Here is a 57671-nt window from a genome sequence, read left to right as displayed (position 1 = left end):
TGTTGACCAAGCTCTGTGTCAATGGACAGTCTAAGCTCGTCCATTTTCTGCTCCATTTTTTCAATATCCAATTCTTGTTGTGTGATGATATCAATCAATTGTTGGTTCTCCGATGCTGGAGGGGTAGACGGGTTGTTGGCCTGATAGAGGGCAACTGACGTCAGTCCCAACAGGACTGTAACCAAAAAGAAGGACAACATATTCTTTATTCTCATATTAATTCCTCATGTGGTAAAAAGTTTGCAGTTTTTTTCCTTATGTACACAAATCATTATACTATAGGTGCTATGGATATGATAACATGGATATAACAGAAACTCTAAATAAATGGTGGTCAAACATGTTTAATTCACTTTTGCCGGAAGGTATACTCGGCTGGATTCTACTTATTACGGATATTGCTATCGTATCCTATATTTTTTACAAAGCGATCCTTCTAGTAGAAGGTACTAGAGCTGTGCAATTATTGAAGGGATTGTTGATTCTTTTGGTGTTTGCCAGTGTTTCTAACGTATTGGGGTTAACGACCATTAATTGGCTTTTAGGTCGTTTGGAACTTGCTATTGCAGTAGCGCTTCCCGTAGTTTTTCAACCAGAAATTCGTCGAGCACTAGCACAGCTAGGTAAGGGTCGACTTTTTTCGCGCTCTTTTCGGATGATAGGAGCTGAAGACATGGCCGAAGTGATTAATGAATTGGTTCGGGCTGCAACGGATCTTTCTGAACAACATACTGGCGCCTTGATTGTAATAGAGCGAGAAACTGGTATCAATGACTATATTGATACAGGCATCAAAATAGATGGAATGGTTTCTAGTGAACTGTTGGAAAATATTTTTGTACCCAACACCCCATTGCATGACGGTGCGGTTGTAATTCGTGGAGACCGCATTATTGCGGCATCTTGCTTTCTACCTTTGTCAGATAGCCCATATTTGAGCAATAACTTAGGGACTAGGCACCGAGCTAGTCTAGGTATTTCAGAGGTATCGGATGCGGTTACTATTGTGGTATCTGAGGAAACGGGTACGATCTCTCTGTCAAATAGTGCCAAATTGACGCGTTATTTAGATGAAGATACCTTGAAGAAACAACTGGAAGATTTGCTGTTAAGTAATAATTTCCAAAGTGGTGGTTTCTTCTCGAATCGAGGTGGCGTAAATGAAAAATAGGATATTTGATACTGATTTGGTTTATAAAATCGTGGCAGTAATTCTAGCGATGGCTCTTTGGGTTGGCGTTAGTTTTGCAGACAATCCCATGGAGCAAAAAATCTTGTTGGTTCCCGTTGAATATATTAATCTACCACAAGACCAAATGATTGCAAGCCAAGAAGATACTGTAAACGTTCGCCTAGAAGGTCGTAGCGAGGACTTAGAGTTCATTTCTGAGGAAGATATTGTAGGTACTGTAGATCTTTCCGCAAGCAAAATAGGCTCGAATACCTTGGATGTAACTGTAAATGTGCCTGAATCTGTGGAACTTGTGGATGTCAATCCGCCTAAGGTAGAAGTATCCATTGCTGAAATAGAATCTGTCCAGCTGCCGGTTGTTGCGAGTGTAACTGGCTATCCAAGCGAAGGGTACAATACTCTGTCTGCTGTGCTTTCTCCTTCAGAGGTCTTGGTAGAAGGGCCACAGGAGTGGCTAGATGCAATCGACAGGGTAATCGTGAATATTATTCTGAATTATGAGACATCATACAGTAAAACCTTGCCCATCCGGGTTTTGGATGATCAAGGCAATGAAATTACCGACCGGTTGCGCATTGAACCCAGTGTTATACAAGTTGACTTACCCATTTATTCTGAACTAGCAACACTTTTAAAACCGGTACATGTTCCTCTTGTGGGTGAACCAGCAGTTGGTTATAAACTGGTTGGTATTGATGTGACACCAGATGAAGTGCGAATTAATGGAGATTATGAAAATTTCCGTAATATAATTTACTATGATACAGAACCTGTGGATATCACTGGAGCAACCAAGACTTTTTCAACCTCAGTCCGCATAATCAATGAAAATGAGTTTGTACAGATTGATCCGGAATTAGTTCAAGTGATTGTAAAGATTGAGAGGGAATAGATTGTTATATAGAATAGATGAAATTAAGACATCCATCGATGATTGGGAGCAGTTGTTGATGGATGCTGTATGTAGAAAGCTTAGGGTTCGCGCTGAGGATATTGAGGAGCTGATACCGATCAAGAGGTCTTTGGATGCTCGTAAGAAACCACAGCTATATTATGTTCATTCAGTCGCTCTTTCTTTTAAAGAAGAAAAGCTGGCTACAGAACTGCTAGGAAAGAAAAAAATTGTATCTTATGAATTACCCCTGTACCATCCGTCGAAACCGGGAAGGAAACCATGGGATAAACCGATGATAATAGTTGGGGCAGGTCCTGCGGGACTGTTCGCGGCATATACATTGGCGGAACAAGGTTACTGTCCCTTGGTCTTGGAGCGAGGCGCAGATATGGCGCAACGCGTCAAAGAAGTGGAACAATTTTGGCAGGAAGGTATCTTGAATCCTGAATCCAACGTAGCATTTGGTTTAGGTGGTGCTGGAACCTTTTCGGATGGTAAATTAACTTCTAGAAGTAAGGACCCACGTGTTCATCGAGTATTAGAATTATTTATTCGACATGGGGCTTGTGCGAACATTGCCCAGGTGAAGAATCCCCACTTGGGGACAGATATGATTCGGGCAATTGTGGTACGGATGAAAGAAGAAATTGAACGCTTGGGGGGGACTGTTCGCTTTGGTGCTAAGCTTACGGGCATACAGAGTACCAAGGGATTACTAGAGAGTGTAGAGATTAATGGTAGAGAGATAATAGCGGCAGAAACCGTACTGTTGTGCACCGGCCATAGTGCCAGAGACACCTATGAAATGCTTCAACGAAATGGTGTTTTTCTGGAACCGAAGGATTTTGCTGTCGGCTTGAGAATAGAACATCCCCAGAAGCTAATTGATGTAAAACAATTGGGTATAGACAGCAGAGAACTTTCTATTGGAGCTGCCGAATACAAACTCACCTACAAGGATAGAATGAGTGGACGAGGTGTCTATTCCTTTTGCATGTGTCCCGGCGGTAGTGTGGTAAATGCTTCCACCGAAGCGGGAAGTCTTTGTGTTAATGGAATGAGTTATTCCAATAGGGATTCAGGACAAGCAAACTCAGCCGTAGTGGTTGGCGTTAAAACCCAGGACCTACCAGGAGATGGCCCCCTTAAGGGTATTTCCTATCAACGTTCACTTGAAAAGAAGGCCTTTGAACTAGGTGGAGGGAACTTTGCAGCTCCAATCCAGGCAGCGACTGGCTTTGTAGGAGGTAGTGGTAGCAGGGACTTGAAATCTAGCATTTTACCATCCACAAAGTTGGCTGATTTACGGCAAGTATTTGATAAAGAGACTACTGCCGTATTACAAAGAGGCCTAAGACATTTCGATAAACAGATACCAGGATTCTTAGACCAAGGACTTTTGGTTGGTGTGGAAAGTAGAACTTCTAGTCCGATACGGGTGACTAGAAACCAAGATATGCAGAGTCTGGAACTAGAAAACCTTTACCCCGTGGGCGAAGGTGCTGGCTATGCTGGAGGCATCGTGTCGGCAGCAGTAGATGGTATTCGGGCTGCAGAAAAAATTATAGAGATTTACAGGAGAAAGTAATGGGAAAACTATTTGGAACGGATGGAGTACGGGGTAAAGCAAATGTAGATTTAACTCCGGAACTGGCTTGCCAGTTGGGTAAGGCAGTTGCACATGTATTGGTGGGTGAAGAGACTCCGGCAATCGCCATTGGTAAGGATACCAGAATTTCCGGTGATATGTTGGAGTCAGCTCTTATTGCGGGTATCCTTTCTCGTGGTGTAGATGTGTATCGCCTGGGGGTCATCCCTACGCCGGCTATTGCTTATCTAACCAAACACTTAAAGGCAGATGCGGGGGCGGTAATATCTGCCTCACACAACGCTTTTGAAGACAATGGCATCAAATTTTTCAACCGATTTGGTTTTAAACTATCTGATGAAATCGAAGAGCAAGTAGAAGCGCTTGTGCTGGAGGGAAAAGAATTGCCCCAAGCTACTGGCAGCGATATTGGACGAATCATCGATTTTGAGAATGCCAAGGAAGTATACAGTCAGTATATGATTAAACAATTTAGTGGTTCACTGTCTGGTCTTAAAGTGGTTTTAGATTGTGCGAATGGTGCAGCCAGTGAGGTAAGCCCTCACGTACTTAAGGAATTGGGTGCAGACCTGATTGTTATTAACAACCAACCTGATGGAATCAACATCAATGCGAATTGCGGTTCAACCCATCTGGACTTTCTTAAAGAAGAGGTCATAAAGCATCAAGCAGATATTGGGATAGCACATGATGGCGATGCTGACCGGATGTTGGCAGTGGATGAAACTGGCGATGAAGTGGATGGAGATAAAATTTTAGTAATTTGTGCCAAACATTTAAAAGAGAAGGGACTACTAAAAAACAACAAAGTAGTGGTCACCGTTATGAGTAATATTGGCCTAATGAAGGCGTTTGAAGAAGCAGAGATTGAGGTTGAGGTCACCGGTGTGGGAGACCGTTATGTATTGGAACGGATGGTAGACAAGGAGGCCTCTCTTGGAGGAGAGCAGTCGGGACATATTATCTTTTTAGATACCAATACAACTGGAGATGGTCTGATGTCAGCCTTAAAGCTTATGGAAGTCATGGTTAGCAAAAAGAAGCCCTTGTCTGAATTAGCGACTCAGATGCAGTCCTATCCCCAGGTATTGGTAAATGCTGTGGTAAAGAACAAGCAAGAAGCTATGGAAAATCCTGAGTTTATACAAGAAATTAAACGGATGGAAAAGAAATTAGGAGACCAGGGACGTATTTTAGTAAGACCTAGTGGCACTGAGCCTAAGATTCGTATTATGGTGGAAGGTCAAGATCTTGAAGAACTGGACTTTATGGCACGAGAATTGAAAAAGATTATAATACAGTAAATTAAGAGCAAAATTTTGAGCAATCCGAAAGGATTGCTCTTTTATATATATAATGATAAAGGCTAGTTAGTTTTAGCTAAATATTCCTTACCACATATTTCTTATGGTTCAGGAATGTGGTAGAATGAAGTCAAATTGCAGGTAGAATAAATGAAACCGCAAGGTAGCGCCAGACCCCATGTGGGTGACGAGGAGTAGGGTTATCGAATATTCGGCGGATGCCCTATCGGCTTGCTGTAGTCGGAGACTTTTCAAAAAATGCCAAGGAATTGGTTAACAAAAGGAAAGTTGTCAGCACCTGCAAAAAACTAGGAGGATATATGTGTGGTATTGTAGGCTATTTGGGCTCGAGATCGGCCCAAGAAGTTTTGTTGCAGGGATTGGAAAAGTTAGAGTACCGTGGTTATGATTCAGCTGGTATCGCGGTTATGCAAAGAGACGGTCTGAAGACAGGAAAGAAAAAGGGCCGGCTAGATTGTCTCAAGAATGCCATAGCAGATGAGGATTTTAACGGTACAATGGGCATTGGGCATACAAGATGGGCAACTCATGGGAAACCCTCGGATGAGAACTCCCATCCCCATAATGGAAGCACGACCCGTTTTGCGGTGGTCCACAACGGTATTATTGAGAACTACCAAGAATTGAAGAAGATGCTTATAGAGAAGGGTCATGAATTTTCTTCCGAGACGGATACAGAAGTAATTCCGCATTTATTAGAAGAAAACTACCAAGGAGATTTTAAAGAGGCTATGAGGACGACTGTAGCCCAGCTGGATGGTTCCTATGCCATCTGTGCCATGTCTTCTGAAGATTCAGACACCATGATTACAGTAAGGAAAGATTCTCCGTTGATTGTTGGAATTGGAGAACATGAATGTTTTGTGGCCTCAGATATTCCTGCGGTATTGAAGTATACCAAGGACATAATGGTGTTCGAAGACGGTGAGATGGCTGTCATAACGAGCGAGGGCATCAAAGTATATAGTGCAGAAGGCGATTTGATCAATAAACCAATTACTAAGGTAGATTGGGATATGGAGGCAGCAGAAAAGGGTGGCTTCCCTCATTTTATGCTTAAAGAAATCTTCGAACAGCCGGAAGCAATTAGAAAAACCTTGGCTGGACGATTGGATGGAGATTTGGTCAAGCTCAACTTATCCATTACGGCTGAGGAGCTGAAGAAGATAAACAAGGTAGTCGTGATTGCCTGTGGCACGGCAAGTTATGCTGGCAGAGTAGGACGAACCTTAATTGAAAAAATACTAAGGATACCGGTTTCCGTTGATGTGGCCAGTGAATTCCGCTACATGGATCCGATTGTGGACGAAAACACCTTGGCTCTTATTATTAGCCAATCGGGCGAAACCGCAGATACTTTGGCAGGCCTAAAAGAAGCAAGAAGCCGTGGCGCCAAGGTTATATCCATTACCAATGTTGTTGGTTCTTCCATTGCAAGAGAATCGGATGAGGTTATTTACACTCAGGCTGGACCGGAAATTGCGGTTGCTTCGACGAAAGCCTATGTGACTCAGTTGATAGCGATTTACCTTCTGACCTTGCACTTGGGTCGAATTATAGGTAGTATCAGTGAAGAAAAAATCGGAGAAATGGTCCGAGGAATACGAAAACTGCCAGACCAAATTCAGAAAATACTTGAGCGCAAGGATGAACTGATTGCTATGGCTGCAGAGATCAAAGATAGCGAACACGTATTCTTTATCGGTAGGGGAGTAGACTTCACCGCTTCTTTAGAAGGGGCTTTGAAGTTGAAGGAAATATCTTATATCCATGCTGAGGCATATGCAGCTGGAGAACTGAAACACGGGACCTTGGCTCTTATCGAAGAAGGAACACCGGTGATTGCGATTTCTACCCAGAGTCATCTGAGGGAGAAAACAATCAGCAATATTAAAGAGATTAAAGCTAGAGGAGCAAGTGTATACTCTCTATGTTTCGAGGGTTGCGAGAGTATGGAAGCTGCGAGTGATGGACTATTCGTTTTGCCTACTACTCAAGAAATACTAGCACCGGTAGTGACGGTTGTACCGCTTCAATTGCTCGCCTACTATGTATCAGTGGCTAGGGGTAATGATGTAGATAAGCCTAGAAACCTGGCGAAGAGTGTAACGGTGGAATAATCGATGAATGTAAGGAAATAAGGCGTAAACCAATGGAATTCAGACAGTCTTTACTGCTTCTGGATTCCATTTTTAATATATGGGACTTGCTTTCAAGGATGAAGGGGAACGGTATGAAAATTATTGGTGTGGATTGTGCTACCCAAAAAATGAAAACTGGTTTATCTTTGGCAACTTATGAAAATGGGAGATGTTTTCTCAAGGAAGCTCGAACAGGCAAAGGGGTTATGAGCGTAGCCGAAATTATTTCAGACTGGTTTACGAAGGATGAAACAGTTTTGCTAGCACTAGATGCACCACTAGGCTGGCCGGCTCATCTAGGAGAAGAATTGCAAAAGCATCTAGCGGGTGAGCCAATACCTGTAGAACCGAATATGCTTTTTCGCAGGATGACGGATAAATATGTAAAAGAAATAATAGGGAAAAACCCGCTAGATGTTGGAGCGGACCGGATTGCTCGTACTGCGCATACTGCCTTAGCACTAATAGGAGAGCTGAGGGAAATGCGGGGTATCGAACTGGAGATGGCTTGGAAACCAGGGCATCTTCAACCAGTCTCTGCAATAGAAGTGTATCCTGCAGCAACTATGAAAACCTACGGTATGATTTATTCGGGTTATAAGGATGGAGATAAAAAGCATCTAAGGAAAAAGATATTGCAGGATCTGAAAGAACATTTGGAGGTAGAACCAGCCTTGGAGACGACCCTGATTGCCAATGCAGATGTTTTGGATAGTGCAATATGTGTGCTAGGAGGATTGGACTTTCTAAAAGGCCAAGTGTACATGCCGGAAAATAGACAGTTGGTTGCCAAAGAGGGCTGGATTTGGTTTCACAAAACTTCATAAAAAGTATTATTGACGGATCATGTAGAAAAGAAAACTACATAATTACCAACTTGAGATAAGATGGAATGGCACATCCAACATTTCCTAAAAAGAGACAAGAGTGAAGGGGGAGAACCTAGGTTGTATCTAGGTTCTCCCCCTATATTATTTTGGGTCTATCTAGTCATTTAAGAGAAAAACGACTTCTGTCAATAGTTCCTCTTCTGGTACCTTGTCCGGTGCATTGAAATAGTGTTCATATACTACACCTGAGGGTTCTAGCTTTTTAGTGCCAATATGGTCAATTATGGCATGATAGGTTTCTGGTAATTCTTGGTAGGAACCTTGATGCATACAGGTGATTTTTTTACCACTAGGAATTTCACTGCACTGAATATCGCCTTGTCCGTCTACTATTTCACTTACAGGAAAGCCGATTTCAACATCTAAATCCTCCATGTCTAAATTATAATAAGCGACGAAGGGCATACCACTTGCTTGAATTCCAAGGGGGGTCATGTACTCCAAAATAGCTTGGTAACTAGAGCCAATTCTCTTTGGTAAATCTGCCACGCTACTTCTAGTCCGAATAGAAAGCACAGGTTGAGCATCCGTTTCCACAATTTGGATTTTGTAGTCCATAGAGTTTCCCTCATTTCTTATTTTGGATTTACTAGCTAATATAATAATATCACTGAACGAAATAAATGAGAATTGGGAGCGTAGGTTTTTAGGAATGGATTTGAGTGATACTTGCTTGGTTTATTAAATATGGGAACTTAAAAATTAGTGGGTGCAAAAATGCATGACCTAGATCTTGAAGCTATCTAGGTCATGCATTTATAGTTGAATTGATTAATTTAGGTTGGATACTTGAGTTTAAAAGTGCTCTTACAAAAAGGTCAGGTTATTTACTGGGACGTTGTTTGTAGTAGCTCTGGAATAGACCAAAGGCATATTCTTCTAGTTTTTTAGAGTCATTTAAATCATCCTCATAAACCAAGTCCATATCATTTTCTTTTGCTAGCTTATTCACATAGTCTACAGCTTCTTTAACGTTATTTAAGGCCATGAAACGATTTTTGTCTAATTCTTCTCGGAACGGTTTCAATTCTGTTTTTAAAAGTTGCAGGCTGAGGGAAGAATAGGCATTTTCAATGTCTGCCACGGTTTTCATATAACTAGTACAAGCATCACCAACATATTTTATTCGCATGGATTTTTCTTGGTTTGTTTGAAAAACGACTTTCATTTTTTCAATTTTTTCGTATGACATGATTATCCTCCTTTGAGTTTCTTTGCTTATCATACTTAGATTGAGCATACTTGTCAAAATGTTGACAAATCACTCCAGTAATATTAATATATGAATACGTATTCATATATTAATATTAGTTATAAGGAGGATAGAATGGATAAACAAGTACCTTGCTGTACAGAAACATGCATAAATGAGGATTTGCTGTCTACATTGCAGAAAAGCCAACCGGATTTGGATTCTTTACAAAGACTGAGCGAACTATTTAAAGTCTTAGGAGATGTATCACGGATGCGGATTCTATCCGCATTAACCGAGCATGAGCTATGTGTTTGTGAACTTATGCAATTGCTTTCCATGAAGCAATCTGCTGTCTCACAGCAACTTAGAGTGCTAAAGGCACATCGGCTAGTCCGCTATCGTAAAGAGGGACGTAGTGTATACTACCGACTTGACGATGACCATGTGCAGACCTTGGTTGCGGTGGGCATGGAACATATTGGAGAAGAACGATGAAAATATATTATAAGGATATGAGTTGTGCTAGCTGCGCCTTAGATATGGAATGGGAGCTAGAACAGATGGACCAAGTCCACTATGTAAAAGTAGATACGCTGAATAATCTAATAGATATTGAGTTTGACGGAGATACGGGATCGATGCTTGAAGTCATTAAGGCTACGGGCAAACGCTATGAGTCGGGTTTTGCTTTGGTAGAAGAGCAATCTTCGGAAGAAGAAACGCCCCCTATAGCGGTCTGGCGCCGCTTAAATTACTTGTTGCCGAGAGTGATCACGTCTGTCCTACTGTTGCTTGTGGGTAGTTTTTTACTTGATGGTGGTATGGCTGTAGTGGCATTTCTAGTTTCGTATATTCTAGCGGGTGGAGATATTATCTGGAGAGCACTAGACAGAATCCGTCAGAGAGATTTTTTCCATGAGTATTTTCTGATGAGTTTAGCAACTCTAGGAGCTTTTGCCATCCAGGAGTATCAAGAGGCGGTTGCCGTGATGGTGTTTTACCAGATTGGAGAATACTTACAGGATAAGGCTTTAGAACGATCTAAAGACTCCATTAAAAACTTGATGAATCGAAAAGTACCCTTGGCTCACGTGCTGCGTGGAAACAAGATTGTAGAAGAAAATCCTATAGAAGTATCTATCGGCGAGGAAATTCTAGTTCGTCCTGGTGAGGAAGTACCATTGGACGGAAGGTTAATCCAAGGTTTATCTAGCGTGAACAATGCAGCAATCAGTGGAGAAAGTATGCCCATATCTTTGGAAGAAGGAGATGAGATAATCGCTGGTGCGATTAACTTAGATGCTGTCATTAAGATTCGTGTATCAAAGCGGTATCATGACTCCGGCATGGCGAGAGTCATGCGACTGATGCAAGAAGCGAAGGGCAAAAAACCGCCCACAGAACGATTTATTAGTAGATTCTCTCGCGTCTATACCAAGGTGGTTGTGCTTTTAGCTGTTTTGACAGTAACCATACCTACGCTTCTGGGTGGGGATTTTTCGACCTATATATATCGAGCACTTATCTTTTTGGTGGTATCTTGCCCCTGTGCCTTGGTTGTTTCTGTACCGTTGGGATTTTTTGCAGGGATGGGTGGATTTTCCAAAAACTACCTACTCGTGAAAGATCCGGACACCATAGAACAGTTGAGCCAGGTCAAACGGATTGCTTTCGATAAGACCAATACTCTTACGGTGGGGGATTTTCAACTAAAAGCGGTTGAGAATCACACCGGGAGTCCGGACGACTTGCTTCTTTTGATTCGGTCTCTTGAACGACACAGCAATCATCCATTGGCTCGTTCCATCATGCAGGAAGGGCAGGCAAAAGAGAGTAGGCAAGATTATCTGGATATTAAAGACCTTCGTGAAATTCCAGGAAAAGGTCTGGCGGCTAGTCATAAAGCGGAGCAGATATTGGTTGGTAATCTGGACTGGCTCATTGATAATAAGATTCCAGTACCAGCGTTGGACCAAAACGGTACCTATGTCTATGCTGCGCGTGATGGGGAATACGTAGGTAGGATTCTCATGCAAGACGAGTTGAAAAAGGGTGCAGCTGAAAGCATAGTAGCACTGCGAAAAGCAAACGTTCATTCCATGGTAATGTTAACGGGTGACAATGAGATACATGCCAAAACGGTAGCAGATGCCCTGGGGCTTGATGAATATGAAGCCAATATGAAACCGGAAGACAAATTAGCATGGTTGGAAAAGCAGGTGGGCAGTGAGGGCAAACTTGCTTTTGTAGGAGACGGCATCAACGACGCTCCATCACTTGTAGCTGCTGATGTTGGCATAGCCATGGGTATAAAGGGATCAGACCTGGCCATTGAGGCAGCGGGCCTTGTGGTGATGCGAGATAGACTAGATGATGTACCGAAAGCACTCCAACTGGCGAAACGCTCCATGCGGGTTATCCGGCAGAATATTGTAATGGCGATAGGACTCAAGGTATTGGTTATGTTGTTGGGATTAGTTGGTTTAGCTGATCTTTGGATGGCGGTCTTTGCTGATGTAGGTGTAACCCTACTTGCTGTTATAAACAGCATGCGATTACTGAAGTAAGTCTAAACGCTTTCAGATTTGATATTGTGGTAAAAGAGTGAGGACTCCCCTTGTTGTGTGCATAAACAATACAATAACGGGTATTTTAAACCGGAGGCATTATGATTCCTCCGGTTTTTGCATCTTTCTCTTTAGTTCGATGCAATATCCCAAAGGCTCTATTTTTTCATGTAGAGGAATTCTTTTCTCCATAGTCATACGATAGAAGTAGGCATCATCATATCGTTCAATAAGAGCTGCATATCGTTTTTGGGGGTGGTCCATATTCTGGAGCAACATGATGTCGCCATCCCTTGGAAAGCTGAATCGCTTGAAGGTTAACTGGTCGCCAGCCAGGATATGCATGGCTAACAAGGAATTGTCAGGTACTGTCCAATACAGCAAATCCATTGGCTTATCATTCTTCTCTAAAAAGTAGCCCGGCTTTTTCTCAAAAAAACAAGAAAGTTTATCTAGGGCCTCGAGGTTTGGCAGTGACCGTCCTGTTTCCCAATTGGCTATGGTACTGCGCGAGGTATGTAGTCGATCAGCTAATTCCTGTTGGGTGAGTTTGTGTAGTCGTCTCAGCTCTTGGATTTTTTTATTTGTGCTAATAATACACACCTCCTTTGACAGAAGGATATCCCCTTGTATTGGTAGGAGCAATATGAGCGTTGTAAATGTGCAAAATACTAACGAATATAGGGGAAAATAGAAAATTATGTGTAAAATAAGCACGTACTATCTGGGGGTGAATTTTGAAATGAATAAAATTAGAATCAGGAGAAAAGAGTTAGGCATGAGTCAACAGCAGATGGCAGAGCGATTGGGAATTGGTCGTACCGTGTATCTTCGCATCGAAAAGAGGGCTCGTCTGCCAAAGGTGGATATAGCAATCAAATTGGCGGGAATCCTTGAAACTACTGTGGAAGAGTTGTTTGAAATAGAGTAGCAACAAAAAAGTCAGGAAAACCTGACTTTTTTTTGTTATTACTCCTATAAAGGAGTAAATCCACCAAAGGGATGGTGGATTTGATAGAAAAAGGAGTAGATAGGTAGATTACTTATTATCTATTAACTTATATTCCACTTATAATTTCTTTTTCCTGCCTAAAACTCCATTTTTTTTGTAAAATCAAAAATTCAATTGGGCGCCAACTCCCTATACCAATCGATTTCTAGATTTTCCTTGTAAAAAGGCTTGGATATTTTCATCCATTTCTTTTAAAAGAGTAGTCCTAGCTTCAGTACTGCAAAAAGCCATGTGGGGTGTCATCAACAACTTTTCAGGGTGCTTCACTGAGTATAAAGGAAAATCTGGTGCCGGTGGTTCCACACTATATACATCGGTCGCAAATCCCCGCAACCGATTTTCATTTAGGGCCCTAGCCATCGCCTCTTCATCGACTAGCGCTCCTCGAGATACGTTGCAGACCAAGGCTTGGGATTTTAACAAACAAAGCTGTTCGTATCCCAGAAGGTGATGGGTTTCGGGGCTGAGTGGAGCGTGTAGGGATATGATGTCACTTACATTCAACAACTCTTCTAAAGATAGACGGTTGTATTGCGGATTGTGGTTTTTACCTGTGGTAGAGTAGTAACTCACCTTGGCGCCGAACGCTTGGGCAATTTTTGCAACCTCTTGTCCGATGTTTCCCAGTCCAATGATGCCCCAGTTTTTACCCTCCATTTCATAATAGGGGTATTTTAGATGCGTTGCCCAAAGATTGTTTAGATATTCTTTGGATTTGGTATATTTGTCATAGTAACTCAGGTTTTCAAGTAGGCTAAGCACCATGGCTATGGTGTGCTGGGCAACACTGTGCGTGGAATAACCCGCTACATTACAGACCGCGATATTGTTGCTAGAACAGTAGTCTAAGTCTACGACATTGGCACCGGTTGCAGATATGGCGATGAGCTCAACCTTGCTTCCGGATAAATCTTCTTTTGTAAGAACCACTTTGTTGGTTAATACAATCGTACAGTCTTTGATGCGCTCAGCAACTTGTTCTGGCTTGCTAGTCTCGTAGTTGGTAAAGGTCCCGTACTTAGAAAATATATTCAGGTCCAGTCCGGTACCTAGTGAGTCTCCATCTAGAAAACATAATTTCATTTTATTCTCCTCCTACCATAGTTTGAAATATTTGATTGCCTTTTAGCAGTTCCACCCCCAGGGGGGTGATAAAGGTGGTTGCAAATTTAATGTTGGTCTTTTTAAGATAGCCTTGGGCTAGCAGGTCGAGCATGATGAGTTGCAAATCACGTTCCGAAAAATCTTTTAGGAGTCCATAGGTTGAAAGCTGGTCCAACTTTTTTTCTCGGATATCTTTTTTCTTAGATCCTCGTACTATGGCTGGAATCAATCCAGCAGGAGCAATACCTTCGATATAGTGCAGGGTAGACAAAAGAATCTGAGCTTCACGTGTCGCATCCCGGAGGTGAGTCTCTTTAGAGCAACGCTGGCAGTAACCACAAGGTGTTGTGGATTCTTGGAAGTAGGATAGTATGTTTTGTCTAAGGCAAGTCTTGCTGAAGACATACTGCAGCATCGCGTCCAGTTTTACTAAACGATTCACCCGGTTACCTCCATAATAACTAGGTCGTCCGAAAATCATTTGGCGTTGTAGGGATACATCGCCAGGCCCGAATAGCAAAATACAACGTGATGCTTTGCCATCCCGCCCGGCTCTTCCAACTTCTTGGTAATAGGACTCAAGGTCAGCGGGCATTTGGTAGTGGATGATGCATCGAACATTCTCTTTATCTATTCCCATGCCAAAAGCATTGGTGGCTATGAGCAGGGCATCATCACGCTGCTGAAATTCATCTTGTGCCTGATTCCTGAGCTTTTTTGCTAGTCCAGCATGATAGCAAAGTGGGTTTACGCCAGCTTTTTGAAGCAAGTTTGTCAAGGTTTCCACGTCTTTTCTAGTCGCGCAATATATTATCGAGCTACCTTTTAGTTCCGGCAGATGGTCTAGAAGCCAACGCTTCTTATCCATTGGCTTTTCAACTTGGAAGTAGAGGTTGGGCCGGTCAAAGGTAGATTGGAAAACGGTTGGCTTTTGTAAGTGGAGAAGATGTTCAATGTCCTCCTTAACCTGGGGCGTGGCCGTAGCCGTGAAGGCGGCAATGGGTGGTCTGTTATTAAGCTGCTCTAAAAATTTACCCAGCTTTTTATAGCTTGGGCGGAAGTCATGTCCCCAAGATGAGATGCAGTGTGCTTCGTCGACAGCAATTAGGGAAACACCTAAATTGTTGATCAAAAAAACAAAATCATCAGACTTAAAGCGTTCCGGGGCAACATAAAGTAGCTTGCACCCCCCGCCTGCAATTGCGGCAAGCTTTTCTCTTAGCTGCTTTGGTGTAAGAGTACTATTAATCCATTCTGCTGCAATATTTCGTTGCTTCAGATCGTCCACTTGGTCTTTCATTAGAGAAACTAACGGAGAGACGACTAGTGTTAGTCCCGGCAACAAAAGCGCGGGCAGCTGGTAGCACAAAGATTTTCCACCGCCAGTAGGTAAAACAGCCAATAAATCCTGCCCATCCAAGATGGTTTCCACGATGGCTTGTTGCTGTGGTTTGAATGAAGAATGATTAAAAGTTTCTTGCAGTAAATTTGTTATCGTATCCATATCCTGACCTCCCATATATTTTAGCACAGAAAGAATATTCTAAGAGACCAATGTTCTGGACTTTTACGGTGCTAGCGAATCTATAGTGGGCGTTTACGATGAAAAGGCTCATCATATGATATAATAGAACAAATGTTCACTAGGAAATTTGGTCTACCACGTTCCCTGGTGTATAATGTTTTTCAGTGAGATACTCACATGGAGGAATTATGCAAAAAAATATCGTGATCAAGGGCGCAAGAGCCCATAACTTAAAAAATATAGACGTTGAAATTCCAAGAGAAAAATTGGTGGTCATCACCGGCTTGTCGGGGTCAGGTAAATCTTCCTTGGCTTTTGATACCATCTATGCTGAAGGGCAACGCCGCTATGTTGAATCGCTCTCTTCTTACGCGAGACAGTTTTTGGGACAGATGGATAAACCGGATGTAGATTATATCGAAGGCTTGTCGCCAGCTATTTCCATAGATCAGAAAACCACTAGCCGGAACCCCCGTTCTACGGTGGGAACGGTGACGGAGATTTATGACTATATGAGGCTGCTGTATGCTCGCATTGGCGTAGTGCATTGTCCCAAATGTGGTAAGCCAATTTCAAGCCAGTCTGCTCAGCAGATGGTAGAGAAGATCTTGTCATTACCTGAGGGATCAAAAATCCAGGTCTTAGCCCCTGTTATTAAAGGAAGAAAAGGGGAACATATCAAGGTATTTGAAAATATTAAGCGGGAAGGCTATATTCGGGTACGAGTAGACGGAGAAATGCGTCTCTTAGAAGAAGAAATAACACTGGAAAAAAACAAGAAACATACCATCGAGATTATCGTTGACCGATTGATTGTGCGAGATGGCATCACCTCACGTCTTGCTGATTCGGTGGAAACCGCGCTAGCCATTGGAGAAGGAACCATTATTGTTGATACTGATAGCGGAGACCTCTTGATGAGCGAGAAGTTTGCTTGTCCGGATTGTGATATTTCAGTATCTGAGATAGCACCAAGGTCCTTTTCGTTTAATAGTCCCTATGGTGCTTGCCCAACTTGCCATGGTATTGGTTATAAGATGGAAGTGTCAGAGGAACTGGTGGTGCCCAATCCAGAATTGAGTATTGCAGAAGGTGCGGTACTTCCTTTTGCAGGGGAGCATTCCAACTATTACCCAGCAATGTTGAAAGCGGTGGTGAACCATTATGGGGTTACCGTTGACACTCCATTTAAAGATATACCACTCGAAGTTAAGAAGAAAATTTTTCATGGTACTGGTCGTGAAAAAATTCATGTTGAATACATCAATTCTAAGTATGGTAAGAAACAAGACTGGGATACTCGATTTGAGGGTGTCTTCAATAATTTGAAGCGACGTCACCAGGAAACAAGCTCAGAACTTTCTAGAAAGTGGACCGAAAGTTTCATGTCCTTTCATGCTTGCCCAGATTGCAAAGGTAGCAGGCTGAAAGATGAGGTCCTAGGTGTATTGGTGGGTGAAAAAAATATTGCTCAAGTGAGTGATTTGTCCATTGTGGAAGCCATCAAATTTTTCAAGGAGCTTGAGCTCAATGAGCGTGATCAGATGATTGCGGTTCAGATCTTGAAGGAAATAAGGGAGAGACTGCTATTTTTGGATAATGTTGGCTTGTCCTATCTAACCTTATCTCGAACGGCAGGTACCTTGTCTGGAGGAGAAGCCCAACGCATACGATTGGCTACCCAGATTGGTTCGAGTCTAGTGGGCGTATTGTACATTTTGGATGAACCTAGTATCGGCTTGCATCAGAAAGACAATGCCAGATTGATTGCGACCTTGAAGAGACTAAGAGATTTAGGAAATACTCTAATTGTTGTGGAACACGATGAAGAAACTATGCTTGAAGCTGACTGGCTGATTGATATTGGACCTGGAGCGGGTGAACATGGGGGGGAAGTAGTAGCCTATGGAACCCCAGAACAGGTAGCCGACAATAAGGAGTCCTTGACAGGAGATTATTTATCCGGGAGAAAGACCGTGAATATTCCTACTAGTCGACGCATAGGGAATCGCAAGTTTTTAAAAATTGTGGGGGCTTCTGAGAATAATCTACAAAACATAGATGTCTCCATACCACTAGGCGTATTCAATTGTGTGACCGGGGTATCCGGGTCAGGTAAGTCCAGCCTGGTTAATGAGATACTATTCAAGAGCCTAAAAAAATCGCTACTTGGTAGTCGAGTTATCCCAGGGAAACACGAACGGATTGAGGGATTAGAATATATCGACAAGGTGGTCAATATTGACCAAAGTCCCATCGGGCGTACACCGCGTTCCAACCCAGCAACCTATACAGGAACCTTTGATATTATTCGTGAAACGTTTGCAAGAACCAAAGAAAGTAAAATTAGGGGATATAAACCGGGCCGCTTCAGCTTTAATGTTAAGGGTGGGCGTTGCGAAGCTTGTAAGGGAGATGGCATCATTAAGATAGAAATGCACTTTCTACCAGATGTCTATGTTCCTTGCGAGGTCTGTGGTGGCAAGCGCTATAATCGGGAAACATTAGAAGTAAAGTATAAGGGGAAAACCATTGCAGACGTCTTGGATATGACAGTAGAAGAGGCGTACGCGTTTTTCGAGAATATTCCTAGAATTGAGAGAAAATTGAAGACCCTGATAGATGTGGGACTAAGTTATATTCGCTTGGGGCAACCGGCGACTACTCTTTCCGGTGGAGAAGCTCAACGCGTTAAACTGGCAACTGAACTTTCCAAGAAAAGTACTGGCAAAACGCTCTATATTCTGGATGAACCCACCACTGGGCTACACATAGATGATATCCGTAAGTTACTTGAGGTTTTAAGCCGATTGGCAGATGCCGGAAACACGATATTGGTAATAGAACACAACTTAGATGTCATAAAGACAGCCGACTATATTATTGACCTAGGTCCTGATGGGGGAACCGGAGGAGGGCAGGTAGTTGCCTTGGGAGCACCCGAAGAGGTGGCTCAAGTACCGGAATCTTACACAGGCCAGTATTTAAAGAAAGTTTTCGAGGTGAACTGGATTGGCTATTGGAAAGAACATAGAGAAGAAACTCCATAGACTGCCCAAATCACCAGGAGTCTACCTGATGCGAGGCGAATCCAACCAAGTTATTTATGTGGGTAAAGCGAAGAACTTAAAGAACCGGGTTAGAAGCTATTTTAGGGATAAGGTTGATCGCCCTAAGACGGCGATTATGGTCTCGCAAATCCGTGATTTGGAATGGATTGTGACGGAAAGCGAGACGGAAGCTCTGGTTTTGGAGTGTAATCTGATTAAGGAGTATCGTCCAAAATACAATATTCGATTGGTGGACGACAAGCATTATCCCTATATCAAAGTAACCATTGGTGAAGACTTTCCAAGAGTCTTGGTGGTTCGGCGCCGGGGCACGGATGGATCGCGGTACTTTGGTCCCTATACTAGTGCGGGTGCTATGCATGAGGTTCTAAGCCTTATCCGTGAGTTGTTTTCACTTCGCTCTTGTGGCAATCAGAAGTTTAAGAATCGCAAGAGACCGTGTCTCAATTATCAGATTAAACGGTGTGATGCGCCTTGCATGGGTAAAATTTCTAAGGAAGAGTATGCAAAGCAAGTTAAGGAAGCCATCTTACTTTTAGAGGGCAATACCAATGAACTTATTCGCCTTTTGAACCGGGAAATGCAAGCAGCTGCAGAGGGTTTGGCCTTTGAAAAGGCAGCTCGGATTCGCGATCAAATCAAGGCTTTGAAGAACATTGGCGAAAAACAGAAGGTTATTATGGAAAAAAAGGAAGACCAAGACGTGATTGCCATACATGCTGGTGAAAACCGGGCTGTGGTCCAACTCTTTTTCGTAAGAAATGGCAAGGTTATCAATCGGGAAACCTTCGAAATGGACAATACTGGTGAACAGGAGGAGGCTGCTGTTATGGCCGCTTTTCTAAAACAGTATTATTTGGTTGGTAAAGAAATTCCCGCGCGTATAGTAGTGGATGTTTTGCCAGAGGAACAAGAATCATTGGAGCAATGGCTGAAAGAGAGGCGAGGCAAGAAGGTAGAACTTTTTTGGCCTCAGCGTGGTGAAGCCAAACGATTGGTGCATATGGTCAAGGAAAATGCCAAGTTAACCTATCTTGATAATATGCTTCAGAAAAAGAAGAAGGAATTGAGCGAGGCTGCCCTGTCTGATTTAGGAAAGGCTTTGTCACTTCCATCTCCGCCGCACCGGATTGAATGCTATGATATTTCCAATATTCAGGGAAGTAATACAGTGGCTTCCATGGTGGTATTTCTAGATGGGAAAGCAGCGAATAGTGAGTATAGGCGTTTTACCATCCGCACGGTAGAGGGGCCAAATGACTTTGCATCGATGCAGGAAGTTTTAAGTAGACGCTTTCGCGGTGCCAAGGAAGAAAAGCCTGGCTTTGAGAAGATACCAGACCTAATCATCATTGATGGAGGTAAAGGCCAACTGTCTTCAGCTAGAGCGATTCTGAAAGAATATGGTTTTTCGTCTATTCCAACCTTTGGCTTGGCTAAAAGGGAAGAGCTCTTATTTCGAGAAGGTGAAAGTGAGCCCATCCGCTTGGAACGGGATTCAGAAGCCCTCTACTTGGTGCAACGTGTCCGAGACGAAGCACATAGATTTGCCATCACCTTTCACCGGGAAAAAAGGGACAAGAGAACAGTAACTTCGATTTTGGACTCGGTGCCTGGCATTGGGCCAAAAAGGAAGAAACAACTCTTGAATACCTTTGGTTCAGCAAAAGGTGTACGCCGGGCTAGTGCACAGGAAATTGCCGATACGCTACATATTAGTTTGAAAAAAGCAGAGGAAGTAAAGGAATATTTGGGATGAAAACGACAATAAAAATGGTGGCAATTGATTTGGACGGAACTCTTTTACAGGACGATTTGAAGATTAGTATGCAAGATCGCCATGCAATAGACAGAGCAAGAAGAAGAGGGGTCAAGGTAGTCATTGCAACGGGCAGAATGTATTCTACCACAGTGAAATATGCACGGGACTTGGACCTCGACACACCGCTAATTTGTTTTAACGGTGCCTACATAACCGATATTGAGAACAAGAAAAAGTTGGAGCATTACCTGATTTCCATGGAATATGCGAAACGCATTCATCAAGAAGTGACTAGGAGAGGGATCCACGCCAATTACTATCTTGAAGATGATATTCATGTGGCTGAGTTGACGGAACTAGCCGCTCGTTACCAAGAACGGTTGGCGGTTCCTATCCATGTGGAGCAAGATATGCAAGCTTTTTTTGAAGCTCATGAAGAGCTTACGAAGATTACCATTCAGAGTAAAGAGGAAGAAGAGATCAACAGTATGGCAAGATGGATTGAGAAAGTATGGCCCAAGGAATTGTATATTGTGCGCTCAAACGCTCATTTTCTGGAAGTTTCACACCCTGGAATTACCAAGGCGACTGGGGTAAAACGGGTGGCAGAGGAATTTGGCGTGCAACAAGAAGAGATTATGTGTATCGGGGACAACCATAATGACTTATCCATGCTGGAGTATGCAGGAATCGGCGTTGCCATGGGAAATGCAGATAGCGAAATCAAAGATAAATCGGATTTCGTTACAGAATGTAACAAAAATAATGGTGTAGGACTAGCCATAGAGAAATTTGTCTTGGAGGATTGACATGCAACTTATTGCAGATTTACACACACATACGCTTTTATCCGGTCATGCGTTTTCTACGATCCGAGAGAATGCTCAGGCAGGAGCAAAAGCAGGACTAAGCATGCTGGCAAATACGGATCACGGTCCAGCAATGCGAGGGGCGACACAAGCAATTTACTATTTTGTTAACCAAAACATATTACCACGGGAGATTGAGGGGGTCCGTATTTTACGGGGCGCTGAGGTCAACATCCTAGGAGATGCAGGCCAGATAGATTTGCCACCAGAAGTATTGGGGCACCTGGAATTGGTCATTGCCAGTTTACATGATGTAACCATCGACCAAGGCGATATTACATTAAATACAGACCGCTTGATTGCTGTTATTGAAAGTGGTCTGATTGATATTATAGGTCATCCTGGGAACCCTTATTTTCCGGTAGATGCAGAAAGACTAGTCAGGTCCTGTAAGGATAATGGGGTTGCCATTGAGGTAAATAATTCATCTTTAGCAGGTACTGTACGGCCGGGTTCTAAGAAAAACATGATTGAAATACTAAATCTTTGTCGCGAAGAAAAAGCCCTAATTTCTGTGGGCAGTGATGCGCACTGGATGGATCAAGTGGGAAACTTGGATGCAGCTAAGTTGTTGCTTGCCGAATGCAATATTCCGGCCTCACTCGTTGTATCTTCAGGAGAAACCTGTTTGCAGAATTTTCTAGAAATGAGAAATGAATGTAGAAGGTCTGCGATACAGTTGATGGGATAGTTGGTATTGCCAAGATTAGTGGATTCTACGGATATGTTAACAGTGACAGGAGATGGGAGATATGGTTGAGAAAAAAGAACAAACAAGGCTTGTGCTAGTGACGGGTATGAGTGGTGCTGGGAAGACACAAGCGATGCGTGCCTTAGAGGATATGGGATATTTTTGCATTGACAACTATCCATTTTCCATGATTGAAGATTTGTTTAATCATGTACTGCTCAAGGACATTGATCTATTTCCCAAGGTTGCAATCGCAGCAGATGCAAGAGGAAAAGAGTTTTTGCAAGATATTGAGCAAAGCCTTGCTCATCTAAAGAAAAAAGGGCTACACTGCTCTGTACTTTACATGGATGCAGATGATGCAACCCTGATGAGAAGGTATAAGGAAACGCGCCGGAAGCACCCGCTACAAGTGGACCTAGGTGTTTTAGAAGCCATTGCCGAGGAACGAATAATTCTAAGTCCCATCCGGGAACAAGCGGACCGAATCGTGGACTCCTCTAATATGAAGGTGGCAGAGTTCAAGACGTTGTTGTATGAACTATATGGAAATCAAGAGTCAAAGATGACGATAACAGTGGCCTCTTTTGGCTTTAAATATGGACTGCCCCTAGATTCGGACTTGGTATTTGATGTGCGCTTTTTGCCCAATCCATACTATGACCCCGAGATGCGCTCTTTGACGGGCAAAGATGCCATTGTGCGTAATTACGTTGTCAACCTGGATGAGACGAAGACTTTTTTGGATATTTTGGGCTCGATGCTAGATTTTTTGATACCAGAATATGTACGTGAAGGCAAGAAACAATTGGTTATCTCCATTGGCTGTACCGGTGGCCAGCACCGGAGTGTGGCCATTGCCGATTCTGTTGCGAATAGCTTAGAATCGGAAGGAGTAGAAATAATCGTCAAACATAGAGAATTGAGTAAATATCAATAGACAACAGGAGGTCAGGATGTCATTTTCATCACAAACAAAAAACAACCTGTCGCGCATTATTCCGAAGAATGAGTGTTGCCAACGCACGGAATTACTAGCACTTTTTCGCTCCGATGGAGTCGTTAAGAAAAACCTATCTGAAGAATATCTCCTGGAATTTGAAACGGAGAATGCCGCTGTTGCCCGTAAAATATTTAAACTGTTGCGTGCTTTATACGATATACCGGTAGAAGTATCGGTGCGGCAAAAGAAAAGATTACGGAAAAACAATAAATATACGATTCGTATTCGCGGGAAGTCCTATGTGGATTTGGTTCTGAGGGAGCTGAAACTGTCCTTCCAAGAGCGCTTGGAAGACGATTATCTTGAAGATATGTTTAATGGGACCTGCTGTTACCGTGCTTATTTACGTGGGTCTTTTTTAGGAGCTGGGTCAGTCAGCAACCCAGAAGGGGATTACCATCTGGAACTGACTTCACACAATGCCTCAAATGCGTATTTTATCCTAAAGACCATGGAACGTTTTGATTTAGAGGCTAGGATTAATAAACGAAAAGGGAGATTTATCGTTTACCTTAAAGGCAGTGAAGATATTGTAACCTTTCTCAATGTTATTGGGGCCTATAAGAAGTTGCTTGAATTTGAAAATATCCGAATCTTGAAAGACCTGAGAAATAGGGTGAATCGTGGTGTAAATTGTGAGACAGCTAATCTGAACAAGGTAGTCAATACGGGTGTGCGACAGCTAGAAGCGATCCATGCTATCGAGCGTACGATGGGTATTGAAAAACTAAAGCCTACATTAAAAGAGGTAGCTCGGCTACGTTTGGAATTTCCATCCTCTTCTCTCAAAGAATTGGGTGAAATGTTGGACCCCCCCATTAGTAAATCGGCAATTAACCACAGGCTTAGAAAATTGGAGGAAATTGCAGACAAAATGCAGTAAATGGGGTATAATTTGCTGTGATAATTTTTGATTAATTAATTTGCTTAAATTTGTGTGTTGCACTTTTATATATTCTTTTGAAGGAGGAAGTTATGGTTAAAATTGGTATTAATGGTTTTGGTAGGATTGGTAGGCTGGTAATGAGAGCGGCTCTTAAGAATCCTGAGGTCGAGGTGGTTGCCATCAACGATTTGACGGATGCAAAAACGAATGCTCATTTATTCAAGTACGATAGTATCCATGGAACATATGCAGGTGAAGTATCCGCGGATGGAAACGATATAGTAATTGATGGAAAGAAAATCAAGGTATTTTCTGAACGTGACCCGAAAAATTTGGGTTGGGGTGAAGTTGGTGCAGAGATTGTCATCGAATCAACTGGTTTCTTCCGTACGAAGGAAGCTGCTATGGGACATATCGAAGCCGGAGCAAAAAAAGTTATTATCTCAGCTCCGGCAAAGAACGAAGACATTACCATTGTTATGGGTGTGAACGAAGATAAGTATGATAAAGATAAGCATGTGATTATTTCTAATGCTTCTTGTACAACCAACTGTCTTGCACCAGTAGCGAAGGTTCTAAACGACAGTTTTGGCATTAAGAGAGGATTGATGACCACCATTCACTCTTATACCAACGACCAAAAGATATTGGATCAATTCCACAGTGATTTGAGACGTGCTAGAGCGGCAGGAGAAAATATGATTCCGACCACTACTGGCGCAGCAGCAGCTGTATCTTTGGTATTGCCTGAGCTAAAAGGAAAATTGAATGGTATGGCCATTCGTGTTCCGACCCCCAATGTCTCTTTGGTAGACTTGGTACTGGAACTAGAGAAGAAAGCTTCTGTAGAAGAAATTAACGCTGAGCTTAAAAAAGCAGCAGAAGGTCCATTGGCTGGGATCCTAGCCTATACCGAAGAGCCTTTAGTTTCTAAAGACTTTAACGGTTGTGATAGTTCATCTACTGTAGATGCCTTGTCCACCATGGCCATCGATGGCGATATGGTCAAAGTATTGTCTTGGTATGATAATGAAACTGGTTATGCGACCCGTTGTGTAGACTTAGCAGCCTACATTGATTCTAAAGGACTTTAATTCGAACGAAAAAGCGGTAAGAAGAATGCGATCCTTGCGGCTCGCATTTTTCAGTTTACGGAGGAAATATGAGAAATAAGAAGGGAATTGAAGACTTAGATGTCCAGGGTCGCCGCGTATTGGTTCGTTGCGATTTCAATGTTCCGATGGAAAAGGGCGCGATTACGGATGACGCTCGTATAAGAGCAGCCCTACCCAGCATCAACTATTTACGCAACCATGATGCAAAGGTTATTTTAATGTCCCACTTGGGACGTCCAAAGGGTAAAGCCAATCAGGATTTTTCTCTAGCGCCGGTGGCGGCACGTTTGAGCGAATTATTGGGATCGGAAGTCTTGTTTGCTGATGATGACAATGTTGTCGGTACGCAGGCAAAAAAACTGTCTTCTGAACTAAAAGATGGACAGGTGATCTTGCTACAGAATACTCGCTTTAGAATTGAAGAAACTGAGAATGAAGAAGGCTTTGCGAAAGAATTGGCAAGCCTAGGCGAATTGTTTGTCAATGATGCCTTTGGTACGGCGCACCGCGCCCATGCATCCAACGTTGGAGTAGCAAGCCTCTTGCCTTCGGCATTAGGTTATTTGGTTAAAAAAGAAGTAGACATTATGGGCGAAGTGATGGAAGAACCCAAACGCCCGTTTGTGGCTATCTTGGGAGGGGCTAAAGTTTCGGATAAGATTGGCGTTATTGAAAACCTTTTAAATAAGGTTGATGCCTTGATTATTGGGGGCGGTATGGCCTTTACCTTCCTTAAAGCCCAAGGAATGGAAATTGGCACTTCCCTTTTGGAAGCGGATAAGTTGGACCTAGCACGTGAATTACTAGGAAAAGCGGAAGAAAAGAAAATTCGTCTGCTGTTGCCTCAGGATGTGGTGGTGGCGCCGGCCTTCAGCAATGATGTAGCTTTTGAAACAGTGGATATGGATAGTATACCCGTAGATCAAATGGGACTGGATATTGGCCCTAAATCACTGGAGATGTTTGCAAAAGAGATCGCTGGAGCTAAGACAATTATTTGGAATGGTCCTATGGGCGTATTCGAAATGGAGAATTTTTCCAAAGGAACCTTTGGGGTAGCACGTGCCATGGCGGAAACCGATGCAGTAACCATCATTGGTGGTGGAGATTCGGCTGCAGCCGCTCAGATGTCTGGGCTGGCAGACAAAATGACGCATATATCAACAGGTGGAGGCGCTAGCCTAGAATTCTTTGAAGGCAAGGTTCTTCCGGGCATTGATGCCATTAGCGATAGATAAGGAGAAATAATGAGAAGACCAATAATAGCAGGAAACTGGAAAATGAACAAAACAGTTGAAGAAGGCGTGGAACTGACAGAGAGCATTAAGGCTCTCGTCAGCAAGGCGGACACAGAAGTATGCCTATGCGTTCCTTTTGTTGCAATACAAGCTGTAGGCAAAGTCATTGCTGGTACAAATATTAAGTTGGGTGCACAAAATATGCACCAAAAAGAATCTGGTGCCTATACAGGAGAGATATCTCCCCTAATGTTAGAAGCCTTGGCTGTCGACTATGTAATTTTAGGCCACTCGGAAAGAAGAGAGTACTTTAACGAGACGGATGCGAGTATTAATGAAAAGATATTCACTACCTTCAAACACAATATGACGCCGATTGTCTGTTGCGGTGAGTCCTTGGCGACGAGAAAAAAAGGCGAAGAAAAAGACTTTGTAAAAAATCAGTTGGTAGGTGATTTCAAGGATGTTCCTGCTGAAGATATGAAAAAAATTGTAGTTGCCTATGAACCCATTTGGGCTATCGGTACAGGAGAAACGGCTACTAGTGATCAAGCGGAAGAAATGTGTGGATTTATTCGCGGATTGATTGCTGAACTGTATGATGATACTGTAGCAGCTGCAGTGCGCATTCAGTATGGTGGCAGTGTGAAACCAGGAAACGTTGATGAGTTGATGGCGAGAGAAAACATCGATGGAGCCCTGGTAGGTGGTGCTAGTCTTAAAGCGGAAGACTTTGCAAGACTGGTGAACTTTGAATAGGAGGGTCTATGAGTAAAAAACCGGTAATGCTATGTATTCTCGATGGCTGGGGCTTGAGAGAAGAAAAAAAATCCAATGCAATTTTGCTGGCGGAGACACCCTTTTGGGATGTTTTATTAGAAGAATCTCCGATGTGCCGGTTGGAAGCTTCTGGCCTAGCTGTTGGTTTACCTGAAGGACAGATGGGAAATTCTGAGGTGGGCCACCTGAATATTGGAGCTGGCCGCAAGGTATACCAAGATTTGACTCGCATCAACAAAAGCATTCAGGATGGGGACTTTTTTGAAAATCCTGTATTGGTTGAAGGTATGGAAAAAGCAGCAAAAGCAGGCAAAAGTGTTCATTTGATGGGCTTGCTCTCTGATGGAGGGGTTCATTCCCATATCCTACAAATAATTGCTATGATACGATTGGCAAAACAAAGAGGTGTTCAACAATTATTTGTACACGCCTTACTGGATGGACGCGATGTTCCTCCTACTTCAGCCAAGGTTTATGTGAAGCAATTGGAAGAGGCCATGCAAGAAATTGGATTGGGCGAAATTGCAACAGTAAGCGGTCGGTATTATACTATGGACCGTGATAAACGTTGGGACCGAGTAGAGAAAGGCTTTAATGCCATGGTGAAGGGTGAAGGCGAAAAAGCCATAAGCGCCATGGAAGCAGTTGAAAAGGCCTACGAGCGCGGTGAAAACGATGAATTCGTACTTCCAACTGTAATAAGGGATGCCGGCACAGTCCGAGATGGCGATACACTCATATTCTGTAACTTTAGAGCTGATAGAGCCCGTGAGATCACCAGAGCATTCATTGAAGAAGGATTTGATGACTTTTCGAAGGATCCTTTGAATATTAACTATATCTGTCTTACGGAATATGAAGAAGTGCTAGATGCTAAAATTGCCTTCCCTGCGGAGGAATTGACAGACACCTTGGGTGAAGTTCTGGCTCGGGAGGGCAAGCGACAACTCCGGATTGCGGAAACCGAGAAGTATGCTCACGTAACCTTCTTCTTTAACGGGGGCAAGGAAGAACCCAATCAAGGCGAAGACCGTATTCTAATTCCATCTCCAAAGGTAGCGACTTATGATTTGCAACCTGAAATGAGTGCCTTGGAGGTTACGGAAAAAGTTGTTGAAGCGATTGGTAAGGACATGTATGATGTGATTATCTTAAACTTCGCAAACCCGGATATGGTGGGGCATACAGGTGTATTGGAGGCTGCGATTACGGCGGCAGAAATTATTGATGCTTGCTTAAAGAATGTTGTTGAAGCAGTGAAATCTCAAGATGGTGTTATCTTTGTAACGGCAGACCATGGTAATTGCGAGATGATGCTCGATGAGGAAACAGGTAAGCCACATACAGCCCATACTACCAATTTGGTACCATTTCTGATGGTATCTAGCGATATGGCAGACTATAGGCTGGCCGACGGATGCTTGGAAGATATTGCTCCAACCATGCTTCAAGTGCTTGAAGTGAAACAACCGAAGGCGATGACCGGAAAAAGTCTTCTAATTAAAAAATGATTTCTTTGCCGAAACTAGGAAGCTATGTTAGACTGCAATTAGTGAAAAAGTTTATAAAGATGAATAGATATAAGGAGGAAGTAAAATGATTATTACAGATGTTTATGCAAGAGAGATTTTGGACTCAAGGGGTAACCCAACAGTTGAGGTTGAAGTATATTTGGAAGATGGTTCCATGGGCAGAGCAGGCGTTCCGTCTGGCGCATCTACAGGTGCTTTTGAAGCAGTTGAATTGCGTGATGGAGATGCTGACCGTTACTTGGGCAAAGGCGTTCTTGATGCAGTAGATAATGTAAATGAAATTATTGCAATGGAATTGATTGGACTAGATTCTGAAGACCAAGCCGGTATTGACCAGATGATGATAGAGCTTGATGGTACACCCAACAAAGCGAAACTGGGTGCCAATGCTATCTTAGGTGTATCTTTGGCTGTGGCCAAAGCTACTGCTGCTTCTTTGAACTTGCCACTGTACCGTTATATTGGTGGTGTGAATGGAAAGCAGCTTCCGGTTCCAATGATGAATATTCTAAATGGCGGATCCCACGCGGATAACAATGTAGATATTCAAGAATTCATGGTTATGCCAGTAGGCGCTACTTCTTTTGCAGAAGGACTAAGAATGTGTGCTGAAGTATTCCATAATCTGAAAAAAGTACTTAAATCTGAAGGACTGAATACAGCAGTTGGAGATGAAGGTGGATTTGCACCAGACCTCAAGTCAAATGAAGATGCCTTGAAATACATTGTAATGGCAATTGAAAAAGCCGGCTTCAAACCTGGAGAAGACTTCCGTATTGCTATGGACCCAGCTTCTTCTGAGTTTTATGATGCTGAAAGAAAATTGTATATCCTGGCTTCTGAAAACAGAGAATTAACATCTACCGAGATGGTTGATTATTACGCTGATTTAATTGAAAAATACCCCATCGTTTCTATCGAAGACGGCCTAGCTGAAGAAGACTGGGACGGATTCATTTACATGAAAGAAAAATTGGGAGACCGTTTACAGATTGTTGGTGATGACTTGTTTGTTACCAATACTGAGCGTTTGGCAAAAGGTATTAAACTTGGCGCTGCTAACTCAATTTTGGTGAAAGTAAACCAGATTGGTACGCTGACCGAGACTCTAAACGCGATTGAAATGGCACAAAAAGCTGGTTACACTGCCGTTATATCCCACCGCTCTGGTGAGACGGAAGATACTACCATTGCTGATATTGCTGTAGCAACCAACGCTGGACAAATTAAGACTGGTGCTCCATCAAGATCGGACCGTGTAGCGAAGTACAACCAATTGTTGCGTATTGAAGATGAATTAGGTGATGTAGCCGTATTTGCTGGCAACGATACCTTCTACAACTTGCGCTAATCTAGGGGGGGCAATTGAACGGCCCCCCTTTTTTATTGTGCTATTTATTGCTTTATGCTAAAATAGGACTGTTGATATGTAGTTGGAGGTGAAGTGATGACCATATTTTTAACTGTATTGCAATTTATCGCAGCACTGATGCTCATTGTTACCGTGTTGTTGCAACCGGGCAAGAGCGCAGGTCTTTCGGGAACGATTGATGGTGGGGCGGATCAGATATTCGGTAAAAACAAGGGAATTGATGCAATGTTGGCTAGGCTTTCAACTGGGGCAGCAATCGGATTTTTATTGTTTACACTGATTCTTTACATTGTAGGGTAGTTGATTGAGCCGTTGTCCGTGACAATGGCTCTTTTTGTTTCCACAAATTTTATGCCGACCAACGAGGAGGAAACATGATTGAAAAAGAAGATTTACTAAAAAAAATGAATGGGGAGGATTACAATCCCTTGCCCATCGAAGACCTTTTGGCGGTGATGGAGATTGCAGAGGATGACGTCTATTCGTTTATGGAATTGCTTAGAAAGTGTGAGCAAAAAGGAGAGATCGTTGTCACCAAGAAGAAGCGCTATGCACTACCGAAACATGTGGGGTTCATTCTGGGCGTATTACAGGGTAATGCGCGTGGTTTTGGCTTTGTGATTCCACTGGACATGGAGGAACGCGAAAAGGGCGACTTGTTTATTTCCCCTGATAACCTGCACGGGGCGATGGACAAAGACCATGTATTGGTACGTCCCTTCAAAAAAGCGCATGGTGAAAAACGCGAAGGAACGATTGAGCGGGTAGCAGTACGTAAAAATGAAACCATTGTAGGTACCTATCAGAAGAACAAAAATTTCGGATTTCTTATTCCGGATAATTTGTCGATTGGAAAAGATATCTATATTAAGGATAAGAAAAGTCTAGGTGCAAAAACAGGACAGAAGGTAGTTGGAGAAATCACGAAATGGCCAGTAGGGGAAAAAGCTGCTGAAGGTCGTATCGTGGAAATACTAGGCTACCCAGATGAAGTGGGTGTTGATATCCTTAGTGTTATCAAAAGCTATGAGCTGCCATTAGATTTTCCGAAGGATGTATTGGAAGAAGCAGCAAAGATGCCTCAGACTATAGAAAATGAAGACCTATCGGGTCGTAAAGACTTACGTCATTTAGCCACGGTCACCATTGACGGAGCAGATGCGCGTGATTTAGATGATGCTGTAACCATTAGCAAAGATAAAGAAGGAAATTTCCTTTTGGGAGTACATATTGCGGATGTATCTCACTATGTTAAAAAGAACACAGTATTAGAAAAAGAAGCGCACAAAAGGGCAACCTCGGTGTATTTTCCGGATCGGGTGATACCAATGTTGCCGGTTGAACTCAGTAATGGTATCTGTAGCTTAAACGCCAAGGTAGACCGCCTTAGCATGAGCTGTGAGATGGTTATCAATCATCAAGGCAAGGTTCTTTCATCAGAAATTGGCCCTAGCGTTATTCAGGTTGATGAACGCATGAATTATGCAGATGTGACAGAACTCCTTGAAGGCGATGATGTTGAATTGAAAAAACGCTACCAAGATTTTCTGCCGATGTTTAAGACTTTGGCTGAACTGCGCGATATTCTAAAGTCACGCCGTATGAAGCGAGGGGCTATCGATTTCGAATTTCCAGAAGTCAAAGTGGTTATGAATGATGACGGCACGGTCAAGGAACTAAAAATTAGGAGCCGTACAATTTCAGAATCCATTATTGAGGAGTGTATGCTGGTGGCCAATGAAACGGTGGCTGAGCATTTACACTGGTTGGAGATGCCTACAATATATAGGGTGCACGAGTCTCCCAGTTTAGAAAAGATTGAACGATTGAATAATATGCTCAAGAAATATGATCTCAAGGTAGAACAAACGGGAGAAGATATTCAACCCCGGGTCTATGCAGAACTGATGGAAAAAATAAAGGGTGAACCTTATGAAGAAGAGCTATCCATTATGCTGCTAAGATCTATGATGCATGCTCGCTATCTTCCTGAAAGTGTGGGTCACTTTGGCCTGGCAGCTACCTATTACTGCCACTTTACATCCCCTATTCGGAGATACCCGGACCTGTTTGTACACCGTTCTTTGAAACGAGCTAGAAGAGGCACCATGAATCAGAAAAATGCTGAAAAATGGTATCGGGAAGCGGAGAAGGCTGCTAGTGTTTCTTCGGAACAAGAACTGGTTGCAGAAGAAGCAGAACGGGAAGCAGTGAAACTCAAGGTTGTTGAATATATGGCCGGACAAGTTGGAGAAGTATTTGATGCTAAGATTAGTGGCGTGATAGCATCTGGATTTTTTGTACGTCTGGATAACTTGGCAGAGGGTCTAGTCAAAGTGGGTACCTTAGGTGATCAGTATTACACCTATGATGAAGCTGGCATGAGTATGGTAGGTGAGAAAAACGGTAAAACCTACAGATTGGGTGATACAGTCAAGGTACAATTGGTGCGAGCAGATGAAGCACTCAGACAATTGGATTTCGAAATCGTGAAATAGGCGGTGTAGACATGAAAACCATAACAAAAAACAAAAAAGCAAGACACGATTACCATATCCTAGAGACCTTTGAAGCAGGCATAAGCTTGCAGGGTACGGAAGTGAAAAGTCTCCGGGCGGGACGTGTTAACCTGAAAGATAGTTATGCCAATATTTATGAAGGTGAAATATATCTGGAGGGTGTACATATAAGTACCTATGAACAGGGCAGCTATATGAACCATGAACCAGAGCGTAAAAGACGTCTTCTTATGCATAAATATGAGATTCGGAAACTGTTGGGCAAGGTTAAGGAAAAGGGTTTGTCCTTAGTTCCTCTTTCGATGTACTTTAATGATCATGGCAAAGTCAAAGTGGAATTGGCCTTGGTAAAAGGGAAGAAGCTTTACGATAAACGTCATGATTTAGCCAAAAAACAGGCTAGTCGGGATATCGAAAGAGCGTTTCGTGATCGGCAAAAATAAATAAGATAAAGCAAAATCTGAAATATTTCGGATTTTGCTTTTTTTATGCAGGATTTTCGAGATAGGCGACGAATAGGAACTAAGACATACACACGTATATACAACTATAGCTACCTACTTACTATGTAGTTGTAAATGCAATCCAAGGAGGAAATATGAAGAAACTATCGCTGATACTTGTTGCTTTGATGCTAATTTCTGCGTTTGGTCCAACCACAGGGGCTTTCGCCGCTGATAACGAGACTGCAGAGCTGGTTTTGTTACAGACTACAGACTTGCATGGTTATATGGTGCCTTATGATTATTTCTCGGGTAGTACGAATAAAAAAGGCTCATTGGCTCGGGTTGCTACATTGATTAACCAATACCGAGATGAGAACGACAATGTGATGCTTTTTGATTCTGGTGACACAATTCAGGGAAGCTCACTTGCTTATTACTGGGGTGTTAAGAATCCTACGGCAGACCTACCAGATGTGGAAAATCCTTTTGCCTACGCTCTGGAATATCTAGATTATGATGCTATGGTTTTGGGCAATCATGAATTTCAAAACGGTTTGGAAGCACTGCATGATTTTGTAGATGATGCAGACTTTCCAACACTTAGCTGTAATACGGTTTATGCTGGTACGGAAGACTTAGTGTTTGAACCGTATGCGATTCTAGACAAAGAACTTTCAAATGGAGAAACCATTAAGGTTGGTGTTTTGGGTGTGACCACTCCTGGCTGGTATCCATGGTATGGTAGCAAGATTGATTATGAATATGAACCGTTAGATCAAGTGGAAGCAGTCGAAAAATATGTACCTATGCTTGAGGCAGATGGTGCGGATGTAATTGTTCTACTTAGCCATTCTGGTTTAGGCTATAAGATGGTAAATGGTGAGATGGTGATGGATAATCGTTTGGCAGGCGTCAATGAGGACTTTCCTGTTGAAAACGCAGTAGACCAAATTGCCAAAACGGTTCCTGGAATCGATGTAATTATGTATGGACATACTCATACTACGAACGTAGCCTATATTACCAATGAAGTAAGTGGTGATGACGTATTGGTTGTTCAAGGCAAACAACATGGAAGAGGCCTGTCCGTAACTCGTCTTGAATTGGAAAAGATGAGTGATGGTTGGGACGTTGTAGAAGCTACAGCTGAAACGGTTAATACAGATAATAAGGATGCCTACGTTGAGCCGGATGCAGACTTCATGGAAGCAATGTCTTTTTATCATGATGCAACAGTAGCTTATATGGAAGAAAATATTGCTGGGGCTACGGATGTTGAAATCACTTCACGTGGTTCTAGAATTACAGACACCAACATGATTCAGTTGATTACGGATGTACAGACTTGGGCTGTTGAAAACTCTGAGCTGAATACAGAAGCCATAGAGAATCCAATTCTATCGATGGCAGCACCGTTCCGTTATGGAGCTGCTGGCCCAGACGATTATACAGATATTCCAGAAGGTGAGATCTCTCTTGCCGGTGTTGGCAATATTTACCTTTATGATGATATTTTAGTAGCCATTGAAATTAGTGGATCTGATTTGAAAGCGTATTTGGAGCATGCTTGTCAAAACTTTAACCAGATTGTACCTGGTAGTGGAGATATGCCACTGATTAATCCTGATTTCGAAGGTTATTACTTTGACCAAATCGATGGCGTGGATTATGTGATTGATGTTACTAGACCCTTGGGAGATAGAATTGTATCTCTTACCTACAACGGTAGTCCAGTTGCAGCCGATGATGTATTTACGTTAGCGATGAATAACTACCGCGCTGGTGGTGGAGGAAACTTCCCTGGAACTGGTTCAGGACAGGCTACAGTTCTTTATGATGAAGGCGCTGAGACGAGAGATTTCTTAAGCGACTATATCATGGAAAAAGAAGTGATTATGACCGAGGCTGACCATAACTGGACTTTGGCACCTAATTTCTTGAATCACTGGGCTGATGATTATGTTTATGATTTGTTGAACAATGGATTTAGCACCGCAGATGATGAAGGTACTTTTGACCTAAATGGTAGTGCAGATGCAGCTAGATATTTAGATAATTTGAACCGTTTCTTAGATGTAGAAATAATGGCTGAGGTGAGTGGAGAAATCGAAAGAGATGATGCGATAGCTCTTTTAGCAGACGCTCTTGAAGCACGTGGCCTTGCCATGGGAGATAACGCTCCCATCGTATTCTCTGATGTAAGTGATGCAGATACGGCAGAAGATTTAGCTTATCTGACCTCCTTGGGATTGATTTCTGGAACGGGAGACAGCCAGTTTGCACCGAATAGACCAATGAATAATGCAGAAATGAATGTAATTTTCGCTAAGGCGATGACTCTTTTAGACATTCTCTAGTTTTTTCATATAACCCCCAAATAGTAACAGGCCTTGGACTTTGTCCTAGGCCTGTTATTTCTTTGTCTGAAAAATAGTTTTCTTCGAAAATGCATGCAACAAGGATTGCCATGAACTAGTTCTCATCAAGAGGGATGGGTACCCGGCGAAACAGTATAAACCCGGTGGCAAACAATAATACGAGACTTAATATGCCAAAGCGGGAGTTACCAGTCACTTGCGAGAAGACGCCTACCAAAAGTGGTCCCATGATGGCAGCAAACTTGCCAAAGATGTTGTAGAAGCCGAAGAATTCATTGGAATGTTCCTTGGGGAGCATTTTCCCGAAAAAGGAACGGCTGAGTGCTTGTATTCCACCTTGGCTGGTCATGACCAATATAGTAAGAACCCAAAAATGAATGACACTGTTCATGAAATAGGCATAGAAACAGATAAAAGTGTAAAGCAAAATGGCAAAGGAAATCATGGATCTTGCACTAAATTTTTTGGCTAGTTTACCAAATAAGATGGCAAAGGGGAAGGCGATAAATTGGGATACTAGCAAAATAAGCAACATATCGGAACTTTTTAGCCCAACGTCACTGCCATATACGGTTGCCATCTTGATGATGGTATCGACACCATCAATATAGAAGAAATAGGCAATCAAGAACATAAAGATATTTTTATGACCCCGAATATTTTTGATTGTTTTACTAAGTCTTTTGAAGGAGTTTCTTAGTGGCCTGGGTTCAGGTTCAATGAAGTAATTTTGCTGTACATTTTTCATCATGGGTAGAGAAAAAATGAACCACCAAGAAGCAGTAATCAAAAAGGATAAACGAGTTGCCTGTAGTGCGCTCGTACCGATTGCATCTGGATTCATTATGAGTACAAGGCTGATAATGAAGGGAATGCAGCTACCGATGTAGCCGAACCCGAAACCGAGTGAGGAAATCCAGTCCATATTTTTGGTCTCGGTTATATCTGTTAGAAAGGAATCATAGAAAATATTGGCACCAGCAAATCCAATGGCACTGAGGATGTATAAGAGTACGCAAAGTTGCCACTGGCCGGGTTGGATAAAGTATAGGGATGCGGTAAAGAGAGTGCCTAGAAGCATAAAGAGCGTGAAGAGACGTTTTTTGTATCCACGGTAATCTGCCATGGTTCCTAGAAAAGGTGCGGAGAGTGAGATGACTAGCGTGGCAAATGCGTTGGCATATCCCCAATAGGCTGTTGAGAGGGCGCCTGGCAATGAAGCTGCTATCACGTCCTTGAAATATAAGGGCAAGATGGCTGTCGTGATGGCAATTGAGTAGGCGGAATTAGCCCAGTCGTAGAGTATCCAACTGCGTTCCTGTTTGGTCATAGATATCCCCTTTCACTTCTTACTTCTATTATAGCAGGTAAAATGTAATGTAAGCTGAATATTCCTTTACGTTGATGACAAGTAATGCTTGCTGCTTGTAGGAGGGCTAGCATATGGTTTAGAATAGAAAGAAAAGGTAAATGGTGGGGGAAAGATGGAAGAGAAAAGATCGGCTTTGCTCGTGATAGATATGCAAAATGATTTTATAGATCCCAAGGGACCGTTTGCAAGTCGTGATGCGGAAGGAATGCCAACTACACTGGTGACGAATGTTCTTTCCTGTATTGCAAAAGCTCGTGAAAAAAATATGCCAGTGATTCATATTTATCAAGAGCATCGGGCTGGGTTGGTGGACTTTGGTCGCGAACTGGATTGTTCTTTACCGCATTGCATTGAAGGAACCTGGGGGGCTGAAATAATCCCGCAAATAAAGGTGGAACCGACTGATTTTAAGGTGGTTAAGAGACGGTTTTCTGGTTTCTTTGCAACGGATTTGGATTTGCTTTTGAAAGGCTTATCGGTAGAGACGCTTTACTTATGTGGCATTGCTGGGGATGGATGTGTGCGGGCTACAGCGGTGGACGCTCATCAGTTGAACTATAAGTTTCATCTGATTGAAGATGCGGTGGCAGGTCTTACCCGCGATAGTTGCATGTGGGCTCTTAATTATTTAGAGACGCTCCAAGAAGATGTGTTGTTGGCTTTGGATGAATTTTAGAAAAGGATTGATGGTGAGACGATAATGCCTGATTTTATGACTCATAGTTTATTTGCAATGGATTCTTTGAAATTGTTGCCGAAATATAGAAAAATAGAAGGAACAGAACATAATGCACTATTGACCTTAGGAGCACAAGGAGCAGACCCCTTTTTTTATTTTGGTAAGCAACCGTGTCGGAGTACGAAGGGGTATCCGGAATTGGCGGGAATCCTTCATACCGAAAAAACAGATGAATTTTTAGTCAATCTTTGGCAGTTTGTGAAAGAGGGAAAAGCGGATACCACAGAACGTTTTTCCTATGCTTGGGGATTTACTGGTCATTATACCTTGGATACCCAGTGCCATCCTTACGTATATGCTCAGGCAGGTTTTGCCTTTAATGGAACTGCTAAAACGGATGAAATGACTTCCAATCACATGATTCTTGAGGCCAATATTGATGCTTTGCTTTATAACAAAAAGACAGGTAAGAATATTAAAAAGGTGAAATTGTGGGAATGGATGCCAGACACTCTGCCAACCTGTTTGGATCAATTTTATGGGCGAATTTCTGAAATGTATGACTATTCTACCTACCAGGAGGGTGATTTCGAACGGGCTATGAAGGATATGAAGCTGGCACAGCGTTTTCTCTATGATCCGCAAGGATGTAAGGAGAGTTTAAGTAGGATGCTTGCGCGGATCAAAGGAAGAAGTGTATATATTGGCAAACCAGTTTATCCTACCTTGAAATATGTGGAGTCACTAGATTGTATGAATGAGTCTCACCAAAAGTGGAGTCATCCTATGGATGAAAATAAGCTGTCGCAGGACTCATTTGTCGACCTTTATGACCAGGCTTTGGTAAGAATGGCAGCGTATTGGCAACATATTGAACTGTTTCTGAAGGGGGAGGGTGATTTGGATGCCGTGTTTGAGGGTTACTCTTATGATACCAAAATAAGATGGGATAGTGCGGAGAATAGGAAAAAGGTTTCTGGTCCAGGATTATTGCAGGGAAGGCTATAGGTATCACTAAATCGGAAAAGATATTTCAAAAAAAAAGAGGATGCTAAGCATCCTTTTTTTTGTAGTCTTCTCTTACAATGAGTAGTAACCCTGAGCCGATGGAGATAAACCCTAGTACCTTAAAGAAGGTGAAGGGTTCTTTGAAAATAAGGTAACTCAAAAGTACAGCAATAACCAATTCAAAGTTGGCAAGGATACTCGCTTTGCTAGCAGCCATATACTTCATTCCGTTAACATAGAAGTTGTTGGGAATGAAGGTATTGAAAAAAGCCATCAGGATTACCCCGGTCCATTTGGCTGGGCTGATCAGATAGGACTGAGGGCCGGCTACAATAAATGAAGCAATAAGCAATATTAATCCCCCGATGAAGAGGCTATAGAAATTGATGACGGGTGTGGAGTATTTGGATAGTCCTTTTTTAGTCAGTATACTCCATAAGCCATAACTGAAACCTGCAAGAATACCGAACATGACGCCAAGTTTGTTAAAGTTCAGTTCTTGGGATGAACGGGTAATAAAGTAGCAACCTAGTAGAGTTAAAAAAAGAGCGATAATTCTTTGCCAAGTAGGCTTTTCCGCGAAAAAAAAGATGGAAAGCACCGTTACGAAAGCTGGCGCGGTGTAAAGCAATATACTTGCTGTGGCAACACCTGCGTAGAAGATCGCATAATTAAGACAAAAGTGGGTTACCGCGATAGTTAATAAACCAAAAATAAGGAAATACAGATAATCTTCTTTTTCGAGTTTTAGACTTTTTGGATTGGTTACCAATATGTAGATAAAAAACATCAGAGCGCCCAATAGGATCCGCATAGCTGCTAGTGTAACTGGATGGATGCCACTGTTCATTAGGCCTTTGCCGATGGTACTTTGTGTGCCGAAAAAGAATACGGCCAAAAGTACTAAAGCATAGCCCTTGCTTATATCTCTCATCCAAGGTTTTCCTTTTGCCATAGACAAATTTTCTTAAGTAAGGGAACGCAATTGGATTCGATGATGTTGGTGCATTTCTCGCTTGGATATTCTTCTTCGCGGAAATTGATTCCTGTTATATCCCGGCACATAAGCGTTCCAAATTCTTTTTCGCAATAGTCTAAAAATTCTAGGGCTAAGCGGTCGGCTTCTTCACAGGAATCTTCTAAACTATGTTTACCATGCATGATACCGATTAGCATTAGTGTTCCACTTATAGCACCACAAATATGTCCCAGGCTCTTAATTCCCCCACCAAAAACCGAGGCGACGGCTGGTGTGCAGTCTGATGTAAGTCCAAACTCATCCATACCCGCTTGTAGGATGGCTTCAGAGCAGCTGTATCCGTTATGAAAGTAGTAAAGGCAGTTTTCAATTATATCTTTTTTCTGTTCCATGTTGTTCTCCTTTATGTTACTAGTTATATCATCATATTTTACCATGATATATATTATATGCGAAAGAACTATCCGAAGATGACTGAGAGAAAATATGGTTATGAAATACACTTCTAGTTAAACGTATACATTTTATCTATTGGATGGGAAGGGATATCGTGGTAAACTATGAAAGTTAGTAACTAAAGGTTTGAATCAGATATTGAATAACTATTAGGAAGAGAAGGCATATTATATGAAGAAGAATGTGGAAGAGCATGGAACACAGGAAACAACGACATCAAAGGAATTTAAATATAAGGTGAAGGGATTTATTGCACTTAGTCTTTCTGTAATTTTCTTTAGTGCAGAGAGTATTATGGCAAGTGTGGTGATGACTACTGGTATAAATCCGTTGACTCTGTCGGTCATAAAGGTAACGCTAGGTTTGCTGATGGTTGGCATAGTGATGCTTGTTGGGAAGAAGAGTTTCCATTTGGAAAAACGAGATATCTTAGGTTTTGTGGCCTTTGGATTTATCGCAGTTAGTGGAACGACTTCCTTGTTTATGACGACAATAAAGTTAACCAATGTTAGTACGGCTATGCTGCTACTGTATACGGCACCAGCATTTACTTTGATTATGGCGGCACTTTTCTTGAAGGAAAAGATTACTCGGGTAAAGTTAGTGACTGTACTGATGACGATGTTGGGTACAGTCCTAGTGGTTGTGGGCTATAATCTAAGCGTTGTGGACATGAATCTTTTGGGCGTTATGACAGGGCTTTTGGCAGGGGTTGCTTACGCAATTCATGGGATGATGAATCGGGTATTCATTAAGCGTTACGGCCCTTGGACAATAAACTTCTATATTTTGCTATTCGGTGCCTTGGGCCTTATGATCCTTAAATCGCCTTGGGCCATAGTTGCTGAGGGACTTCCACCAATGAGCAGTGTCCTTTGGATTGGTGGACAGGCCTTGATGGTCTTTGTCTGTGCCTATACATTATTTATTGCGGGCTTCAGGTACCTAGAGGCCGGGGTTGGTTCTATTTTGACTAGTGCACAACCTGCTGTTGTAGTGCTGATGGCAGCTGTGTTTTTGCATGAAAAACTGTATTCTATTCAGACAATCGGTCTGGTACTTATGATGTTGGCAATGGTAGTAATTGCGAAAAGCGAACAGAATTAACACCCATACATAATTTTGTTTTGCACGGATTGTGTGCTATAATTCTAAGAGCATCAGGGGATGCATTGGGCTTCGACGGGGGAATTTAGACCTTGACTGCCAGGGGGTGTTCCATTTGACCCGAAATCGGTGGAAAATATTTAAACGCTAAAAGCGATTACGCTTTAGCTGCCTAATTAGGCGGCTTGTCAGCCCGGGTGGTCCTACGAACTCGGAATCTGGCATCAACTTAGTAGGAAACCTTATGGGGGCTGTCTCATACCCATATTGTACTTAGAGGCTGGTCTGTTGTTGGTTTGTCGGTGGACGCTCAGCAGATAAGACCCAATCATCGACTATCCTGGTAGACGTCATTGTTGACGTTCTTTCGGACGGGGGTTCGACTCCCCCCATCTCCACCAAATCAAATACCATCTATTGATAAAAGGAATTTTGTCAGCAGGTGGTTTTTTGTTTGTCAAAAAGTGCTTGATTTAAGCCGCTTTCGGGCTTTGTGCTTTTCGCCTTGTAGCAATAGTTGGTGTTTTAGAGTTGCCGTTTTCGGAGGATACTTGACACAAACTTGTGGCTGCCAAGTGCTTACTTTTAACGATTTGACCTCTGGGGGTGTGCATCTTTTAACGATTTACCTTGTAATCGTTAAAAGATACTGTTAAGGAAAAAAAAACAGCCCGCCGATTGGCGAGCCGTAAATAGTTGAATGTTAAGCTGTGACTTCCGAGCCGTTTTTGAATCTAAATGTCATTGCGCCATCTTGGTTGACCGTCACTTGGTCGATTACAGCAAGCCACAGTTTTTCGTCAAACTCAGCTATGGCAAGCGGTCGGCTCTCAATGTCTTTGATGAAGCCTTCGATGATTTTGCCCTTGCCAAGGCGCTCTCGCTTGATCGCTTCCAACTCATCGACTTGCTTTGAAGCTTTATGGTGGCGTTCGAGATAGGCGTTGTTACGCTCCGTCCATTCCTTCTGGTCTACCGCCGATCGGGCATTTTCATAAATTGCCTTTCTGGATAGTTCGGTAACAACCTCAATCTCACGGAACAATTCGGCAAGTTCTGTATCAATTGCCGTGGTGTCACAAAAGACATTTTGAGCAAGTCGGCAGTCTTCAATCAGCTCATCGCGGTTATGCATTAGTTGATTGAATGCGGCTAAAAACCTTTCCTTGATCACTTCCTCGGTGATATGTGGCGTCTGGCATCCCTTTCCGGGGTTTCCGAGCCGTTTGTATTTATCATTACACTGCCAAACTTCTTTGCGGTAGGTCTTGTCGCCCTTATAACTGCCCCAGACCTTTTTGCCGAAGCGACCGCCACAATTCGCGCAGATAAGTCGGGACGCAAATATACTCGTGCTGCTCGTGGGTCTGCCGAGGTTCTTACGTCGCTCGATTTCAAGCTGAACGGCGTCGAACTCATCAGGTTCGATAATGGCGGGATGGCTGTTCTCGACGTAATACTGCTGAACCTGTCCTTCGTTCTTGACCATTTTCTTCGTGAGGAAGTCTGCACAGAAAGTCTTTTGCAGTAGGGCATGGCCTTTATATTTCTCGTTGGTCAGGATTGATTGAACCACCGCCGTTTGCCACGTTTTCTTACCTGCAGGTGACGGAATGTTATGACATTCGAGGTGTTTGGCAATTGCCGAGAATGTCTTGCCCTCCATGTAGAGACGAAAGATGAGGCGAACAATTTTTGCTTCGGCAGGAACTATTTGCGGTAGGCCGTCCTCACCTTTCTCGTAGCCAAGGAATTGTTTGTACGGAAGGCTGACCTTGCCGTCCGCCATTCGCTTGCGCTGACCCCAAGTCACATTCTCTGAAATGGAGCGGCTTTCTTCCTGCGCCAAACTGCTCATAATTGTAATAAGTAACTCGCCTTTGGAATCCAGCGTATAGATGTTCTCTTTTTCAAACCAGACTTCCACGCCTTTTTCCTTGAGTTTGCGAACGGTTGTGAGACTATCTACTGTGTTTCTGGCAAAGCGACTGACTGATTTTGTGACGATGAGGTCTATGCCGCCCTCCAGAGCATCAGCTACCATCTGATTGAAGCCATCGCGTTTCTTGGTGGTGACCGCAGAAATCCCTTCGTCCGTGTAGACGGTCACAAATTCCCAGTCTTCTCGGCTCTGGATGAATTTTGTGTAGTAATCAACCTGCGCTTCATAGCTTGTAAGCTGCTCGTCGCTGTCGGTGGAAACCCTTGCGTAAGCCGCCACGCGACGCTTGACAGCGTTCGACTTTGACTGCGCCGACAAAGCTGGAGCGGTGGCAGGGATAACTCGTATATTAGCCATTGTCCGTACCTCCCAGCGCCCGTTCTCTTGCGGTTTGCCGCATCTCGTCAGTCCAGCTCTCTCGTCGGGAGCGATTTTCCCATGTAGATGTTTGCTTTGTGCCGTCTTTAAAAGTAAATACCAGGACGCCGTCGTCGGGGACTGCTATCGCTGTGATCTTCCCCGATAATACATCGGGGTCGTACACAGCAAGCCCTAACACTTCGGTGCATTTCTCTTTGAGTATGTCCTCGGGTATTCGCTTGGCGGCACATTCGTGCTTTCCTCGGTAAGTGTAGGTAGCGCAAGCCCAAACCACCTTGGCATATTTTGTGCCCACGCCGCTTACCTTTTTGCGGAATTTTGCTCCACACTTTTTACAGGTGATTAGTCCCGAAAATTCGCTGAATGTCAGCTTCCGGGGATGATTAGCTTTTGCTGCCCGCCGGGCCATCTCAATCTGAACCGCCTCGAAGGTCTCGCGGTCGATAATAGCTTCATGTGAACCCTCGACATAGTATTTCGGCAGCTCACCGCTGTTTGACTTCCATTGCTTTGTAAGGTGGTCAGTGATAAAGCCTTTTTGCAAGCACGTATCACCGATGAATTTCTCGTTCCCCAGAATAGAGCCTATGGTGCTTTCTGACCAGCGACCACCGCACTTGGTGGGTACTCCGAGCCGAATCAGCTTCTTCATAATCGCATTTTTACCAAGTCCCGATAAATAGTCAGCGAATATCATTCGCACGACCTCGGCTTCTTCAGGAATAATGGTTAACTTGAAGTCCTTATAGTCAAACCCGTAAATGCGGATGTTGTTGGAGGGCTTGCCCTCCTTGAAATCTTTTCTGATACGCCACTTTTGGTTTTCGCTGACAGAGCGGCTTTCCTCTTGTGCGTAGCTTGCAAGGATGGTGAGCATTAACTCTCCGTCTCCTGAAAGTGAGTGCAGGTTTTGTTCCTCAAAATATACGCCGACGCCGAGATTCTTAAGTTCCCGTACAGTTTCAAGCAATGTGACTGTATTTCTCGCAAAGCGACTGATAGACTTCGTGAGGATGAGATCGATGCGTCTCGCACGGCAGTCGGCAAGCAGTCGCTGGTATTCATGTCTTGAATCCTTCGTGCCGGTTTCCGCTTCGTCGGTATACACGCCGACATACTCCCATCCAGGTTTGCCCTGTATCAGATTGCTGTAGTAGCTGACCTGAGCGGCAAGGGAATGGAGCATTTCATCTTTACCGCAGGAAACACGAGCGTAGGCTGCGACCCGTTGTCTGGTCGGCAATGGCGCCGTTTGTTCAACTTTTGTTATCTTTCTGCCCATAATGGCCTCCTTTCGCATTACCATATATCACTCTTTTTTCCTTACATAGCAAGTCATTTTCGAGGAATATACTGCACGAGGATAAACCATACTTTTGGGCAAGTATTGCATCTATTGACTGCAGGTCATCATCAGAAATGATGCCATTGGTGCGCCAGTTTTTAAACACCGCCATAGCTGACTTGTAGCGGAGGATTGCTTCGTCTTTACTCATGGCAAGCCCTCCGTGACTGCCCAAAACAGGCGCGGGAACAGTATCGCCGACGTGCGTTACCATAGCTTTCAAACTCCGTGCCACAGATCGGGCATACGAAATGATATAAGGCTCTGCGGTTCACGGCCTCAGGGTGTGCCTTCCACCAAGCCATACGGCACTTGTCCGAACAGAACCGTTTCTGCTTAGAACCCCGCATGTGCTGAAGTGGAATTCCGCAGTTGGCACAGGCATCAGTATCTACAGGTAGTTCTTGGTTTATCGAAACGCTGATGTTATTTCGGCGGCAGTAGGACTTGACGGTATTTTCGGATATACCGAGATCGGCGGCGATAGCGGCATAGCTGTCACCTTTGCCGCGCAAGTATTCAATTCGTTCTTTTTGAGCAGTAATCATATGATTTCCTCCATTCGGAGGGGAAATGAAAAGAGCCCCTCTACCGTCTACAGACAGAAGAGGGGCACTTGCGTACCGGCATATACTGGTTATTCGGTTTTGATGAAAGCATCCGTAAATCCCGCCGCCTTGACCCTTTTTAGCATGGCATCAGCATTGGCTTTGATGGCGTAAGCACCGACTTGTACACGGTATAGCTTTTTCGGTTCAGTTGGGGTGGGAGGTTTTGAAGGTTCTGTTGCCGTGAGTAGCCTTTTGACCTCTGCTCTAAATGTATCCATTGACTTGCCGTGCTTCGGAAACCAGTGACCTGGATCGGCATGGTTACTGGCGATGCCGCGTTTATGCCCCTCGTAATGACCGATAATAACGCCATCCGCCATCGGGTCGAGATTATACTCCTTGCAGAGATAGGCACACAGTTCGGTGGCTTCCTTGTAGACTGCGTTGAAATAGACTTTGTCTGTCAGGCCATCCTCGCAGATTTCAAAGCCGATGTGCGTATCATTGACGGAGCCTTTTGAGCCGGAAGCCCCATGCCAACCGCGATGATTCCACGGCAGTGTCTGATAGGTAGCGATACTCCCATCAGCCAGTTTACCTATAAAGCCATGTACGCAGACCTGCCGACCGTCCGGTTTGTCCTGATTCCAGTGGTTGTTATATTGATTCTTGCCAAGCAATCCATCGTCCGGACCCACATAACGACGCAGATTCGGATTGTTCGCGCCGGTGGAGTGAACCATAATGCCTTTGACAGTAATAGTCCTGCCAGCCTTGTAGCAGGCGTTGTTTGTGAATATCAATTTTCGTAGATTCATTTCTGTTCATCCTTTCCATGAAGCTGTGCCAGCACATCTTTTAACTTTGCAGGCACGGGTAACCCAATAGCCGTGGCATTCTCAACGAGAGAAATTCCCTCGTTAGCAATGTAGAAGAAGATAATCGCCGTCCGAAGTGGTGCTCCCGTGCCGCCGAGCAGATAGGTGTCGATGAGATGACCAATGCCGACCACAAGGAATAGCGCTACCTTCTTGGCGATACCCTGCGCTCCGATTCTGCTGGACAGTTTCTTCTCCACAATTGCCCGAAGCACGCCCGTGATGTAGTCGACGACCACGAAGGCGATGAGCGCATAAAGGAAGCCGTCCAATCCGCCCAAAAACCAGCCAAGCGTACCTCCAATGGCTGCAAATGCAACCTGAATCCAGTTCCAAATCTCTTTCATTTTCGTTTTACCTCCTGTTTTTTCGCATAAAAAACGCCTGCTGAATATGCAGGCGCGAATGCCAATATGAATGATTACTCCTTAACTCTGTTTCGGGAGTGCCTCCCAAAGCCGCAAGTCTTCCTGACCGAGTGACCATAGGGCAAAACCACGCAACCGCCATCGGTATGCCGCTTCATTTGCCCAGTAGACAATCGAGTCCACGTCTTGGTAGTAGACAATTCCAAAACCATCCCCATCACCGAGGAATACCCTCGAACACCAGACGTTGATGTCGCGTGGCGTAAATTTTGCCGTGTAGTCAGCGTTGCATGGAATGTATAGCATTGCTGAATGCACGAAGTCATAGTCCATAGAGATATCCTCGCTTCGGGTAGCGGATTCCTCCACATCTGAAGTAAGTGTGAATACCTCGAATTCACTGTCCCATGTCACGCTACTCCGGGCGATTCTGCCGTAGTTTTCGGTAGTACCGTTTGGCATCGTCACATCAAAGGCTTCATACGGCTCGTAAGTCCATGCATCGCCCAAACGAAGCAGTTCACACTTGATTTCATTATCCGAGCGAATTCCGCAATAACCACTTGCTGGTGATACCGTGGAAGTGAAGCGGAGGGTGTTACTGTTACCGGAATAGACCCTCACATGGTTGCCGCGTTTCCTCATTTCAATGAGATACATATTGGGGTTTGTGCGGATGTCGGTGGCAGGTGTTTTAGAGTAAGCTGCGCCATAACTGCCGAGCAAAATAGAGTCTTGATAGAGTTCCACTCGCTCAGTGTCGATGTTGATACAACAGAAGATGTCGCCGATAAATACCCCGGCGCGCCCGCTTCCGTTATGAGGGAAAGCAAGCCGTGCTCGAAGGTGAATGTCGGAGAAACCGTCATATCTCCAGGCAAGCTGGCCACTACCTTCGAGCTGTGAATAAACCCTGCCGGACGCATATTCATCGCTTCGCCAGACTGCCCAACTGCCTGAAAGTGTAGTCCAGTAAGTGCTTTGCAGCGTGATGGGGTCTCGGAAGTCCTCATACCACACCAGAGCCGAGTCGGGTTTTCGCCGCAAAATCTCGGTGGTCAGCTTGAAGCCTTTGTCCGGCACAGCCATATTCCCGTTCACGTCCTTGAAGCTACGAGGAGAGAGTTCAAAGGTAGCCGAACCTGCCGAGGGCTGTTCAGAAAACGATGAGCAAAGACGAAAGCCAAATAACTGCGCACCCACCACACCGCCATCAACGGTGATGGCGTGTTCTCCTGCCGACAAGCTGCGTCCTTTGGCAAGAATCGCCCAGAAGGTGCTTCTCCAATACGGCCACCATAGGCGGTTTTCGTAAAAGCCGACCGGGGAACCGTCAAGGGAGATGTTGATACCGTTCTTATCCCAATACGGATAGCAGATACGGACGGCGATATCATAAATTCCCGATTGCGGAACGGTAAAATCGTAGGTCGCTGTACCCATTTCGGATGAGAGTGTAATCATGCCGTTGCCGATCACCACGCCCTCTGTGTAACTATCCGGCTCGCCGTCACGGTCAATATATATTGTGCCAAACTCTGCCTTTTGTGTTTTGCCGTAGCAAGTTAAGTATCGACGGCGGTTGTATGTTTCCCCGGTTATAGGGGCTTCTCGACTGGTTGCATCGCCACCTTCAGCATAATCGTAGACTTGAGGGAGCATATACGGCACTTGGTCGTAATCGTCCCAGTAGGCAAGCCACGGTATCATCGGCTGCGGAGGAGCATTACCCGTGAAGTTATAGCCGCCCTCCGCCCATATTTTGGCGGCGTAATAGGTAAGCGACACGCCACGATACGTCTGGCCGAGGTCGGCAGGGTTTGTATATATCTGCCACTCCCAACCGTAACCCGGTAAACCCATATAGATCTTTTGCGGATTCATTACTCTGGCGGCATAATCATAAACACCGACAAGCCAGTCCCGTGGAGAGACAGGACCCGGTGCGCTGCCTGCCCAGGCCATACCGTATGACATAATTGCTGCCGTGTCACAGTAAGCATCGAGATCGGCATAAACGCACCAATTCTCGCCGCCGACTGAGCCTTGGACGCCCGTCATACCGGGCAAACAGATATTGACCAGCTTGGCGGGATTGTACGCTTTAACGGTTTGGTAAATGTCGCTGAAGAGAATATTTGCCGCATCCTTGTTCTCATATCCACCGCCGCGTTCCAAGTCGATATCCACACCGGCACACCACGGATATTTCTGCATGATACGCACTAATTCGGAGAGAAACTTCGTCTTTGCGCCACTTTCGTTATTTCGTAGAGCAGTGAAGATAGAAGCTGCGCCGTGGTTCATTACAGTGAGAAACCACCGCACTTTAGGCCATTTATTGATGTACGGCATCATGCCGGATATAGGCGTTCCTGTTTCGGTTATCGTTCCTGTTATGGCCACCTCGAAGGTGAAGATGCCGACGGCTTCATAGCGGTCACCGTAATTGTTCAAGGCCTGGTGCATTCGGGTGTTTCCCATGAACGACCATATCATGCACTTCTTGCCCTTAAGATAATCCTTACTCATAAGCGCGGATCTCCTTCCATCATTTCTACATATTCGAGGTAGACCCTCGCTGATTTTCCGTTTTCCAGCTTCACGTGGTGCTTGCTGTCGTAAGCGGCGGTATATTGGTAAAATCCATCCTTTAGCGTGGGATTGCCATTTCGCAGACATTCCCTTACCACAGCTTTTAAGGCAAATTCATCACCCGCATTTACCGCCGATGTAAATTTGCACTTATGCGAACCCATACCTTGTGAAATTTCAATGCTTCCCGCCGCCATTGGCTGTTTAGGATAGATATATAAGTCAAGACCCGCCGAGGTTTCCCCGGTGTTGAAGAGAACGAGGGTCGCGCCGCCACGCACCACGGCATTTTGGTAGCGAGGAGCATTCCCGCTACCTTGAAGCATGGTCGAAGTGTGCGGTGTATAGCCTGTCAGTTTGTCGCCCTCCTGAAGCTGAAGGTCGGTGAAGTAAATCTCGCCCGTGCAATCGGCGATGAGGGGACGGAGGGTTACGCTTACAATTCGCTTTTCCTCTTTGAGTTTTAGTACTTCCGCAAAGCGGATGAAGTTGTTGATTATCTTTGCCACCTCCTCCGAAAACGGTGCATAGCTCAAATGCGAGTGTGTACAAATGCTGAATTTGACAACATAGCCTATTTATTTTATAATGAAAACCAATCTATATTTGGAGGCTTGAATACACCTATGAGTGGAATCTTTCGGACTCGTCAATAAGGTGCACTAAACAAACGGAAGCGTAAAATACTCTTTGCCTAGGACCCCATTTGATGGACAGTAAAAATTCGCATACAATAAAACTAATAAAGAAAAGGTTGAGGTGTATACGAAATGGGAAAGAGATTTTCGGAAGAATTTAAAGTAGAAGCAATTAAAAGAGTATTAGCAAATGCTGGAAGTCAAAATCAAGTAGCAGAGGATTTAGGAGTTCCTACATCAACCCTCTCGGGTTGGATGAAGCAGTATAGAGAAAATCCTACTAAAGGGATAAAGGCTTCTTTAAAGCCTAGTGAAGCTGAACTAGAGCTAAAGAGACTGCGAAAAGAAAATAGGGAGTTACAAGAGGAGAATGAGATTCTAAAAAAAGCGGCAACCTACTTCGCGAAAAATCAAAAGTAAAACGATTTTTCTTTATCCGGGATCATGCCAAAGAATTTAGTATAGCGAGGATGTGTAAGGTTCTTAGAGTATCTAAGAGTGGTTATTATGCATGGATAAAACCCAAGAAAAGTGCTACAGAAGAAGAGAATGAAGCATTAGAAAAAGATATCTTATTAGTCTATGAGAAGTCCAGAGGCGTATTTGGCTGGAAAAAGATACGCAAAGCAATTTTGAGAATGCCCCTTAAAGACCGAAACTTCAAAGGATCTGCAATTAATCACAAAAGGATACAGAGACTCATGCAGAAGCTAGGAATCCAGAGTAAGGTTTGCAAGAAATACAAAGCTACTACCAACTCCAAGCATAGTCTTCCAGTAGCTGAAAACCTTCTAAATAGAGAGTTCCAGGCTGAGAGACCCAATGAGAAGTTAGTGTCAGATATTACCTATATTGCCACAGAAGAAGGGTGGCTCTACGTAGCGGCGATTAATGACCTCTATGGGCATTATAATATCGGCCTTTCCATGTCTACTAGGATGACGAAGCAACTAGTCATATCGGCTCTTGATGACGCTTACAGAAGAGGTGGTAAGCCTTGTAATACAATCCTACACAGTGATCGAGGGTCGCAATACTGTTCCTATGCTTATCAGGAGAGACTTAAGAAATATGGTTATACCTGCAGCATGTCCCGCAAGGGAAACTGCTGGGATAACGCCCCCATTGAATCATTTTGGGGGAAAATGAAAATGGAATGGTTAAATGACTATCGCTTTAAAACGATAGAAGAAGCCAAAAGCAAGGTCTTTGAATACGTCATGATTTTCTATAATAGGCAACGGATTCATGAATCCAATGATTATATTACTCCCGAAGAGTATTACCATGGTTATCATAAATCTGAGATCAAACCAACGGTATTGGCCAGTTAAGATACTATATTATTTGAGGATACATTGAAACAATTAGAACAAGTTTCTGTGTTTCTAGATGAATCTAGGAAGGTTAAGCTTTTACTTGTTAGAAGAAAACCCTTATAATCATTAAATTAGATCATTTTTATAAATCTACGAAAACTAGCGAATATGCGAGAAAATAGTGTCTATTTTAAAGGGAACGGTTCACTTCCTTTAGTTTTGTGCACTTTTTTTCGACCCGAATAGAATCGAAAGAGGTGTATTTTTTATGTCCAAAAATAGAAACCAAGGGCAAAATCCGCCCATTTGTGTATCCCAAAATTACCTGACCAGCTACAAAACAATAAAAAAATTGCTTCATAAAACCAGTATCACCGCAGGTGATCATGTGATTGAAATAGGCCCCGGTAAAGGCCATATTACTGGTTTACTCCTTGAAAACTGCCAGAAAGTAAGCGCTATTGAAGTTGACAAAAAGCTTTATGGAAGGCTTCTTGAAAAATTCAGTGATGCCGAAAACCTCGACCTTTATCATCAGGACTTCCTGCAATGGCGGCTTCCTGCTTCTGTGGACTATAAGGTTTTTGCAAACATTCCTTTTTTCCATACCACCAGCATATTGCGCAAGCTGACGGAAAGCAAAAACCCACCAACAGAAGCATGGTTAACGATGGAAAAGGGTGCGGCCAAGCGTTTCATGGGAACCTCGCGTGAAAGCCTGCGGTCACTCATGATAAAGCCAGTATTCGATCTTGAAATCGTCTACCATTTTCGCCGGGAGGATTTTCATCCGAAGCCCGGCGTAGACGTGGTATTGCTCCATCTGAATAAAAAGGCACAACCAGATGTATCGCCAGTCCAATGGCTTGCTTACGAGCGCTTTGTCTCAGCCGGCCTACGAAGCAATGGTGCCGAATTACGACGCATGTTTACAAAAAAGCAGTTGTCCAGAGCATTTCGAGAAGCTGGCATACATGGTTACGCCTCTGGGGAAATGCTTTATGTGCAATGGCTCTGCCTTTTCCGATGCTACTACAAGCATGTACTTCGCAAAGACTGAATCACCCATCCAGTGTCCACCTAATTTCACAGACGTGGCCGACCCAGCCTGTGGCGACGATACCTGCTTGCAACATTAGATCAGTGAAGAACACCTCTCCAGTACAGTTCTGTATAACAAGACGGATGGTGATGGAGCGCAGCCTGCCGTAGCCTTTGGGTGAAGCGTCTCGCGCCACTTGTTGAAAAGATACCATGTGAAATCACCGCCCTCTCAATACAAATCAATAAATCGTGTTTCGGTCGTCCCGTCCTCGTATTCAAATACTACCTCGATACCGACCTGTCCATTTGCACCCTTGTTCAGATTATCTGAGCCGATTTGAGCCGAAATAGTGTAGTTACGTCTTGATGCTGGATAGACTGTTTGCGCCATGCTTTTGGTCATATCCGCCACACCAACTGCCTTAAAGGAAGCTGTACCGGATACACCGTTTTCAGTATCCACTACAAAGCCGCTATTTTGCCAATAGGCGAAGCCATCATCGGCTCTGCTGTTTCGCAGATGGTTGAACGGTACCATATCCTTGATTTCCTGCCCGATGAGATTGCTTTGGTCGAACTGGTCGGCAATCGTTGCTGATGAGGAATCGCCAAGTTCTCTGAGTTTTGTGGAGAGTTCCAATACGGTTTTCCACGGCTCTTGAAGGTTATACTGGCGGCGTATAATTCGTGTTTTAATGGTCAGATTCAAATCCCTGTCGTCAACGGTTACAATATCACCCAAATTCCAGCGCTCGTGTTCATAGCCTGTCAATACGGACAAATCCATCGCCGAGAGGACATAGGAAACGCGGGGCTTTGCGTACTCAGCAAGCCGCATATTGGTAAATTCAAGCATCTGATAGGGGTTCGTAAAACTGGAGCAGTCGAGTGTCGCTACCCGCACCTCGCTTGAATAGGTTAAGTCCTCCAGATATTCCTTGCCGCCGTTAATGGCACTAAAGGTCATGCCGTCTTTACCGATGGCGTAGAGTCGCGTAACAAGGGATCGAGTATCGACTACACGCTTAATCCCCGTCAAGTTTTTGCGGTAGGCAAAGAGCGCACCGCTGTCTGTCCCGCTGAATGTCAGTAAGTCCACTCGCCTGTCCCGGCTGTGGAATACCAAATCGCCACCATGGATGTTCTGCACCATCCGCAGGATGGAGAGTGCGTTCTTTTCTTGGCATTCCCATGTTCGAAGGGTGATCACATTTACCGTGCCGACTTCCCAGCCTGTGCCCGCAAGCGCAAACGCCATCGGGGCAGCGGGCAGGTCGGCGTTGAATTCAATCGGTTGTTTTTCTGCAGAAAAAGTCAGGTCATAGAATGCCGCTTCAGCATAGACCGTTGTGAGTATGCTGTTGCCATCCGAACCTTTTTCATCCGTCATTGTCCGTATGCGGTAAACATCCTCAGCAATCTGCACCTGCTTCTCGTTGTCAAGCGTCGCCCGCTTCGGGTCACTGTAGGGCAGCTTGAATTCCAAGGTGTCCGCTCCGTTGATCTCGCCCGTAACAATGATGTCGTAAGCATTCTCCAGAACTGTTTCCCACGATCCGTTCCCGTCCAAAACAACGGGGCGGGCAAAACCCAGTTTCTCATACGGAGATTTGGGGATATCATGAAGTGTGATATCGAGCAGCTTCGGCGTGACCGTCGTATCGCTGGTGCTGAGCGTTACCCTGTAACGGATATATGAGCGATTCGGTGAGGACAGTTCGCCGTTCGTGCCAACTGTCTGCCATGCCGACCAGTCCTGTAAATCATCTGAGGTTGATGTTTCTATCAGTGAAATGGACGTGACGCCCGCCGTGTATTCGCTTGTTGCCGATACCCGACCGCTCCCGGCAAGGTTGCATTCGGCAGCAATCGTCGTCAGTTGGCCGCTTTCGGGGTAGAGATTATCAATGCCTTTCCGTAGGGTAACAGCTCCCGGCTCAGTTAGCGCATCCACGTTACCCGAAGTATCTCCGCCATTGGCAAGCATCGCCTGACGGAAATAGTGAATCAAATCATCAATAGTTAAGTCGCTGTCTGTTTCAAAGAACCACTCGTCCAAGCCACCTGCGTAGTAATACTGGTTTGCGTGCATTCCCATGACGATATCCGCCGTACAGGATGGATTCAATGTACCAGTAAATGTCCGCAAGGGGGCTGTCCACACTACACCGTCGGCACGGTTGCACAGAACTATCTGAGATGTTTTGTCCGTCGCATTTATGATGGCAGAGAGGAAATACCAACCACCATTGACCATGTTGAATCCAGGTGTTTCGGTTTGGTCAAGGATAAGCGTGCCCGCCGAATTATAGAGCATCATTCGCGGCCGCCCTTGATAGAGGGAAATATATAAAATTGGCTGACCGGGTCCTTGCCTTGTATTGAAAAGCGGAATGAAGTTCTGCCCGACAGAATAGGTGGTCGGATTTACCCAACCGCCGACGGCAATTTTATCACCGAGATAAGAAAAGAATGTACCGTCGTTGGTGGCGACAAGGTGCGTCTTTTCTGTGGTTGGGTTGTTGATGTTTATGCGAAAATACCGCCCAAACCTGCCGTTTAGTAAAGAGGCTGTTGTGCCGCTCCAGCCGGAGACAGTAAAATGTCGTCCGTTGCCGGAGGAGTCTGTAAGGCGGGTATCGCTGTCCGGCGTGGATTCGTTGAAACGCCAGAGTGCGGATGTTTTTTCGGTTACAGGGATCTCGCCTGTAAAGTCTGTTTGAGAAGTCAATATGGATTTTACCGCCATGTCCTCACCTCCAACGGCTCTTCGCCTGTATTTGCAGTTCTGTAAAGGTCGCACCGATTGCCGTAATGGTTACGCTGTTCGCTCCTTTGCGAAGAATTGGAAAATTCAACTCTTGAAGCAGCGGCAGACCATTTCGGAGCGTTTCGCCCGTGCCGTCTACCACCTTGGCAGTAACCAAACCGCTGTCGATGACAAGGGTTTCCCCGGCAGCCAGCACACCGATAACGCGAAGTTCTTCGTCATTTGTTTTCAACGACACATAGGTTGATGCCCCTGATGGAATGATGCCTTTCAAAAGGAAGACAGGCAAAGAGTCTGTATTGCCTTTACTCCTCGTGACCGCATTCGCGCCTGCTTGGGTTAGCGTAAAACCCTCGTCCGTCAAAGCGTAAGCATGTGGGTCGGGGCAGACGAAGTTCAAGTCAAATGCACCCGCTGAGCGAATAAGCCGTTCACAGTTCACTTCCGTCTGAAGTCGCGCTGTGAAATAGCGGTCGGCTACATCGTCAAGCACAAGCTGTTTCAGCCCTTTATCCGGGTCAAGCCATTCTGCCAGACCATCCAGAACTCCAACCAATGAAGCGAGGTTGTGCTTTGGAGCGATATTACAGCGAACGGTTATGACCCGCTCTGCGCTATCACTGCCAAAGTCTGCCACGCCGGGCTTGCCGGGTATGGAAACAAAGGAGTTGCGCAAGGGTGGCGAAGCCTGCCAAGAGGTCAGCCGAGCCTTGACGTTCATGCTTTGTGATGAGATTCCGTTGAAAATAAAGCCCACGCCAACACCTCCTTATGCCGGGCTAAACCGCCCCTGCGCCCGCGAGCCGGTTTGCATCAGGTTGTACAGTTCCTGTGATATTCTGCGGATGTCGTCCTCGCTGCGGACAATCATCTGCTGTATGTTGATGAGAGAAGGCATACCTGATACCGCCAAGCCGCCATAACTTCCTGTCACATCACCCATATTTATGCCGGGCGTATCAAAAGCGGTGGGGATAGCGTTCTGCATATCGTCGGCGACTTCATCCATCGCCCGTTCAAAGCCCACACCGATGCCCTGACCCATGTTTTCGCCAAGTCCGGCAAATAAGGTGGAGGGAGAACGGATACCGAAGAAGTTTTTAATGCCGTCGACGATCCCTCCGAAGAAGCCGGAGATTTTACCCCAAATCCAATCGGTGACGTTCGAAATACCCTGCCACAGCCCCTTGATAAGGTCGCTACCGACTTGCACGATTTTACCGATGTTACCGGTAAAGCCTTTCACGATAGCCGTAATAATCTGAGGTATCGCTTTTACGATTTCCACGATGATGGTTGGCAGGTTCTTTATCAACGCCACGAACAGCTGAATGCCCGCTCCCACAAGCTGCGGGATGCTCCCGATAATCGCCGTAATAAGCGATGAGATGATCTGTGGTATCGCCGCCACGATGGCAGTTATAATCTGCGGCAGGTTTTGAACCAACGAAATTAACAGCTGAATCCCGGCGTCAATAAGCTGGGGAATAGAGCCGAGGATCGCTGTAATTAAACCCTCGATAATTTGCGGTATAGCCGCCACAATTGCCGTGATGATTTCAGGCAAGGCGTCTACTAAGGACACCAGTAGCTGAATCCCTGCATCAATAATTTTCGGGATGGCCCCGATGATAAAATCTACAATGCCGAGGATGATAGCGGGCAGAGCAGCGATCAATTGGGGCAGTGCATCCAGGATTCCCTGTGCCAGTCCAAGAATCAGTTGAAGGGCGGCATCAAGTATCATAGGCAGGCTTTCCATCAAGCCTTGAACGATTGTGATCACAGCGTTCACCGCCGCCGGTATCAACTGTGGAAGTGCATCGGCGATGCCTGTAACGAGAGTGGTCACTAATTGAACCGCTGCATCAATAAGTAATGGAAGATTATCAATCAGCGCACCCACAATGGTCATAACAGCATCCACGGCAGCGGGGATAAGTTCGGGTAAAAGCGTTAAAATCGTTGTCAGCACCTGTGTGAAAAGGTCGACTACCGTAGCGAGCAGAGTCGGAAGCAAATCACCGATTGCCTGTAGTATCCCGTCAAGGGCAGGGGGCAGTGCTCTTACGATATTCTCAATAACTGGAACAATGTTTTTCACGACGTTCTGGAACGCTTCGACCACATTACCAATCAAAAGTCCTACATCAGCATTGGCATTACCCAAACCCGCCATCAAGTTGCCGATAGCCGATTGCATTCCCGCCATAGAGCCAGTAATTGTTTCCGTGGCTTCCAAGGCGGTCGTTCCTGTGATCCCCATTTCGGTCTGAATGACATGGATTGCTTCGGTCAAATCGGAAAATGAAGAGAGGTCGTATTTAATACCGGAGATTTTTTCGGCATCAGCCAAGAGCCTATCCATTTCAGACTTTGTGCCGCCATAGCCCAGTTTCAGGTTGTCGAGCATCGTGTAGTTCTGCTTGGCGAAACCCTGATAGGCATTTTGGATGGATGCGATGTCCGTACCCATTTTATTGGCGTTATCGGCCATATCCGTAATCGCCATGTCCGCAACCTGCGCTGCTTTTGCGGTATCGCCGCCGAGGGACTGGATAAGACTTGCCGAAAAGCCCGTGACGGTTTCCATATATTCGTTGGCGGACATACCGGCGGTCTTGAAGGCATTTTCGGCATACCCTTGAACAGACTGCGATGCCTCACCAAAGAGGGTATCCACGCCGCCGACCAGTTGTTCGTAGTCCGCATAGGCGGATATGACTTCTTTGCCAAGTTTGACGGCTGCGGCTCCGGCGGCAACAGCCACCGCGCCCATTGCCACACCAATGCCTTTGAGGATGCCGCCCAGCTTCTCGAACTTTCCGCCGGATTTTTCGGCGCTGTCGCCAGCGTCCTCCAGTTCCTCGCCAAGGTCGTCGGCTTCTTCCGCTGACTCTTCCAATTCACGCTCCATGTTGTTCAGTTCCGCGTTGGCGTTATTGAGAGCGATCTGCCAGTTTTGAGTGCGCCGATCATTTTCACCAAAGCTGTCGGAGGCGTTTCGAAGAGCGGCTTCAAGGGTGGAGATTTTGTCCTTCTGGGCATCGATCGCTTTATTGAGGACTTCGTTGCGAGCGGCAGTAGCTGCTATGGATTTATCCTGTTTGTCGAACTCGCTC

At 44.4% G+C, this 57671-nt stretch carries 46 protein-coding genes, 1 other RNA gene and 1 pseudogene (2 of these 48 only partly in view); 29 read left to right on the top strand and 19 right to left on the bottom strand.

The annotated features are described in order from the left end of the window. Positions 1 to 215, bottom strand: partial view of a DUF881 domain-containing protein gene (locus JR334_08215; GenBank protein QRN84951.1) — the start only. 751 nt of this gene lie to the left of the window's left edge; the window shows 215 of its 966 coding nt (coding positions 1–215); its start codon is at positions 213 to 215; its stop codon lies off the left edge, out of view. A gap of 125 nt (positions 216 to 340) precedes the next feature. On the opposite strand from JR334_08215, the gene JR334_08210 reads away from it, so the two are divergent. The 6 genes from JR334_08210 (at position 341) to JR334_08185 (ending at position 7989) form a co-directional block, all read left to right on the top strand. Further along, positions 341 to 1171 carry a TIGR00159 family protein gene (locus JR334_08210; GenBank protein ID QRN84950.1) on the top strand — a complete coding sequence of 277 codons (831 nt, stop codon included), beginning with the start codon at positions 341 to 343 and terminating at the stop codon, positions 1169 to 1171. Then, positions 1161 to 2084, top strand: coding sequence for a hypothetical protein (locus JR334_08205; protein ID QRN84949.1), 924 nt, complete (start codon positions 1161 to 1163; stop codon positions 2082 to 2084). The genes JR334_08210 and JR334_08205 overlap by 11 nt, the downstream gene beginning before the upstream one ends. 1 nt (position 2085) lies before the next feature. Continuing rightward, positions 2086 to 3675, top strand: a complete 1590-nt coding sequence (locus tag JR334_08200) for an NAD(P)-binding protein (GenBank protein QRN84948.1) — start codon at positions 2086 to 2088, stop codon at positions 3673 to 3675. Then, positions 3675 to 5000 (top strand): phosphoglucosamine mutase, encoded by a 1326-nt coding sequence (locus JR334_08195; GenBank protein ID QRN84947.1) that lies wholly within the window; start codon positions 3675 to 3677, stop codon positions 4998 to 5000. The genes JR334_08200 and JR334_08195 overlap by 1 nt, the downstream gene beginning before the upstream one ends. A 320-nt stretch (positions 5001 to 5320) precedes the next feature. After that, positions 5321 to 7141 (top strand): glutamine--fructose-6-phosphate transaminase (isomerizing), encoded by a 1821-nt coding sequence (gene glmS, locus JR334_08190; GenBank protein QRN84946.1) that lies wholly within the window; start codon positions 5321 to 5323, stop codon positions 7139 to 7141. 113 nt (positions 7142 to 7254) lie between these two features. Next, positions 7255 to 7989: a DUF429 domain-containing protein gene (locus JR334_08185; protein ID QRN84945.1), complete on the top strand. Its 735-nt coding sequence runs from the start codon at positions 7255 to 7257 to the stop codon at positions 7987 to 7989. A gap of 159 nt (positions 7990 to 8148) precedes the next feature. Here the strand turns inward: JR334_08185 and JR334_08180 are convergent, their stop codons facing one another. Then, a complete protein-coding gene (locus JR334_08180) occupies positions 8149 to 8610 on the bottom strand; it encodes a GyrI-like domain-containing protein (GenBank protein ID QRN84944.1) in 462 nt (153 codons plus the stop codon). A gap of 265 nt (positions 8611 to 8875) precedes the next feature. Further along, positions 8876 to 9244, bottom strand: coding sequence for a DUF3232 domain-containing protein (locus JR334_08175; GenBank protein ID QRN84943.1), 369 nt, complete (start codon positions 9242 to 9244; stop codon positions 8876 to 8878). Positions 9245 to 9379: 135 nt separating this feature from the next. Here JR334_08175 and JR334_08170 point away from each other — a divergent pair, with 135 nt between their 5' ends. Next, positions 9380 to 9742 (top strand): helix-turn-helix transcriptional regulator, encoded by a 363-nt coding sequence (locus JR334_08170; GenBank protein QRN84942.1) that lies wholly within the window; start codon positions 9380 to 9382, stop codon positions 9740 to 9742. After that, positions 9739 to 11814, top strand: a complete 2076-nt coding sequence (gene cadA, locus JR334_08165; GenBank protein QRN84941.1) for a cadmium-translocating P-type ATPase — start codon at positions 9739 to 9741, stop codon at positions 11812 to 11814. The genes JR334_08170 and cadA overlap by 4 nt, the downstream gene beginning before the upstream one ends. Positions 11815 to 11913: 99 nt before the next feature. Here cadA and JR334_08160 read toward each other — a convergent pair whose 3' ends face one another. Next, entirely contained in the window at positions 11914 to 12417 is a 504-nt protein-coding gene (locus JR334_08160) for a helix-turn-helix transcriptional regulator (GenBank protein QRN84940.1), read from the bottom strand. Between the two features lie 139 nt (positions 12418 to 12556). Here JR334_08160 and JR334_08155 point away from each other — a divergent pair, with 139 nt between their 5' ends. Next, a complete protein-coding gene (locus tag JR334_08155) occupies positions 12557 to 12745 on the top strand; it encodes a helix-turn-helix transcriptional regulator (GenBank protein QRN84939.1) in 189 nt (62 codons plus the stop codon). Between the two features lie 210 nt (positions 12746 to 12955). Here JR334_08155 and JR334_08150 read toward each other — a convergent pair whose 3' ends face one another. Further along, complete coding sequence (locus JR334_08150; protein QRN84938.1) at positions 12956 to 13909, bottom strand: D-2-hydroxyacid dehydrogenase; 954 nt, start codon at positions 13907 to 13909, stop codon at positions 12956 to 12958. A 1-nt stretch (position 13910) separates the two neighbouring features. Next, complete coding sequence (locus tag JR334_08145; protein QRN84937.1) at positions 13911 to 15434, bottom strand: RecQ family ATP-dependent DNA helicase; 1524 nt, start codon at positions 15432 to 15434, stop codon at positions 13911 to 13913. 209 nt (positions 15435 to 15643) lie between these two features. Here JR334_08145 and uvrA point away from each other — a divergent pair, with 209 nt between their 5' ends. From uvrA to JR334_08075, 14 genes and pseudogenes are all read left to right on the top strand, one after another. Continuing rightward, positions 15644 to 18505 carry an excinuclease ABC subunit UvrA gene (uvrA, locus tag JR334_08140; GenBank protein QRN84936.1) on the top strand — a complete coding sequence of 954 codons (2862 nt, stop codon included), beginning with the start codon at positions 15644 to 15646 and terminating at the stop codon, positions 18503 to 18505. After that, complete coding sequence (gene uvrC, locus JR334_08135; GenBank protein QRN86897.1) at positions 18474 to 20285, top strand: excinuclease ABC subunit UvrC; 1812 nt, start codon at positions 18474 to 18476, stop codon at positions 20283 to 20285. The genes uvrA and uvrC overlap by 32 nt, the downstream gene beginning before the upstream one ends. Then, positions 20282 to 21097 (top strand): HAD family phosphatase, encoded by an 816-nt coding sequence (locus JR334_08130; GenBank protein ID QRN84935.1) that lies wholly within the window; start codon positions 20282 to 20284, stop codon positions 21095 to 21097. The genes uvrC and JR334_08130 overlap by 4 nt, the downstream gene beginning before the upstream one ends. A 1-nt stretch (position 21098) precedes the next feature. Continuing rightward, a complete protein-coding gene (locus JR334_08125; protein ID QRN84934.1) occupies positions 21099 to 21848 on the top strand; it encodes a phosphatase in 750 nt (249 codons plus the stop codon). Positions 21849 to 21909: 61 nt separating this feature from the next. Further along, complete coding sequence (gene rapZ / locus JR334_08120) at positions 21910 to 22788, top strand: RNase adapter RapZ (GenBank protein QRN84933.1); 879 nt, start codon at positions 21910 to 21912, stop codon at positions 22786 to 22788. Between the two features lie 16 nt (positions 22789 to 22804). Continuing rightward, complete coding sequence (gene whiA / locus JR334_08115; protein QRN84932.1) at positions 22805 to 23734, top strand: DNA-binding protein WhiA; 930 nt, start codon at positions 22805 to 22807, stop codon at positions 23732 to 23734. A 92-nt stretch (positions 23735 to 23826) separates the two neighbouring features. After that, on the top strand, positions 23827 to 24831 hold the full coding sequence (gap, locus tag JR334_08110) for a type I glyceraldehyde-3-phosphate dehydrogenase (GenBank protein QRN84931.1): 1005 nt from the start codon (positions 23827 to 23829) through the stop codon (positions 24829 to 24831). A gap of 68 nt (positions 24832 to 24899) precedes the next feature. After that, a pseudogene (locus JR334_08105) lies at positions 24900 to 26849 on the top strand (triose-phosphate isomerase). An 8-nt stretch (positions 26850 to 26857) separates the two neighbouring features. Next, entirely contained in the window at positions 26858 to 28381 is a 1524-nt protein-coding gene (locus tag JR334_08100) for a 2,3-bisphosphoglycerate-independent phosphoglycerate mutase (protein ID QRN84930.1), read from the top strand. A gap of 85 nt (positions 28382 to 28466) precedes the next feature. Further along, a complete protein-coding gene (gene eno, locus JR334_08095; protein ID QRN84929.1) occupies positions 28467 to 29753 on the top strand; it encodes a phosphopyruvate hydratase in 1287 nt (428 codons plus the stop codon). 96 nt (positions 29754 to 29849) lie between these two features. Then, complete coding sequence (secG, locus tag JR334_08090) at positions 29850 to 30074, top strand: preprotein translocase subunit SecG (GenBank protein QRN84928.1); 225 nt, start codon at positions 29850 to 29852, stop codon at positions 30072 to 30074. A 74-nt stretch (positions 30075 to 30148) separates the two neighbouring features. Next, on the top strand, positions 30149 to 32272 hold the full coding sequence (rnr, locus tag JR334_08085) for a ribonuclease R (GenBank protein QRN84927.1): 2124 nt from the start codon (positions 30149 to 30151) through the stop codon (positions 32270 to 32272). Between the two features lie 11 nt (positions 32273 to 32283). Further along, on the top strand, positions 32284 to 32736 hold the full coding sequence (gene smpB, locus JR334_08080) for an SsrA-binding protein SmpB (protein ID QRN84926.1): 453 nt from the start codon (positions 32284 to 32286) through the stop codon (positions 32734 to 32736). 155 nt (positions 32737 to 32891) lie between these two features. After that, a complete protein-coding gene (locus JR334_08075; GenBank protein QRN84925.1) occupies positions 32892 to 35096 on the top strand; it encodes a 5'-nucleotidase C-terminal domain-containing protein in 2205 nt (734 codons plus the stop codon). A 115-nt stretch (positions 35097 to 35211) separates the two neighbouring features. On the opposite strand, the gene JR334_08070 is transcribed toward JR334_08075, so the two are convergent. Then, the gene (locus tag JR334_08070) at positions 35212 to 36447 is read right to left on the bottom strand and encodes an MFS transporter (GenBank protein ID QRN84924.1); all 1236 of its coding nucleotides are present in this window, start codon (positions 36445 to 36447) and stop codon (positions 35212 to 35214) included. A gap of 154 nt (positions 36448 to 36601) precedes the next feature. Between JR334_08070 and JR334_08065 the strand changes: the two genes are divergently transcribed. Beyond that, positions 36602 to 37165 carry a cysteine hydrolase gene (locus tag JR334_08065; GenBank protein QRN84923.1) on the top strand — a complete coding sequence of 188 codons (564 nt, stop codon included), beginning with the start codon at positions 36602 to 36604 and terminating at the stop codon, positions 37163 to 37165. A 36-nt stretch (positions 37166 to 37201) separates the two neighbouring features. Continuing rightward, the gene (locus JR334_08060; GenBank protein QRN84922.1) at positions 37202 to 38176 is read left to right on the top strand and encodes a zinc dependent phospholipase C family protein; all 975 of its coding nucleotides are present in this window, start codon (positions 37202 to 37204) and stop codon (positions 38174 to 38176) included. A 43-nt stretch (positions 38177 to 38219) separates the two neighbouring features. On the opposite strand, the gene JR334_08055 is transcribed toward JR334_08060, so the two are convergent. Both JR334_08055 and JR334_08050 read right to left on the bottom strand, forming a co-directional pair. Beyond that, positions 38220 to 39110, bottom strand: coding sequence for an EamA family transporter (locus tag JR334_08055; GenBank protein ID QRN84921.1), 891 nt, complete (start codon positions 39108 to 39110; stop codon positions 38220 to 38222). After that, on the bottom strand, positions 39107 to 39547 hold the full coding sequence (locus tag JR334_08050; protein ID QRN84920.1) for a C_GCAxxG_C_C family protein: 441 nt from the start codon (positions 39545 to 39547) through the stop codon (positions 39107 to 39109). The genes JR334_08055 and JR334_08050 overlap by 4 nt, the downstream gene beginning before the upstream one ends. Before the next feature lie 235 nt (positions 39548 to 39782). Here JR334_08050 and JR334_08045 point away from each other — a divergent pair, with 235 nt between their 5' ends. Then, positions 39783 to 40718, top strand: coding sequence for an EamA family transporter (locus tag JR334_08045; GenBank protein ID QRN84919.1), 936 nt, complete (start codon positions 39783 to 39785; stop codon positions 40716 to 40718). 56 nt (positions 40719 to 40774) lie between these two features. Beyond that, positions 40775 to 41119, top strand: a transfer-messenger RNA (tmRNA) gene (gene ssrA / locus JR334_08040). Positions 41120 to 41421: 302 nt separating this feature from the next. Here the strand turns inward: ssrA and JR334_08035 are convergent. The 7 genes from JR334_08035 to JR334_08005 form a co-directional block, all read right to left on the bottom strand. Beyond that, positions 41422 to 43017 (bottom strand): recombinase family protein, encoded by a 1596-nt coding sequence (locus tag JR334_08035; GenBank protein QRN84918.1) that lies wholly within the window; start codon positions 43015 to 43017, stop codon positions 41422 to 41424. After that, positions 43010 to 44323, bottom strand: coding sequence for a recombinase family protein (locus tag JR334_08030; protein ID QRN84917.1), 1314 nt, complete (start codon positions 44321 to 44323; stop codon positions 43010 to 43012). The genes JR334_08035 and JR334_08030 overlap by 8 nt, the downstream gene beginning before the upstream one ends. Continuing rightward, positions 44298 to 44621, bottom strand: coding sequence for a hypothetical protein (locus JR334_08025; protein QRN84916.1), 324 nt, complete (start codon positions 44619 to 44621; stop codon positions 44298 to 44300). The genes JR334_08030 and JR334_08025 overlap by 26 nt, the downstream gene beginning before the upstream one ends. A gap of 402 nt (positions 44622 to 45023) precedes the next feature. Then, complete coding sequence (locus tag JR334_08020; protein QRN84915.1) at positions 45024 to 45755, bottom strand: N-acetylmuramoyl-L-alanine amidase; 732 nt, start codon at positions 45753 to 45755, stop codon at positions 45024 to 45026. After that, positions 45752 to 46162 (bottom strand): phage holin family protein, encoded by a 411-nt coding sequence (locus JR334_08015; GenBank protein QRN84914.1) that lies wholly within the window; start codon positions 46160 to 46162, stop codon positions 45752 to 45754. The genes JR334_08020 and JR334_08015 overlap by 4 nt, the downstream gene beginning before the upstream one ends. 81 nt (positions 46163 to 46243) lie before the next feature. After that, entirely contained in the window at positions 46244 to 48667 is a 2424-nt protein-coding gene (locus JR334_08010) for a glycosyl hydrolase (protein QRN86896.1), read from the bottom strand. Between the two features lie 44 nt (positions 48668 to 48711). Beyond that, on the bottom strand, positions 48712 to 49287 hold the full coding sequence (locus JR334_08005; GenBank protein ID QRN84913.1) for a hypothetical protein: 576 nt from the start codon (positions 49285 to 49287) through the stop codon (positions 48712 to 48714). Between the two features lie 261 nt (positions 49288 to 49548). On the opposite strand from JR334_08005, the gene JR334_08000 reads away from it, so the two are divergent. Both JR334_08000 and erm read left to right on the top strand, forming a co-directional pair. Next, positions 49549 to 50750 (top strand): IS3 family transposase gene (locus JR334_08000; protein QRN84912.1). Its coding sequence is split into 2 segments (ribosomal slippage): positions 49549 to 49807 and positions 49807 to 50750, totalling 1203 coding nucleotides; the frame shifts between segments, so codons are not numbered across the junction. A 253-nt stretch (positions 50751 to 51003) separates the two neighbouring features. Further along, positions 51004 to 51795, top strand: a complete 792-nt coding sequence (erm, locus tag JR334_07995) for a 23S ribosomal RNA methyltransferase Erm (GenBank protein ID QRN84911.1) — start codon at positions 51004 to 51006, stop codon at positions 51793 to 51795. 213 nt (positions 51796 to 52008) lie between these two features. On the opposite strand, the gene JR334_07990 is transcribed toward erm, so the two are convergent. The 3 genes in view from JR334_07990 to JR334_07980 are tightly spaced (at most 12 nt apart) and all read right to left on the bottom strand, a layout consistent with a single transcriptional unit that may run on beyond the window. Beyond that, positions 52009 to 54528 carry a phage tail protein gene (locus JR334_07990; protein ID QRN84910.1) on the bottom strand — a complete coding sequence of 840 codons (2520 nt, stop codon included), beginning with the start codon at positions 54526 to 54528 and terminating at the stop codon, positions 52009 to 52011. A 4-nt stretch (positions 54529 to 54532) separates the two neighbouring features. Further along, positions 54533 to 55306, bottom strand: coding sequence for a phage tail family protein (locus JR334_07985; protein ID QRN84909.1), 774 nt, complete (start codon positions 55304 to 55306; stop codon positions 54533 to 54535). Between the two features lie 12 nt (positions 55307 to 55318). After that, positions 55319 to 57671, bottom strand: the 3' portion of a protein-coding gene (locus tag JR334_07980) for a phage tail protein (GenBank protein ID QRN84908.1). Its footprint extends 116 nt past the window's final position; the window shows 2353 of its 2469 coding nt (coding positions 117–2469); its start codon lies off the right edge, out of view — the gene reads right to left on this strand; its stop codon occupies positions 55319 to 55321.

The sequence above is a fragment of the Clostridia bacterium genome, from assembly GCA_016887505.1.
GTDB lineage: Bacteria > Bacillota > TC1 > TC1 > UBA5767 > UBA5767.
This window is presented reverse-complemented; position numbering and strand designations above follow the sequence as displayed.

Excerpts from the sequence above, each read along its gene's own strand:
- JR334_08210 (QRN84950.1), top strand. The coding sequence starts at position 341 with ATGTTTAATTCACTTTTGCCGGAAGGTATACTCGGCTGGATTCTACTT.
- JR334_08205 (QRN84949.1), top strand. The coding sequence starts at position 1,161 with ATGAAAAATAGGATATTTGATACTGATTTGGTTTATAAAATCGTGGCA.
- JR334_08195 (QRN84947.1), top strand. The coding sequence starts at position 3,675 with ATGGGAAAACTATTTGGAACGGATGGAGTACGGGGTAAAGCAAATGTA.
- glmS (QRN84946.1), top strand. The coding sequence starts at position 5,321 with ATGTGTGGTATTGTAGGCTATTTGGGCTCGAGATCGGCCCAAGAAGTT.
- JR334_08185 (QRN84945.1), top strand. The coding sequence starts at position 7,255 with ATGAAAATTATTGGTGTGGATTGTGCTACCCAAAAAATGAAAACTGGT.
- JR334_08180 (QRN84944.1), bottom strand. The coding sequence starts at position 8,610 with ATGGACTACAAAATCCAAATTGTGGAAACGGATGCTCAACCTGTGCTT.
- JR334_08175 (QRN84943.1), bottom strand. The coding sequence starts at position 9,244 with ATGTCATACGAAAAAATTGAAAAAATGAAAGTCGTTTTTCAAACAAAC.
- JR334_08170 (QRN84942.1), top strand. The coding sequence starts at position 9,380 with ATGGATAAACAAGTACCTTGCTGTACAGAAACATGCATAAATGAGGAT.
- cadA (QRN84941.1), top strand. The coding sequence starts at position 9,739 with ATGAAAATATATTATAAGGATATGAGTTGTGCTAGCTGCGCCTTAGAT.
- JR334_08155 (QRN84939.1), top strand. The coding sequence starts at position 12,557 with ATGAATAAAATTAGAATCAGGAGAAAAGAGTTAGGCATGAGTCAACAG.
- JR334_08150 (QRN84938.1), bottom strand. The coding sequence starts at position 13,909 with ATGAAATTATGTTTTCTAGATGGAGACTCACTAGGTACCGGACTGGAC.
- JR334_08145 (QRN84937.1), bottom strand. The coding sequence starts at position 15,434 with ATGGATACGATAACAAATTTACTGCAAGAAACTTTTAATCATTCTTCA.
- uvrA (QRN84936.1), top strand. The coding sequence starts at position 15,644 with ATGCAAAAAAATATCGTGATCAAGGGCGCAAGAGCCCATAACTTAAAA.
- JR334_08130 (QRN84935.1), top strand. The coding sequence starts at position 20,282 with ATGAAAACGACAATAAAAATGGTGGCAATTGATTTGGACGGAACTCTT.
- JR334_08125 (QRN84934.1), top strand. The coding sequence starts at position 21,099 with ATGCAACTTATTGCAGATTTACACACACATACGCTTTTATCCGGTCAT.
- rapZ (QRN84933.1), top strand. The coding sequence starts at position 21,910 with ATGGTTGAGAAAAAAGAACAAACAAGGCTTGTGCTAGTGACGGGTATG.
- whiA (QRN84932.1), top strand. The coding sequence starts at position 22,805 with ATGTCATTTTCATCACAAACAAAAAACAACCTGTCGCGCATTATTCCG.
- gap (QRN84931.1), top strand. The coding sequence starts at position 23,827 with ATGGTTAAAATTGGTATTAATGGTTTTGGTAGGATTGGTAGGCTGGTA.
- JR334_08100 (QRN84930.1), top strand. The coding sequence starts at position 26,858 with ATGAGTAAAAAACCGGTAATGCTATGTATTCTCGATGGCTGGGGCTTG.
- eno (QRN84929.1), top strand. The coding sequence starts at position 28,467 with ATGATTATTACAGATGTTTATGCAAGAGAGATTTTGGACTCAAGGGGT.
- secG (QRN84928.1), top strand. The coding sequence starts at position 29,850 with ATGACCATATTTTTAACTGTATTGCAATTTATCGCAGCACTGATGCTC.
- rnr (QRN84927.1), top strand. The coding sequence starts at position 30,149 with ATGATTGAAAAAGAAGATTTACTAAAAAAAATGAATGGGGAGGATTAC.
- smpB (QRN84926.1), top strand. The coding sequence starts at position 32,284 with ATGAAAACCATAACAAAAAACAAAAAAGCAAGACACGATTACCATATC.
- JR334_08075 (QRN84925.1), top strand. The coding sequence starts at position 32,892 with ATGAAGAAACTATCGCTGATACTTGTTGCTTTGATGCTAATTTCTGCG.
- JR334_08070 (QRN84924.1), bottom strand. The coding sequence starts at position 36,447 with ATGACCAAACAGGAACGCAGTTGGATACTCTACGACTGGGCTAATTCC.
- JR334_08065 (QRN84923.1), top strand. The coding sequence starts at position 36,602 with ATGGAAGAGAAAAGATCGGCTTTGCTCGTGATAGATATGCAAAATGAT.
- JR334_08060 (QRN84922.1), top strand. The coding sequence starts at position 37,202 with ATGACTCATAGTTTATTTGCAATGGATTCTTTGAAATTGTTGCCGAAA.
- JR334_08055 (QRN84921.1), bottom strand. The coding sequence starts at position 39,110 with ATGAGAGATATAAGCAAGGGCTATGCTTTAGTACTTTTGGCCGTATTC.
- JR334_08050 (QRN84920.1), bottom strand. The coding sequence starts at position 39,547 with ATGGAACAGAAAAAAGATATAATTGAAAACTGCCTTTACTACTTTCAT.
- JR334_08045 (QRN84919.1), top strand. The coding sequence starts at position 39,783 with ATGAAGAAGAATGTGGAAGAGCATGGAACACAGGAAACAACGACATCA.
- JR334_08035 (QRN84918.1), bottom strand. The coding sequence starts at position 43,017 with ATGGCTAATATACGAGTTATCCCTGCCACCGCTCCAGCTTTGTCGGCG.
- JR334_08030 (QRN84917.1), bottom strand. The coding sequence starts at position 44,323 with ATGGGCAGAAAGATAACAAAAGTTGAACAAACGGCGCCATTGCCGACC.
- JR334_08020 (QRN84915.1), bottom strand. The coding sequence starts at position 45,755 with ATGAATCTACGAAAATTGATATTCACAAACAACGCCTGCTACAAGGCT.
- JR334_08015 (QRN84914.1), bottom strand. The coding sequence starts at position 46,162 with ATGAAAGAGATTTGGAACTGGATTCAGGTTGCATTTGCAGCCATTGGA.
- JR334_08010 (QRN86896.1), bottom strand. The coding sequence starts at position 48,667 with ATGGGAAACACCCGAATGCACCAGGCCTTGAACAATTACGGTGACCGC.
- erm (QRN84911.1), top strand. The coding sequence starts at position 51,004 with ATGTCCAAAAATAGAAACCAAGGGCAAAATCCGCCCATTTGTGTATCC.
- JR334_07990 (QRN84910.1), bottom strand. The coding sequence starts at position 54,528 with ATGGCGGTAAAATCCATATTGACTTCTCAAACAGACTTTACAGGCGAG.